General features: G+C 51.4%; 69 protein-coding genes, 1 tRNA gene and 1 pseudogene (2 of these 71 only partly in view). 28 read left to right on the top strand and 43 right to left on the bottom strand.

The features are described from left to right. Positions 1-2,233, top strand: partial view of a phage tail tape measure protein gene (locus tag IBT47_RS10325; RefSeq protein ID WP_200560372.1) — the 3' portion only. The gene continues 512 nt to the left of window position 1, outside the view; 2,233 of the gene's 2,745 nt are visible here — the last part of the coding sequence; its start codon lies off the left edge, out of view; it ends in the stop codon at positions 2,231-2,233. A gap of 12 nt (positions 2,234-2,245) precedes the next feature. Further along, a complete protein-coding gene (locus IBT47_RS10330; RefSeq protein WP_200560373.1) occupies positions 2,246-2,731 on the top strand; it encodes a phage tail protein in 486 nt (161 codons plus the stop codon). Between the two features lie 349 nt (positions 2,732-3,080). On the opposite strand, the gene IBT47_RS10335 is transcribed toward IBT47_RS10330, so the two are convergent. The 19 genes from IBT47_RS10335 to IBT47_RS10425 all read right to left on the bottom strand — a co-directional run bounded on the left by IBT47_RS10335 (position 3,081) and on the right by IBT47_RS10425 (position 17,176). After that, positions 3,081-3,944, bottom strand: a complete 864-nt coding sequence (locus IBT47_RS10335; RefSeq protein ID WP_200560374.1) for a hypothetical protein — start codon at positions 3,942-3,944, stop codon at positions 3,081-3,083. 250 nt (positions 3,945-4,194) lie between these two features. After that, on the bottom strand, positions 4,195-5,259 hold the full coding sequence (locus tag IBT47_RS10340; protein WP_200560375.1) for a phage tail protein: 1,065 nt from the start codon (positions 5,257-5,259) through the stop codon (positions 4,195-4,197). A 104-nt stretch (positions 5,260-5,363) separates the two neighbouring features. Beyond that, a complete protein-coding gene (locus IBT47_RS10345; RefSeq protein WP_200560376.1) occupies positions 5,364-6,365 on the bottom strand; it encodes a hypothetical protein in 1,002 nt (333 codons plus the stop codon). A gap of 139 nt (positions 6,366-6,504) precedes the next feature. Then, positions 6,505-8,322, bottom strand: coding sequence for a CotH kinase family protein (locus IBT47_RS27355; RefSeq protein WP_200560377.1), 1,818 nt, complete (start codon positions 8,320-8,322; stop codon positions 6,505-6,507). A 321-nt stretch (positions 8,323-8,643) separates the two neighbouring features. Next, positions 8,644-9,315, bottom strand: coding sequence for a phage tail protein I (locus IBT47_RS10355; protein ID WP_200560378.1), 672 nt, complete (start codon positions 9,313-9,315; stop codon positions 8,644-8,646). Beyond that, complete coding sequence (locus tag IBT47_RS10360) at positions 9,308-10,207, bottom strand: baseplate J/gp47 family protein (RefSeq protein ID WP_200560379.1); 900 nt, start codon at positions 10,205-10,207, stop codon at positions 9,308-9,310. Before IBT47_RS10360 ends, IBT47_RS10355 begins: the two co-directional genes overlap by 8 nt. Next, positions 10,194-10,562 carry a GPW/gp25 family protein gene (locus IBT47_RS10365; protein ID WP_200560380.1) on the bottom strand — a complete coding sequence of 123 codons (369 nt, stop codon included), beginning with the start codon at positions 10,560-10,562 and terminating at the stop codon, positions 10,194-10,196. Before IBT47_RS10365 ends, IBT47_RS10360 begins: the two co-directional genes overlap by 14 nt. Then, positions 10,559-11,143 (bottom strand): phage baseplate assembly protein V, encoded by a 585-nt coding sequence (locus IBT47_RS10370; RefSeq protein ID WP_200560381.1) that lies wholly within the window; start codon positions 11,141-11,143, stop codon positions 10,559-10,561. Before IBT47_RS10370 ends, IBT47_RS10365 begins: the two co-directional genes overlap by 4 nt. After that, a complete protein-coding gene (locus IBT47_RS10375) occupies positions 11,143-11,781 on the bottom strand; it encodes a phage virion morphogenesis protein (protein ID WP_200560382.1) in 639 nt (212 codons plus the stop codon). Before IBT47_RS10375 ends, IBT47_RS10370 begins: the two co-directional genes overlap by 1 nt. Next, positions 11,778-12,236, bottom strand: coding sequence for a phage tail protein (locus IBT47_RS10380; protein ID WP_200560383.1), 459 nt, complete (start codon positions 12,234-12,236; stop codon positions 11,778-11,780). The genes IBT47_RS10375 and IBT47_RS10380 overlap by 4 nt, the downstream gene beginning before the upstream one ends. Further along, complete coding sequence (locus tag IBT47_RS27235; RefSeq protein ID WP_255569896.1) at positions 12,233-12,355, bottom strand: hypothetical protein; 123 nt, start codon at positions 12,353-12,355, stop codon at positions 12,233-12,235. The genes IBT47_RS10380 and IBT47_RS27235 overlap by 4 nt, the downstream gene beginning before the upstream one ends. Before the next feature lie 25 nt (positions 12,356-12,380). Continuing rightward, positions 12,381-12,776, bottom strand: coding sequence for a DUF2570 domain-containing protein (locus IBT47_RS10390; protein WP_200560385.1), 396 nt, complete (start codon positions 12,774-12,776; stop codon positions 12,381-12,383). After that, a complete protein-coding gene (locus tag IBT47_RS10395; protein ID WP_200560386.1) occupies positions 12,773-13,324 on the bottom strand; it encodes a lysozyme in 552 nt (183 codons plus the stop codon). Before IBT47_RS10395 ends, IBT47_RS10390 begins: the two co-directional genes overlap by 4 nt. Next, positions 13,321-13,602 carry a hypothetical protein gene (locus tag IBT47_RS10400; protein ID WP_200560387.1) on the bottom strand — a complete coding sequence of 94 codons (282 nt, stop codon included), beginning with the start codon at positions 13,600-13,602 and terminating at the stop codon, positions 13,321-13,323. Before IBT47_RS10400 ends, IBT47_RS10395 begins: the two co-directional genes overlap by 4 nt. After that, the gene (locus tag IBT47_RS10405) at positions 13,593-13,793 is read right to left on the bottom strand and encodes a tail protein X (protein ID WP_200560388.1); all 201 of its coding nucleotides are present in this window, start codon (positions 13,791-13,793) and stop codon (positions 13,593-13,595) included. Before IBT47_RS10405 ends, IBT47_RS10400 begins: the two co-directional genes overlap by 10 nt. Continuing rightward, on the bottom strand, positions 13,793-14,290 hold the full coding sequence (locus tag IBT47_RS10410) for a head completion/stabilization protein (protein ID WP_200560389.1): 498 nt from the start codon (positions 14,288-14,290) through the stop codon (positions 13,793-13,795). Before IBT47_RS10410 ends, IBT47_RS10405 begins: the two co-directional genes overlap by 1 nt. A 101-nt stretch (positions 14,291-14,391) precedes the next feature. Beyond that, positions 14,392-15,216, bottom strand: coding sequence for a phage terminase small subunit (gpM, locus tag IBT47_RS10415; protein ID WP_200560390.1), 825 nt, complete (start codon positions 15,214-15,216; stop codon positions 14,392-14,394). Between the two features lie 46 nt (positions 15,217-15,262). Next, positions 15,263-16,306 (bottom strand): phage major capsid protein, P2 family, encoded by a 1,044-nt coding sequence (locus IBT47_RS10420; protein WP_200560391.1) that lies wholly within the window; start codon positions 16,304-16,306, stop codon positions 15,263-15,265. Positions 16,307-16,348: 42 nt separating this feature from the next. Beyond that, complete coding sequence (locus IBT47_RS10425) at positions 16,349-17,176, bottom strand: GPO family capsid scaffolding protein (protein WP_200560392.1); 828 nt, start codon at positions 17,174-17,176, stop codon at positions 16,349-16,351. A gap of 157 nt (positions 17,177-17,333) precedes the next feature. Here IBT47_RS10425 and IBT47_RS10430 point away from each other — a divergent pair, with 157 nt between their 5' ends. Both IBT47_RS10430 and IBT47_RS10435 read left to right on the top strand, forming a co-directional pair. After that, positions 17,334-19,058 (top strand): terminase large subunit domain-containing protein, encoded by a 1,725-nt coding sequence (locus IBT47_RS10430; RefSeq protein WP_200560393.1) that lies wholly within the window; start codon positions 17,334-17,336, stop codon positions 19,056-19,058. Continuing rightward, complete coding sequence (locus tag IBT47_RS10435) at positions 19,058-20,110, top strand: phage portal protein (RefSeq protein WP_200560394.1); 1,053 nt, start codon at positions 19,058-19,060, stop codon at positions 20,108-20,110. The genes IBT47_RS10430 and IBT47_RS10435 overlap by 1 nt, the downstream gene beginning before the upstream one ends. A 34-nt stretch (positions 20,111-20,144) precedes the next feature. On the opposite strand, the gene IBT47_RS10440 is transcribed toward IBT47_RS10435, so the two are convergent. The 11 genes and pseudogenes from IBT47_RS10440 to IBT47_RS10485 all read right to left on the bottom strand — a co-directional run bounded on the left by IBT47_RS10440 (position 20,145) and on the right by IBT47_RS10485 (position 27,945). Next, positions 20,145-20,645, bottom strand: coding sequence for a hypothetical protein (locus IBT47_RS10440; protein WP_234471831.1), 501 nt, complete (start codon positions 20,643-20,645; stop codon positions 20,145-20,147). A gap of 431 nt (positions 20,646-21,076) precedes the next feature. After that, positions 21,077-21,595 carry a hypothetical protein gene (locus tag IBT47_RS10445; protein ID WP_200560396.1) on the bottom strand — a complete coding sequence of 173 codons (519 nt, stop codon included), beginning with the start codon at positions 21,593-21,595 and terminating at the stop codon, positions 21,077-21,079. Then, on the bottom strand, positions 21,592-22,503 hold the full coding sequence (locus tag IBT47_RS10450) for an endonuclease/exonuclease/phosphatase family protein (RefSeq protein ID WP_200560397.1): 912 nt from the start codon (positions 22,501-22,503) through the stop codon (positions 21,592-21,594). Before IBT47_RS10450 ends, IBT47_RS10445 begins: the two co-directional genes overlap by 4 nt. 614 nt (positions 22,504-23,117) lie before the next feature. Beyond that, a pseudogene (locus IBT47_RS10455) lies at positions 23,118-25,167 on the bottom strand (replication endonuclease); the annotation flags it as partial. Continuing rightward, positions 25,164-26,024, bottom strand: a complete 861-nt coding sequence (locus IBT47_RS10460; protein ID WP_200560398.1) for a Dam family site-specific DNA-(adenine-N6)-methyltransferase — start codon at positions 26,022-26,024, stop codon at positions 25,164-25,166. The pseudogene IBT47_RS10455 and the gene IBT47_RS10460, both read right to left, overlap by 4 nt. After that, positions 26,021-26,359, bottom strand: coding sequence for a hypothetical protein (locus IBT47_RS10465; protein WP_200560399.1), 339 nt, complete (start codon positions 26,357-26,359; stop codon positions 26,021-26,023). The genes IBT47_RS10460 and IBT47_RS10465 overlap by 4 nt, the downstream gene beginning before the upstream one ends. Next, entirely contained in the window at positions 26,356-26,583 is a 228-nt protein-coding gene (locus IBT47_RS10470; protein ID WP_200560400.1) for a TraR/DksA C4-type zinc finger protein, read from the bottom strand. Before IBT47_RS10470 ends, IBT47_RS10465 begins: the two co-directional genes overlap by 4 nt. Then, positions 26,583-26,816 carry a DUF2732 family protein gene (locus IBT47_RS10475; protein ID WP_200560401.1) on the bottom strand — a complete coding sequence of 78 codons (234 nt, stop codon included), beginning with the start codon at positions 26,814-26,816 and terminating at the stop codon, positions 26,583-26,585. Before IBT47_RS10475 ends, IBT47_RS10470 begins: the two co-directional genes overlap by 1 nt. A gap of 205 nt (positions 26,817-27,021) precedes the next feature. Continuing rightward, positions 27,022-27,321, bottom strand: coding sequence for a hypothetical protein (locus tag IBT47_RS10480; protein ID WP_200560402.1), 300 nt, complete (start codon positions 27,319-27,321; stop codon positions 27,022-27,024). 219 nt (positions 27,322-27,540) lie between these two features. After that, a complete protein-coding gene (locus IBT47_RS27065; RefSeq protein WP_105595589.1) occupies positions 27,541-27,744 on the bottom strand; it encodes a DNA-binding protein in 204 nt (67 codons plus the stop codon). Positions 27,745-27,753: 9 nt separating this feature from the next. Then, positions 27,754-27,945 carry a hypothetical protein gene (locus IBT47_RS10485; RefSeq protein WP_105595588.1) on the bottom strand — a complete coding sequence of 64 codons (192 nt, stop codon included), beginning with the start codon at positions 27,943-27,945 and terminating at the stop codon, positions 27,754-27,756. Positions 27,946-28,029: 84 nt separating this feature from the next. On the opposite strand from IBT47_RS10485, the gene IBT47_RS10490 reads away from it, so the two are divergent. Genes IBT47_RS10490 through IBT47_RS10505 form a run of 4 tightly spaced genes read left to right on the top strand, consistent with a single transcriptional unit; the run spans position 28,030 to position 30,795 of the window. Continuing rightward, positions 28,030-28,368 (top strand): helix-turn-helix domain-containing protein, encoded by a 339-nt coding sequence (locus IBT47_RS10490; protein ID WP_255569897.1) that lies wholly within the window; start codon positions 28,030-28,032, stop codon positions 28,366-28,368. A 21-nt stretch (positions 28,369-28,389) separates the two neighbouring features. Further along, the gene (locus IBT47_RS10495; protein ID WP_200560404.1) at positions 28,390-29,028 is read left to right on the top strand and encodes a type VI secretion system-associated protein TagO; all 639 of its coding nucleotides are present in this window, start codon (positions 28,390-28,392) and stop codon (positions 29,026-29,028) included. Positions 29,029-29,038: 10 nt separating this feature from the next. Then, entirely contained in the window at positions 29,039-30,055 is a 1,017-nt protein-coding gene (locus IBT47_RS10500; RefSeq protein ID WP_200560405.1) for a tyrosine-type recombinase/integrase, read from the top strand. Positions 30,056-30,084: 29 nt separating this feature from the next. After that, complete coding sequence (locus IBT47_RS10505; protein WP_200560406.1) at positions 30,085-30,795, top strand: hypothetical protein; 711 nt, start codon at positions 30,085-30,087, stop codon at positions 30,793-30,795. Positions 30,796-31,077: 282 nt separating this feature from the next. Here IBT47_RS10505 and IBT47_RS10510 read toward each other — a convergent pair whose 3' ends face one another. The 9 genes from IBT47_RS10510 to IBT47_RS10550 all read right to left on the bottom strand — a co-directional run bounded on the left by IBT47_RS10510 (position 31,078) and on the right by IBT47_RS10550 (position 36,550). After that, a complete protein-coding gene (locus IBT47_RS10510; protein ID WP_200560407.1) occupies positions 31,078-32,100 on the bottom strand; it encodes a tyrosine-type recombinase/integrase in 1,023 nt (340 codons plus the stop codon). Next, positions 32,100-32,345 carry a DUF4224 domain-containing protein gene (locus IBT47_RS10515; RefSeq protein WP_105595615.1) on the bottom strand — a complete coding sequence of 82 codons (246 nt, stop codon included), beginning with the start codon at positions 32,343-32,345 and terminating at the stop codon, positions 32,100-32,102. Before IBT47_RS10515 ends, IBT47_RS10510 begins: the two co-directional genes overlap by 1 nt. Positions 32,346-32,393: 48 nt before the next feature. Beyond that, entirely contained in the window at positions 32,394-32,726 is a 333-nt protein-coding gene (locus IBT47_RS10520) for a hypothetical protein (RefSeq protein WP_200560408.1), read from the bottom strand. Continuing rightward, entirely contained in the window at positions 32,719-33,459 is a 741-nt protein-coding gene (locus tag IBT47_RS10525) for a DUF2786 domain-containing protein (RefSeq protein WP_200560409.1), read from the bottom strand. Before IBT47_RS10525 ends, IBT47_RS10520 begins: the two co-directional genes overlap by 8 nt. 2 nt (positions 33,460-33,461) lie before the next feature. Further along, a complete protein-coding gene (locus IBT47_RS10530; protein WP_200560410.1) occupies positions 33,462-33,689 on the bottom strand; it encodes a hypothetical protein in 228 nt (75 codons plus the stop codon). Then, positions 33,682-34,362 (bottom strand): hypothetical protein, encoded by a 681-nt coding sequence (locus tag IBT47_RS10535; protein WP_200560411.1) that lies wholly within the window; start codon positions 34,360-34,362, stop codon positions 33,682-33,684. The genes IBT47_RS10530 and IBT47_RS10535 overlap by 8 nt, the downstream gene beginning before the upstream one ends. Next, entirely contained in the window at positions 34,355-35,095 is a 741-nt protein-coding gene (locus IBT47_RS27070) for a hypothetical protein (protein ID WP_234471833.1), read from the bottom strand. Before IBT47_RS27070 ends, IBT47_RS10535 begins: the two co-directional genes overlap by 8 nt. 468 nt (positions 35,096-35,563) lie before the next feature. Next, a tRNA-Arg gene (locus tag IBT47_RS10545) sits at positions 35,564-35,640 on the bottom strand. A gap of 250 nt (positions 35,641-35,890) precedes the next feature. Further along, entirely contained in the window at positions 35,891-36,550 is a 660-nt protein-coding gene (locus tag IBT47_RS10550; RefSeq protein WP_200560494.1) for a LexA family transcriptional regulator, read from the bottom strand. Between the two features lie 92 nt (positions 36,551-36,642). Between IBT47_RS10550 and IBT47_RS10555 the strand changes: the two genes are divergently transcribed. The 7 genes from IBT47_RS10555 to IBT47_RS10585 all read left to right on the top strand — a co-directional run bounded on the left by IBT47_RS10555 (position 36,643) and on the right by IBT47_RS10585 (position 40,693). After that, positions 36,643-36,840, top strand: a complete 198-nt coding sequence (locus tag IBT47_RS10555; protein ID WP_200560412.1) for a Cro/CI family transcriptional regulator — start codon at positions 36,643-36,645, stop codon at positions 36,838-36,840. Positions 36,841-36,868: 28 nt separating this feature from the next. After that, on the top strand, positions 36,869-37,393 hold the full coding sequence (locus IBT47_RS10560) for a YmfL family putative regulatory protein (RefSeq protein WP_200560413.1): 525 nt from the start codon (positions 36,869-36,871) through the stop codon (positions 37,391-37,393). A gap of 17 nt (positions 37,394-37,410) precedes the next feature. Beyond that, positions 37,411-37,605, top strand: coding sequence for a hypothetical protein (locus tag IBT47_RS10565; RefSeq protein ID WP_200560414.1), 195 nt, complete (start codon positions 37,411-37,413; stop codon positions 37,603-37,605). Then, the gene (locus tag IBT47_RS10570; RefSeq protein ID WP_200560415.1) at positions 37,602-37,778 is read left to right on the top strand and encodes a DUF4222 domain-containing protein; all 177 of its coding nucleotides are present in this window, start codon (positions 37,602-37,604) and stop codon (positions 37,776-37,778) included. The genes IBT47_RS10565 and IBT47_RS10570 overlap by 4 nt, the downstream gene beginning before the upstream one ends. After that, positions 37,775-38,827 carry a helix-turn-helix domain-containing protein gene (locus IBT47_RS10575; protein WP_200560416.1) on the top strand — a complete coding sequence of 351 codons (1,053 nt, stop codon included), beginning with the start codon at positions 37,775-37,777 and terminating at the stop codon, positions 38,825-38,827. The genes IBT47_RS10570 and IBT47_RS10575 overlap by 4 nt, the downstream gene beginning before the upstream one ends. Then, on the top strand, positions 38,824-39,273 hold the full coding sequence (locus tag IBT47_RS10580; protein WP_200560417.1) for a PerC family transcriptional regulator: 450 nt from the start codon (positions 38,824-38,826) through the stop codon (positions 39,271-39,273). Before IBT47_RS10575 ends, IBT47_RS10580 begins: the two co-directional genes overlap by 4 nt. Before the next feature lie 61 nt (positions 39,274-39,334). Beyond that, positions 39,335-40,693 carry a chromosome partitioning protein ParB gene (locus IBT47_RS10585; protein ID WP_234471834.1) on the top strand — a complete coding sequence of 453 codons (1,359 nt, stop codon included), beginning with the start codon at positions 39,335-39,337 and terminating at the stop codon, positions 40,691-40,693. A gap of 1 nt (position 40,694) precedes the next feature. On the opposite strand, the gene IBT47_RS10590 is transcribed toward IBT47_RS10585, so the two are convergent. Further along, on the bottom strand, positions 40,695-41,111 hold the full coding sequence (locus tag IBT47_RS10590; protein ID WP_200560419.1) for a hypothetical protein: 417 nt from the start codon (positions 41,109-41,111) through the stop codon (positions 40,695-40,697). A 272-nt stretch (positions 41,112-41,383) separates the two neighbouring features. Here IBT47_RS10590 and IBT47_RS10595 point away from each other — a divergent pair, with 272 nt between their 5' ends. Genes IBT47_RS10595 through IBT47_RS10610 form a run of 4 tightly spaced genes read left to right on the top strand, consistent with a single transcriptional unit; the run spans position 41,384 to position 44,055 of the window. After that, positions 41,384-41,785: a hypothetical protein gene (locus tag IBT47_RS10595; protein WP_200560420.1), complete on the top strand. Its 402-nt coding sequence runs from the start codon at positions 41,384-41,386 to the stop codon at positions 41,783-41,785. Positions 41,786-41,841: 56 nt separating this feature from the next. Then, positions 41,842-42,657 carry a KilA-N domain-containing protein gene (locus IBT47_RS10600; protein WP_200560421.1) on the top strand — a complete coding sequence of 272 codons (816 nt, stop codon included), beginning with the start codon at positions 41,842-41,844 and terminating at the stop codon, positions 42,655-42,657. Continuing rightward, positions 42,657-43,700, top strand: coding sequence for a DUF968 domain-containing protein (locus tag IBT47_RS10605; protein WP_200560422.1), 1,044 nt, complete (start codon positions 42,657-42,659; stop codon positions 43,698-43,700). The genes IBT47_RS10600 and IBT47_RS10605 overlap by 1 nt, the downstream gene beginning before the upstream one ends. Next, complete coding sequence (locus IBT47_RS10610) at positions 43,693-44,055, top strand: antiterminator Q family protein (protein ID WP_200560423.1); 363 nt, start codon at positions 43,693-43,695, stop codon at positions 44,053-44,055. The genes IBT47_RS10605 and IBT47_RS10610 overlap by 8 nt, the downstream gene beginning before the upstream one ends. Before the next feature lie 26 nt (positions 44,056-44,081). Here IBT47_RS10610 and IBT47_RS10615 read toward each other — a convergent pair whose 3' ends face one another. Together IBT47_RS10615 and IBT47_RS10620 are read right to left on the bottom strand one after the other, a co-directional pair. Continuing rightward, positions 44,082-44,528: a hypothetical protein gene (locus tag IBT47_RS10615; protein WP_200560424.1), complete on the bottom strand. Its 447-nt coding sequence runs from the start codon at positions 44,526-44,528 to the stop codon at positions 44,082-44,084. Between the two features lie 19 nt (positions 44,529-44,547). After that, positions 44,548-45,495: a hypothetical protein gene (locus IBT47_RS10620; RefSeq protein WP_200560425.1), complete on the bottom strand. Its 948-nt coding sequence runs from the start codon at positions 45,493-45,495 to the stop codon at positions 44,548-44,550. Between the two features lie 330 nt (positions 45,496-45,825). Here IBT47_RS10620 and IBT47_RS10625 point away from each other — a divergent pair, with 330 nt between their 5' ends. The 3 genes from IBT47_RS10625 to IBT47_RS10635 are packed head-to-tail and all read left to right on the top strand — an operon-like array spanning position 45,826 to position 46,978. Next, positions 45,826-46,164 (top strand): phage holin, lambda family, encoded by a 339-nt coding sequence (locus tag IBT47_RS10625; protein WP_200546792.1) that lies wholly within the window; start codon positions 45,826-45,828, stop codon positions 46,162-46,164. A gap of 2 nt (positions 46,165-46,166) precedes the next feature. Continuing rightward, positions 46,167-46,793: a glycoside hydrolase family 19 protein gene (locus IBT47_RS10630; RefSeq protein WP_200560426.1), complete on the top strand. Its 627-nt coding sequence runs from the start codon at positions 46,167-46,169 to the stop codon at positions 46,791-46,793. An 8-nt stretch (positions 46,794-46,801) separates the two neighbouring features. Beyond that, on the top strand, positions 46,802-46,978 hold the full coding sequence (locus IBT47_RS10635; RefSeq protein ID WP_200546971.1) for a hypothetical protein: 177 nt from the start codon (positions 46,802-46,804) through the stop codon (positions 46,976-46,978). Positions 46,979-47,015: 37 nt separating this feature from the next. On the opposite strand, the gene IBT47_RS10640 is transcribed toward IBT47_RS10635, so the two are convergent. Further along, on the bottom strand, positions 47,016-47,147 hold the full coding sequence (locus IBT47_RS10640; protein ID WP_200546795.1) for an entericidin A/B family lipoprotein: 132 nt from the start codon (positions 47,145-47,147) through the stop codon (positions 47,016-47,018). A 293-nt stretch (positions 47,148-47,440) separates the two neighbouring features. Here IBT47_RS10640 and IBT47_RS10645 point away from each other — a divergent pair, with 293 nt between their 5' ends. The 6 genes from IBT47_RS10645 to IBT47_RS10670 form a co-directional block, all read left to right on the top strand. After that, on the top strand, positions 47,441-47,734 hold the full coding sequence (locus tag IBT47_RS10645; RefSeq protein WP_370569883.1) for a DUF2560 family protein: 294 nt from the start codon (positions 47,441-47,443) through the stop codon (positions 47,732-47,734). A 36-nt stretch (positions 47,735-47,770) separates the two neighbouring features. Then, positions 47,771-48,121, top strand: a complete 351-nt coding sequence (locus IBT47_RS10650) for an HNH endonuclease (RefSeq protein ID WP_200560427.1) — start codon at positions 47,771-47,773, stop codon at positions 48,119-48,121. Positions 48,122-48,279: 158 nt separating this feature from the next. After that, complete coding sequence (locus IBT47_RS10655; protein WP_200546798.1) at positions 48,280-48,780, top strand: phage terminase small subunit P27 family; 501 nt, start codon at positions 48,280-48,282, stop codon at positions 48,778-48,780. A gap of 3 nt (positions 48,781-48,783) precedes the next feature. Continuing rightward, a complete protein-coding gene (locus IBT47_RS10660) occupies positions 48,784-50,514 on the top strand; it encodes a terminase large subunit (RefSeq protein ID WP_200560428.1) in 1,731 nt (576 codons plus the stop codon). Beyond that, a complete protein-coding gene (locus IBT47_RS10665; protein WP_200560429.1) occupies positions 50,514-51,818 on the top strand; it encodes a phage portal protein in 1,305 nt (434 codons plus the stop codon). Before IBT47_RS10660 ends, IBT47_RS10665 begins: the two co-directional genes overlap by 1 nt. An 11-nt stretch (positions 51,819-51,829) precedes the next feature. Then, positions 51,830-52,077 carry the 5' end (the start) of a head maturation protease, ClpP-related gene (locus IBT47_RS10670; protein ID WP_105595557.1) on the top strand. It continues 601 nt past the right edge of the window, so only the first 248 of its 849 coding nucleotides appear in the window; the start codon lies at positions 51,830-51,832; its stop codon lies off the right edge, out of view.

The following is a 52,077-nucleotide window of genomic DNA, read 5'->3' on the forward strand; positions in this document are numbered from 1 at the left end:
GGCAGGGAAAATGCGTGGTGCTGGCGCGATGGCTGTGGCAGGTGCTGCGGGCGCGGGTTATGTTGGCGCACGCCTGATGGCACCGGAGGTGGAAACCCAGCAGCACGCATCCGTCATTGCGGCACAGAATGGCGAAGGTGCGGCAGGCAGTGGCCGGTACTCAAAAATCATTCAGGATCTGAACGGCTCCGGCGTCAGTAATGACCTAAACCGTATTGCGGAGTCTGTTGCAGCAGTACGCAGCACGCTGGGTGCGCTGGGCGAAGTGGGAGACGACGAGCTGACGCGCATATCCCGCAAGGCGATGGATATGCAACAGGCGTTCGGCGGGGATATGACTGAAAATATCCAGATGGCCGGGATCATGATGAAAAATGGCCTCGCGCGTAACAGCGATGAAGCCATGGACCTGATTACTGCAGGCATGCAGCGCGTTTCAACGCAGATGCGCGGCGAGCTGCCGGAAATTCTGCACGAATATTCCACGCACTTTCGCAATATGGGCTTTACCGGTGCTGAAGCGATGTCGCTGCTGGTCAATATGTCGAAGCAGGGCAAGTTTGCGCTGGATAAAACCGGGGACGCGATCAAAGAGTTTTCGATCCGTGGCTCCGATATGTCAAAGAACAGCGTGAAAGCCTATGAGGAAATCGGGCTTAACGCGGCATCCATGTCATCCTCGATCGCGAAAGGGGGTGACAGTGCGCGGGCGGCGATGCAGAAAACAGCGCAGGGGCTGCTGAAGATTCAGGATCCGGCCACGCGAGCCAATGCGGCTATCTCGCTGTTCGGCACACCGATTGAAGATCTCTCCGTAGACCAGATCCCGGCGTTCCTTTCTGCCCTGGCGAATGTGTCCGATCAGATGGGCGACACGCGCGGGAGTGCCGACAAAGTTGGCGACACGCTACGTGATAATCTGGCCGGTGATATTGGCAAGCTGGGTGGCGCTTTTAACAGCCTGCGCACCGGTGCGATGGCCAGTCTGGATGGCATGCTCAGGCAGCTTGTACAGGGCATTACATCAGCGGTTGTCAGCATGCAGGGCTGGATGAAAGAGCATCCGCAGCTGACGCAGGGGCTACTGATTGCGGCGGGCGCGCTGACGGCGCTGGTTGGCGTTATCGGCATTGCCAGCCTGGCGGCCTCTTTCATTCTCGGCCCGTTTGCAAAGCTCCGGCTTGCTATCGGCATGGTGGGGCTTTCCAGTGTGACCGCGGGCACCAACATTGCGACGCTTAACCTGACGCTCACCGGCCTGCGCACCATTCTGGCTGGTCTGATGGGTATTCCCGGGTTGATCGCTGTGGCATTCATCGCCGCCGGTCTGCTTATCTGGAAATACTGGGAGCCGATAAAGGCATTCTTTGGCGGGTTCTTTGCGGGCGTCTGGCAGGGGCTGGCTCCGCTCAGAGGCATGCTGGCGCCACTGGCACCGATCTTCTCCGCGATTGGTGATGGCATCAAAATGGCGTGGGAATGGTTCAAGAATCTGTTAACACCTGTTCAGACCAGCAAGGAAACTCTGGATAAGTGTGCTGCTGCTGGCCGGATATTTGGTGATGCGCTCGGTGGTGCTATTCAGTTTGTCACATCGCTGATTACTCCATTACTGAACGGTCTGGACTGGATTCTGGAGAAACTGGGTGTATTGCCAGACGAGGCAGAACGCGCCCGCAAGCGAATTGAAGACGCACAGGCAACGGCAATTTTGCAGGGGAAGGTCTCTCTCCTGCAGGGTGATCTGGCTGTTGTTAACCCGAAAAAAACAAACGGTGTGGGTGAATTTGTTGGCCCGCTACAGCCACGCGGCGGCATTATTACTGGCGCAAATTCTGATACAAACAAAAAACTCAGCAAGATAGCCGACAACACGAAAGCCACAGCTGATAACACGAAGAAAGTCGGCCCCGGCGATATCGTGTTTAAAAATTTGCCGCAGGCGCTGGCACTGCGCGGAGCATATCAGGAGGCGCGCGTAATACCTCAGCCGGTGCCGCGTGTTTCCGCTGCAGCTGCGGGCGGCGTTCTGTCTCTGCCGGTCGCTACACAGCGATCAGCTGCTGCGCCGGTTTCCGCTTCAGCAGGTGCCGCGCCGATCATCCAGATAATTTTTCAGGATGCCGGAAAATATTCACTGGAGCAGCTGGAAAAAATGGCGCGCAAGGCTATTCGCGAAGAGATGGCCGGCACCCGCAGATCTAATCGTGGTTCTTTCCGTGACAGGGAATAAGGGGATAATTTTATGATGATGGTTTACGGGATGTTCGTTTTTACACTGCGCACCGTTCCTTATCAGTCTTTGCAGCATTCGCAGTCGTGGCGACACGTCAAAAACGACAGGGTGAATGCGTCGGCGGGCTGGCAGTACATCGGCCCTGGCGATGATACCGTTTCCCTGGAGGGGGTGTTATATCCTGAGATCACCGGCGGCAATCTCTCGCTGGCCGCACTGAACAGCGTCGGCTTTTCCGGGCGGCCGTGGCCGCTGATTGATGGTGTTGGGCTTATTTACGGGATGTACGTCATGACTGCGCTGGAGCGGGGGAAATCGGAGTTTGATCGCTACGGGAACCCGAAGAAAATAGAGTTCACCCTGAGCCTCAGTCGTGTTGACGCGGATTTTCGCGAGAAGCTGCAATCGTCATCCGTCAGTGATGTGTTGAACGATCTGAAAACCAGCGCGATAAAAGCTGCTAGCTCAATTTCTGAGTCGGTTAACATGCTTTAGGCTTAATCCGGCACAGAGCTGAATTTAACCTGACAGGCAGCTCTGTGCCAAGAGCGGACGTCGAGGTACTAGAACAATGTTAATTAGTGGGGAACTGGAATAAATATGATGATTTGGTTCAAAGTGTTAACGCTCACGAAATGAGTTAGTGTTAGATTAGTCTATCCTCATGTTGCTGATGAAGACATAACTAATATCGGGGGAGCAAGTCAGTTTTCGGTGCCACAACATTTTCCTGATTCACATAGTTTTATTCCTGTTAATCAGGGTAGTGCTGCCGAACAAGCCTTCGAAAAAAAGACACTCGGGAACATTTGAGATACCTGCAAGTATAGATTGTTGGCGGATACTACTCAAGCGAAACCCTAATAATGTGTTTTTCCGCTAGACTGACAGAATTCGAGAACAATTTTGTTCCCTTCGGCGCGCTAACTTCCGTAATGACTTTACAAGCGCCAATTCCTTTTATTTTGTTGGATAATGCTGGGGAATCATGTGGAAAGTTGAGGCGTTCTACATTTAAGGGGTGCGGCTTAAAGTATTGAATCATAGTTGCTTCAATGGTTTCGATAATATCAGCGAAAGGCAGGATTGGCGGTTCGAGGGGGGATGGTCGATACAGAACAATAGAGGTAGTCTGCTTGCTTGGTCGTCGGTTTTGTTCCGCCAGTAACTTCTGTAGTTTCTCGTGCCCTTCACCAAGACGGTCTTGAGCTTCACGTTTCGCCGATTTGGCGATTCCAATGTATTCAATGCGCAATGGAATTGACGGACAGTTTTCCGCGTAAAGTAGAAGAAAGGACAGATTGCATGGAAAGCTCTCAGTCCCAGGACCCGCGCCTCTAAACTCAAAGCAGTCTGGAAAAATACCGTAACTTGTCGCGCGTACATCCGCAAATGGAATCGGAGACCGAAAGAAAATTTCGTGCTCCGTAACTGAACCCGGCGTGAACTCAAATTTAACGGTGGCTACGAAATGGGTTGAAGAAATTTTGCGTATAGTTCTCGGAATAACCTCAGCCCTTGAATGGGTAACTAGAGAATATATTCGGAAACCACCAAACTCACCCTGTAAAAGTAAACGATGGTCTTCGCTAATACGAATTACTTTTACACCCTCCATCATTCCTGGCGGTTGATTCATATACTCGATATAGGATGGATCGATAACTGTAGCTGGACCGGTTGTAAAATTAAGCATAGGAATATTCATTTATTTGACCTTACATGAACTAATAATAACCTATCAGTTTGTTCTATAATAGGTTTCTTTAAGCTTGATGATAACTTCAGCTCTTCGCTCAAAGCAGAGTGTCATATTTGGTCCTGCTCTTCTTGTGAAACTGTCAACTCAAGTATTAACTAATACAGTTAACAGGCTGTTCTGAGCAATACAAAGCCCCGCTTCAGGGGCTTTCTTCTACTGGCAAACACTGCCAATTCTGACCATGCTGCAGGAGTTCTTACGCGGTGCGCGCCCAGCACATCAGCAGGGTATGTGCCTCAACGACGCTTATCGTTTTACCCTGGCCGAGTGCCTCAGTCTGACCGCTGACTGAGCGTTCCGGGACGGTCAGACTGATTTTGTGTTTATGTGCTGATATTTTAACGGCGACAGGAATATCACCCATTTCCACATCATCCAGTGAAAAGCGGCCTTTGCTGTTCTCCCGCCCGTCAGCACCAAAACGATACACGTTGAACTCTGCCGCACCTGCCTCTGTGGTTTCCACGTTGTTCAGTTCAGCAGATTCCGCCTGGCCGGATACATCGATTTTTTCCGCTGGCAGGTTTTCACGCCCGATTGTTACGGTATCGCTGCCGCCGGTCTGGCCGACATTGGTGCCGTCAGCTTTACCTACGCGGATTGATTTATTCTCGCCGGTGTAAACCCACGTAGACCACGGATACAGTTCATTCGGGTCCACCTTCTGCGCGAAAAATCGCACCGTTCCCCTGGGGTTTTCTTCTTCCCAGAAGTCTCGGCGCGCCTTCTCTATTGCAGTTTCTACGGCACCCCTGATTGCCTCCCGAATCGTCGTGTTTAATTCTGTGACGGCCTCATCCGCATAATCCATTGCATCATTCTTTGCCTTTCTCACTTCCGATGCTGTGGCAAGAATAACAGAGGGATCGGTGGTTAGCTGGACGCTTGCGGTGTTGCTCACAGCGATCCAGATATTCACTGTTTGCAGACGGCCCGCACCCTCAGTGAGCAGTGGCTTGTAAGATTCCGGGGTGTTCGCCACAGCAAGGCACACTCCGGCATCATCGAACAATGCTGCCTCGCGTATCCAGAAGCCGCCCACCTGAGCGGGGATCATCATCTCTGCACGAATAACGTTTTCTGCCTGGTCGGCAATAACAAGGCGGTTGAGCTGTCCCCGGTAACGCTCACTAATCAGGCCGTAGCTGTCAGGGGTGGGTGATTCAGATACGCCGTCACCGATGGCCATTTGGGTGAATGACACGGGAATGCCCGTCACCGCAGCCGCTGCCAGCATTGCCTCACCAGCTTTTGTCAGCATGACACTAAATTTTTTTTCGGCCACAATTAACCTCTCGACGAAAAGCCTTTAAAAGATGCAGGTGCTCAGGGCGCCCTCAAGGGCACCCTGTTTTTCAGGCATCATCAGGCATCGTAATAGGCAATGCGACCGGACGCATTGTTAATCCCGGCCCGCTGATAAACGAGATGAGCAGAATAAAGCCCCTGGTTTGGCGCATCCCAGAAATAGCCGCCGCGCCACATCAGACGCTCAATACCATTGAGGTCAGGGTTGGCCGCATTACCAATCTGAATACCATCGTTTCCAGGCAGCGCATCACGCATCGGGAACAGGCCCATTTTTTTCAGCACGTTCATGGCGGCAATGGAAACCGGCGTTGTACCTTTGTTGGACATGCCACTGTACGGCCCGTAGGCTCCCCAGCCACTTGCTCCCGTTGAAATGGTGTAAGGCTCCGTCGAGTTGTATGACATGCGAACTGATTTCTGCGTGGTCGCCACGTAGTCCTTATTGGCAAATGAGCCTGTGAAGGTGGGCTTGATATACTCGCCGGTTACTGCGTCAATTGCGCGCCATGCGGCAGACGTGGCTCCCCAGTCTGCATCCATCTGCGCCACGTCATTATCGGGAATGACCTGGATTTCATTACCAGCAAGGCGCATGCCGATGACCGGTTCAAACTGGTTACCGACCAGGTCACTGATGCCGGTAAATTTACCGTCAAGGCGATACTGGATGGGGCCGGAGCCGGTAAAGATGGTGCCGGCACGGGAATCACCGGCAGGATAGCCGTTCACATTTGCGCCGTTGTAGTCAGCGGCGGCATCATTGTCTGATTTCCCGAAGCTGGTATTGCCCAGGGGAGAGTACCCGTTCTTGACGGCCAGCATCTGCAGCATCGCCCATTCTGCATTACTCATCAGATGGAACCCTTTGCCGTTCGCTCTGGCATAGGCAGCGAGGTTTAACATCGTGTCAGAGCTGGGGGCGACATACGCATTTGAAAGCAGTTCGCCATTTAACACCCGCCCTTCATAGGTGCCAATCAGAATGCGATCCAGCTCCTTACCGTTAACGATAAAGGCCGGGTGTGTGCCCGACATGCTGGCATCAACCGTGCTCATATCGAATTTCTTGATGATATTCATCACGCAGGGCTGGCCTTTGGCCGTGAAAATAACAGTCTGTTCGCCATTGGATGCGGATTCGACTGAACGTTTAATTGCTGTGCGAACATTTACTGTTGCCATAATTTATTAGTCCTCAGGCTGAATAAGAATATTTTGAGTCAAGATAGGCCAGTCTCTTCTTTGTCCAGTCGAGTAACTGGTCAACGCTTGTCACTGTCAGTGAAGGAAGTCCGGGCCATTTTGAAAACTCAGCATCGAACATGTCTTCTGTGTATTTCGAAGTGATGTTATGAATGTGCTGATAGATATTTCCGACTGAAAGCACGCCGGTCCTGCGCAGAAATGCGTAGCGGGAATTGATATCACTTTTGAAAGTCGAATAAATCTTCGACCAGAAACTCCCGGTCATGTATTTATATTCAGTTCCCCACGCGATGGATTTACCATTCCATTCCAGCCCGAATACGGTATCCAGATCGTAAGGCATCAGAAACCATTTCACTCCATCGCGCGTTATCATGATGAAGTTCTTTGCGTTATCGCCGCCAATCAAATCCTGCACGATAAGAAAGTCGGAAAGGATATAAAAATCCATCGCATTGTTTTTATCCAGATGCGTTTCTGCAGCGGCAGAAAACTCCGCGAGTGGCGAGCGCGCAAAAGCCCCGAACGCATCAATAGCGGCATAGGTTTCCTCTGTCGGCGCGGAAGGGGCTTTCAGGGAAACATTGTTCAGGTCAATATTGGTAATGGGCGTCCAGTTATCAAACCCCATCCAGATTTCCAGCGGCTTGTTTTTGGCGATGTTATAGTTCGGGCGTTTCTTTCCGGTCATCAGCGAACCGACGCCATAGAAATCACCGTTCACGTACATGATGCAGGGATAGCCAAGCGGAACGCCTGTCGCGCCGTTCGGTATCGCACCGGCACCGGTTTTTCCGGCGTACGCATGCTCAACATCACGCATCGGCCAGGTTCCACGTGAATCCATCATTTCCACCCAAAGGCGGTATGACATCAGGTTGCGGCAGTGAGTGTGGTCAATCCAGTTGGCCTTGAACGTCCATTCATCGTGAGGCATGACCTCCCCGATTTTCAGCTCCAGTGATTCTTTTCTGGCCTCGTCGGCATAAAACGCGATGTTCAGATTTTTCTTGGCATATCCGGCAGAGGATGCGCCCTGAACCTCGATCGTGGAGTAGCAAGCAAATACTGAGCCATCAATATCCATCGTCACCGACGAATTAATCAGACCGGCCTCTTTGTTAGGCGGCACCGACGGTGTGGTCAGGTTAATGCGGATAATTCGCCCCGGCTCACCGAAAGCGTACTGCTCCTTCATCATTTCCTGGCTGACCGTGGACGCGTCTTTTGTTGCCACGTTTGCCGGATCAAACCCTTCAAACGGCGCCATCGCCATAGAAAGCTGATGCAACGACATCAACGTTTTCATCTTGAAGTCCTGGTAATCGCTTTCCCCGACCACATCATTCATGGTCTGCGCCAGCACGGTTACGGCAACTTCTAAGCGCTGCAACTGGCTTCCCAGCGTGACGTTAACAGCATTAACGCGCGCGTCAGCCTCATCAGAGAGTGCGCACATCGCTTCAGCCAGCGTGGTATTCGCCAGCTGCAGCATCTGGATTTGCCCCGAAAGCAACGGCCCCATCCATGCCAGCTGTTGAGTGATACCGGTGACCATGTCAGACAGCGGGGCAAGTTCCGCGACACTGACTGAGAGGGCATGCAGCCCGACCAGATTTTTGAGGATTTGCTCCCGCAGCACTTTTACATCAGACGGCGCTTTACCCCAGGCGTTATCGCGCCAGAAATAGAACTCACCATTGCTGATATCCATTGCCAGCGCGCTGGATGTCGTAGGAACAAAAGCCAGCAGCTCTTTTGCACTTGAAAATGCCACAGCAGAACCGGCTGCATTGCTTTTCGCCACCGCAACGGCTTTACCTGCATCATTCAGGTAATAGATAAAGCTGATAAAACTGTCCGTTCCCTGTGCGACACGGAATAACTTTCCTGCCGCCGTTGCGGCCAGTCCGGCCTTAGTACCATCCGGATCGGACTGGGTTTTATAGAACGTAAATTCTTTTGCATCCTGAAAAGAATCAATCTGCGCTTTTAAATACCGGGTGCGGTTAGCCAGTTCTTTAGCCTGTCGGTTTGAAATACCATTTGCGCCGCCCTCAACCGGATCTTTACGTTCGAGAAGATAAATATCCTCTTCCCATTTAGTCTGTTCGATAACTTTTCCCATCTATCCCCCAGTGTGATTCGCTTTTCCGTCGTGGAATATTTTCCCGTCATAATGCGGATTTCTGATGCTGCTGTTTTCAGCGTGGGTTGTATTACCGAAATAAAAACAGCTGGCGTCATAAAAGATGCTTTCGTCCGGTTCATATCCCGGCGGGTAAATATTTATTTCATCACCATCAAACAGCGCAGCACCTGTCCAGGCGTTTCCACGCGAACTTGTTGCAATCGTTAATTGTGAAAGGTGTCGGCTTACAGGTTTTGCATCGGCAATCATGCGATTCAGTTCAGTCAGCGTTCTGGGTGTAATTCCCGTTTCATTGACATCCACTTCAATTCTGAATGTTCCTGGCGCATCTCCGACGTTGAACCACTCCTCAAAGGATGCAGAAAAACCCATATCCTCGATAACACGGCGCACCGCTGCGCGCGTACCCTTGCGCCGGTGAAGCCAGTAGGACTGCCGGATAGCGCCAATTTTTTTATCGGCCGGCCAGTCCTTGTCCCAGCGGTCAACCGACAGCGCCCAGGCCAGATAAGGCAGCAGCTCCACCGGGCAGGCCGTCGGCGTCCAGATTGTGCGCAGGGCAACGGTAATCGCTGACAGCCTGGCCGTGGCGGCTTCGGTGTAACGCATCCAGTCACCGGCAGAGGGCGGCAGCAGGGAGTTATTCATCTGTGCCACCGTTGTCCACCGTATAGCCGGTGTTGCGTGCCGCCTCGGTATTGCTGATCTGCAGGTCAGCTGCAGGGGAGTTAATCACCACGCGCTGAACACCCTGCACATGCAGCGCGGCGGAAAGGGCGGAGCGGACGATATCGCGGCCAATTTTTTTATCGTTGGCGGTGAGAAATGCCCGAAGCGAGGCCATTGCCGCATTGATAATCGGTTCAGACTCCGGTCCCGGATACAGGTACAGGGTTGCGTCGATCCCGTATTCAATAATATCCGCACTGCGCACCGTCACCCGATCCCCCAGGGGGCGCACCTCTTCATCGTTCACCGCAGCAGAGACAGCGGCCAGCAGTTCCTGTGATGCTGTACCGTCGCCATCGGTGGACAGCACGGCGATCACCACTTCAGCCGGTGACGGGCTGGTTGCTCGCGCATCGGCTACCTTGCCACTGGCACTGCGGGCAAAAAATTCATAAGCCGCAGACGGCCCGGCAACGCTCATACCTTCAAAAGCCGACTGCGCACGCAGGCGCAGTGCCTCGTCGCTCTCCATGACTGCATCAGCGGTATCGGTGGCCGCAGTGATAACCAGCCGCTGCGTGTCGAGGTTCGCGGCGATGTTGTCCAGATCGTCGCCGGTCGCATGACTCAGCATGGTTGCCGCTGCACCCTCGTTAATGCGCTGGCGCAGCAGCATCTCGCGATACGCTATCGTCTGGGCCAGTACGTTAAGCGGCTCAGATTCCAGTGCCAGCGCTGCCGCAACGGCGCTTTGCTGGTCCGTCGGAAACGCCGCGATAATCACCGCTTTGACTTCGGTCAGGATGACTTCAAAATCCAGCGTTTCGATAATGGCCGGTGAGGGCAGCTGCGAAAGGTCAATTGTCGGCATTGCCGGTACTCCTTAACGTCACCGTGCCGGTGCTCTTTTCCAGCGTTTCAGTCAGCATGCCGGACAGTGCAGCGGTTACCGCGCCGCTGGCGGAATAAGTCACATCGACCGCGTCCAGTACGATCCGCGGCTCCCATGCCGCCAGCGCGATGACTGCTGCGCTCATCAGCTGCATACGGGTAACATCGTTCATCGGGCTGTCCATCAGGTCAGGGCACAGCGAACCATAATTGCGTCGCATCAGGCGACTGCCGACCGGCGTCAGCAGAATGTCGTTAACCGACTGCCAGACGTGATCTTCATCGGTCAGTGTGCCTGTGCCGCTGGCGTTCATACCGCGATAGCGCTCGGTCATTTTGTCCCCTTAGTCCAGTCATTTCCGACCTGTACTCCGCCATGGCCATGGTCATCCACCTGCACACCGTTGGAGATGAACGCGCCGCCGCTGTGAGTAAAGTTCCCGCGCAGAACACCACCTTCAGTGATATCCAGTTTTTTTGCCCGCAGCAGTTCTGTGCAGTCAACCAGCGGCGTATCCAGCGTCACTTTTACCGATGCGGTGATGGTGGCGGACTTAATGCCGGTCACCTGCAGATCGCTGGTTTCGGCGTCATAGCGGAATTTCGCGCCGTCCGGTGCAGTAATGGCGATCTCTTTACGTGATGCGCCCGGGGCCGGGGTGTCTTCGCTGTACAGGCTCCCGCCGATAATGGCGTTACTGGTATTGCCACCCATGCAGAACATCCACACCTGTTCACCCACTGACGGCGGTATCCAGATACTGAAATCACCGGCGCGCTGGGCGTTCCAGCGCAGCCAGGTCATTTCCAGCGCACCGGATTGCACCCGTACCCGCCAGTTTTCCTCGTCAATCTCCGTCACCGTGCCGGTGCGGACGATGTTCTCCAGCAGGCGGATCAGCTCAGGCAACTCCATCAGCGGATCTCCATCGTGTCGATCACCTGACGGGCGATGGCCATCCGGTCGGCTTTGCTCAGGCCCAGCAGTTCACGGCGCGGATAACTCGCCATCGCGCCGCCGTCATTGATGCGGTCACGCAGCCCAAACTGATGCGCACGCGCAATGCGGGCCACCACCCCGGAAAATCCGATCTCGGCCCCGTCAGCTGTCGCGCGCGATTTCAGGAACGTGGCAGAGCGCAGGCGGCGGAACATCGGATCGGTTTTGGTGGTGTCCCGGCGGGTTTCGTTCAGGCGGATATCGAGATAGCGCTCAATGTCTTCACGGTAAAACGAGCGCAGGCCGCCGCGATCGGTATCAAAACCGGTCAGCATGCGCCCGCGACGGCCACGGCTGGCACGCCACGTGCGCAGGTTGCGGGTTTCGCCCTGCCAGATAAAGCTGATACCGGCCTGAGATCGCAGTACGCGGCGGCGGCGCTTCGCGTATTTCGTGCCGTCCGGGTTTTCCTGCCTGCCGATACGCTGCGACTGGCTGCGGCGCAGCGTCGTGCCGATGCTTCGCGCCATGCGCAGGCGGCCTGCCGGTGCGATGCCCTGAATAATCGCCGCAAAGACATTGTCGAGCTGGTCAAAACGCGCATCGTCATTCATACCAGCGATCCCCCGTTATCGGGTTCAAAAACGGTTTCCCATTCGCCGCCGCTGAAGCGCGGGCGGGACTCGGCCAGATGCTCGGCGGTGGTGGTGCCGCCCTCTGTTTTGACCATCACGCGTTCCCAGACCGGCACACGGAACAGAATATCGGCAGCCTCATCGCTGATGATGTCGGCATCAAATTCGATCTTGCTGTTGCTCTCCGGGTTAAGCAGCAGGTCAGGCTGCTGCTCCCACACCCACGCCAGCAGCGGTAACATCAGGTCATCGATCGCACCGGGGAAGTCCATCGCAAACGCCTGAATGGTGTAGCGGTACATAAACGACGGTTCGCCCGTTGCCTGGATCTCAATGCCGCCTTTTTCCACCCACACGGTGATGGCGTCAGGGTTAGCTTTGCACCAGGTATTCCCGGCAATCAGCGCCTCGCGCAGCAGTTCAGCTTTTTTCACTGTATCCCCCGGGCGATGCGCCTCAGTTCAAGTTCACGAATGCCAGCCTTATCGGCGTTGCACGTATCCAGCGCATCCAGCAGCGCGTCGGACCACGGTGCCAGTTTCCCGTATGTCATCGGCCTGGCCGGTGCCGGTGGTACTTCAGTTTTTGCCGTCAGGCTTTCGGGCAAAGGCTCCTGAATAATCACCGGCGCTGACTTCTGCGGCGCGCTGGTACAGGCTGTCAGCCACGGCATCAGGCACAGCAACAGCAGCGCACTGCTCACCGTCCAGTGCAGCGTTAATTTTTTCACGGCGTGATTCCCCTGTTGAATTGCGGTTTTGTCCCAGCGTTTTCAGCCGGGCTTCCACGTCGCTGATGTCTTTGCGCAGTGCCCGGACTTCTTTCAGCACATCGCCCGTCTGTTTCAGTTCGCCCTGTGCGGTCAGCAGTGATTTCTCTGCCAGGCTGCGCTGATGGCGCTCCCATGCGATACCGCCCACGGCAGCAGCCAGCAGGGTCAGCAGCACCCCAGCCAGTACCGGCAGCGCTTTCATCTGGCCACCTTCAGCGCAGGATCAGACAGGCACCACTCGCTGAACTCGGCGCGGCGTTTCACCAGCCCCGGCAGTTTCTTTCCGGCGGCGTTAACAAAGTCCGGCAGGCGTTCGCAGACGCCACGCCAGTCACCGGCCTGCGCGTTACGCCACAGCGTGGTGCGGACTTTCTTCAGCTGCTTATTCGTGTACCAGGCCAGCCCGGTACAGCCGAGGTTAAACGCGCCGTCAGTCATGCTGTCAAAGACGCGCGGTGGTGCAGCTGCGCCGTTAAACTCGCGGGTAACACATTTCTCGGCGCGCATCACATCGTTAACCCAGCGTTCGGCAATCTCCGCCTCGCTGTGCAGCCGGTCCTGCACTTTGCCGGTCGAACCGATCCCCACGGTCAGCACGCCCGCCGGGCAGTAATACGGGGTTTTGCGGCAGTCTTCATACTTCGCCATCATCTGCTGCGCTTCCGGGCTGGTGCGCAGCGTCTGCGGCCACAGTGTGGCGGCCAGCGAAATGATCACGGCGGTGGAGCAGGCGATAATGCGTTTTTTCATCGTGGCGTTTTCCTGATATCGGCTATCAAGTCTTTAACGTCTCTGCGGTGTTCGTTGTCGTCACGGATGGCAACGATCAGCTGGCCCAGCAGCGCATTATTCGTTTCCTGACTGCGCGCCATCCGTCGGCGGTGCAGTTCGCCCATCACAGCAGCGGCCACACCGATCACTACCCCGATTGCCGCCAGCCAGTCACGCTGCGTCATCATGCCGATGCTCGTAAGCAGGGTCAGCCAGGAGTAAGTCAGCCAGTTCCAGACACGGTTAATCAGTTCCATAGCTGCACCGTTTCCTTAACCGCCTGGGTCGTGATTTCCGGCATCTCAACCAGCTGTCCTGCGGTCAGGAAAAGCTGACCGGACAGCGCCTTGTTGGCCGCCAGCACAATTTCGGTTACGCCCTGCGTGGTGCCGTAATGCCGCTGACACAGCAGGTCCACCGTGTCGCCCTGTAGCGCCTGCACTTTCATCAGAACGCCTCCGCAGAGTTACGCACGGTGCCGATAATGTCGGTAATCGCCCAGCGTGCATCGCGCCACATATCATCAGCCTGCGAGGACAGAGAGGCCGCGCGCTTTTCCCCGGCGCTGCCGGTGGTGTCCACATCACGGAACGTGCCCAGGATGTGAGCGCGAGCGATGCTGGATACCGCACGGCGGAAGCGGTGAACCTTCACGCTCTCGCCATCAATCTCTGTGGCCGGAACATCCGCAAGTTTTGCGTAGCCTGCTGCCACCTGTACTTTCTGCCAGGCGGCCAGCTGGTCTAGGGTGTGGGCCATTCCCTCGATCACCGCTTCTTTCAGGCGTGTGGTAGTGACCGCGCCGTTGATACGCATTTTTTTACGCACATCACTCAAAATGATTTCCGGCCAGAACGCACCGGCGGTGACTTTTTCCCCGCCGTCATCCGTGTCCGGCACATCCTCAGAAGAGGGGGTTACTGTGCGACCGGCAACAAGGCTCATAACATCTCCTGAAAAGGTTGGCGGTGAGCGAACGGAGAAAAGCACACGCAGTGCGTTGCAGATCTCCGCCCGCGCCGCCAGCGCACGGGGCGCAATTCGGTTTACTGTTCTTTGGTGACGGATACCGCTTTTTTGGCGGCGGGCTTACGTGCGGTGGCCTTGCGTGTCGCAGGCTTGCGCACCGTTTTTGCCGCCGGTTTCGTGGCCACCACTGCCGGATCTGACGATGCTGCAGGGTTACTTTCTGTCGCACCTTCTGCGGCCTTCTTCACAATGCGGGCCAGCCGGTCAATCTCTTTCTTCACCCCGGCCCCGGCATCAAGCGTCATCGCCAGTCGCAGCAGTTCCAGCGCGGTAGCCTGCTCTTCGGCAGTGCCGTTACGCAGTGCGAAAGCGCGCAGCTTATGCAGCTTTGCCCGCACCATGTCAGGCATGTCCTGACTGGCTGTTATTTCCATCACTTCATCGAGCAACGTCAGATATGACGTAACATCGGTGCTCTCATTGGCCTTGACCTGCACCAGAATCGGATCGCAGATTTCATCAACCAGCACCGTCGCTGCTGTACGGTTAAAGCGGTCAGGCATCGACAGACCGTGAGTGACGACATAGCGCCCGATGCGTACTGCCAGCGCTAAATCACCGGCATCAATCGCCCACACCATCAGGGTGACGATCACTTCATCCTGGCGGCCGCTGTTACCTTCCAGCGTTCCCTCGATCCAGCCCTCGTAATGGGGCAGCAGGGTGCGTTTCAGTTCGGCTTTCGCCTGGTCAGACTGCACTCGCTTTAATGCACTCTGATCCATACGCAGCCGGTGCATGATTTGCTCGTGCGCGGTACGCACGGTTTCTGACTGCGCATCCGTTCTGCCATGGCGTTCAGCCATGACCTTTTGAAAATGTTTCTGTGCCGGTGTCAGCATTGTCCTGTCCCCGAATAACGGCGGGCCGCAGCCCGCCTGATGCGTATCAGCCGCCCGCAGCTTCGGCAAAAGTGATGCCGTCAATAAACGCCACGTTGCCGTAATCTTCGATCACGAAGTCATCGTTAGATGACTGATAGGTTGCGATACGGTTGTACTCCGGCTCTTCTTTAATCGTCCGGCGCAGGCCGCCGCGCTGGTAGTACAGCGACAGGTTTTTAAAGGAGGTGATCAGCACGCCATTTAGCGGGAAATACGGCGCGATAAACGTCGGCATATTGGCAACGCGTTCCTGCGCGACAATCAGCTGACCGGCCAGCATTTCGGAGTTCGGGTTGGTCTGGCTCATGGCGTTGATGGCCGGGAAACTGGTGGTGGTCAGAAGGTCACCTGCCAGGATCACCACGTTATCCGGGTTACGCTTGTGCCATTCATCCATCAGGCTGTTTTTGGCGTCATACACTGCCGCGCCCAGGTTCCCGTAGGTGCCTTTCGCCGTGACCTTGTTTTCGTCATCACGTGCGGTGACGGTGACACCTGAAATAACGCGGTGCGGCGCTTCGGTACGGATTTTTTGCAGCCAGCCGATGCCGCAGTCCTGCAGCAATGGATTGGCTGCGCGGTCTGACGGGTCTGCATATTTCACGCCGTTAAAGCCGATCATGATGCGGTCAAGTGACATCTGACGGGCCATTGCGGTGCTGATCAACTGCTGGAAGTTGGGCTGATGTGCCCAGGCATCCATCTGCTGATAGCTGATGCCGTAGTCATAATTGACCTTACGACACAGGTAGTCATATGGCTCAAGAATGCTGTTATCACCGGGATTACGGCGGGTAGTGGTGCTGTTGTTCACGCCAGCCATCGGGCCTTTGCTGCCGATCAGCACCTTCTGGCCGATCTGCTGGGTGACGCCGAAGACGTTAATCTTACTCAGCAGGCTGTCGCTTTCCTGCGCGGCCGCTTCCAGGCGCTGCTGTACCGTCGGGTCAACAGCAAACTTTGCCGCGATTGCCGCAGGTGAAACACCGTTGAGCTGCGCCTGTCGCGCAATGTACTGGTCAAACAAGGGGCGGGTAGTATTTTCCATTCGGGTTACTCTCGTTGTGAATATCAGTAGGCGGCTGAAAAATCAGTAATCAGCCAGCTGCACGTTACCGCCACCGCTTGCCGGAGGACGCTGGCTGAAGCTGCCCGGCGCGCTCTCCAGCTGCTGACGCAGTGAGGTCAGTTCGCTGGTCAGTTTCTGGATTTCGGCTTTATCCGCCGCGCGTTCCTGCTCAGCGGCGCTGAACTGGTCGCTGATATCCGCCTGGGCCTGCGCAATCACTTCAATGGTCTGATGCACCTGGCTGAAACGCTGGTCATCCGTTTTTTGCGCCTTACCGAGGATGCCCATCACGCGGTTGTACCAGTTGCGCCCGGAATCAGTCCGGTCCTGATTTCCCTGCACGATTTCTGCATCGAAAGCCGGTGTGAACAGGGTTGGCTCTGCCGTGGCTGACGAGAAGCGCAGGACTTCAGTGCGTTTTTCAGAGGTGAATTTCAGCCGGTCGGTGCCCAGACTTGCCGGGGTATCGGTCATCGCCAGACCGACCAGATACGGGCCGTTGGTCAGGGCAAAGTTCGGATGGATCTCGACGCTGGAATAAATCTTTTTCCCTTCATCGGTCATCGTCTTCATGCGTGCGGTCGGCTCGATTTCCGCGAACAGCGCCACTTCACCGGCCAGTGCGCCCTCGGAGATATCTTCAACGGACAGCGCCACCACATCCCCCATCGCGCAGAACGTGCTGTCAGGGATCGGTGAGAGGTAGTGCTCAATATTGACGCGCGCACCGTAGACCGTCGGGTTATACGCTGCGGCCATCTGGCGCAGCTGATCGGGCGTTGTTTTGCGTCCGTCAATCGTTGCGCCGCTGGTCATCACCTTAAATTTCTTACGGGTGTTCTGGGCCATGTTCATTTGCTCGCTTTGTTGAGTTCGCAGTGATGATGGCAGGGGCCAGCCCGCCCGCGCTATGCGTTGTTGTTGTCGGCGAACGGCGAGAACAGGCAGGGCGCGAAAGCATTCGCGCGCGCGGGTTAATCTCCCCGGCAGGAAGCGAGGAGGTTAAATGGCGGTTGAAGAAGCATTCATCATGCAGCGTGCACGGCAGCTGTACTGGCAGGGTTATCCCCCTGCGGAAATCTCGCGCCTGATGGGTATCAATGCGAACACGATCTACTCATGGAAGAAGCGTGATGAATGGGACACCACACCCCCGATCCAGCGGGTCACGACGTCCATTGATGCCCGGCTCATTCAGCTGACCGGTAAGGACAAAAAGAGCGGAGGGGATTTCAAGGAAATTGACCTGCTGACGCGTCAGCTGAAGAAGCTGGATAACGGCACGGCGGTCACTCAGCCGAAAAAGAAGGTGCGTAAAAAGCAGAACTTTTTCTCTGAAAGCCAGATCGCGGCACTTCGCGCAAACATCCTGGATTCGCTGCACTGGCATCAGAAAGGCTGGTATGAAAACCATCATCACCGCAACCGGGCGATCCTGAAAAGCCGTCAGGTCGGTGCAACCTGGTATTTCGCCCGCGAGGCACTGCTGCGGGCGCTGACCGGTGATGTGAAGTACAAGCACCAGCTGAATCAGATTTTCCTGTCTGCCAGCCGTCGCCAGGCCTACCAGTTCCGCAGCTTTATCCGCTCAGCGGCTGAAGAGGTGGACGTCGAACTGAAGGGCGGTGACATGATCCAACTGGCGAACGGGGCGGAGCTGCATTTCCTCGGCACGTCAGCCGCAACGGCGCAGTCATACACCGGCAACCTGTATTTTGATGAGTTTTTCTGGGTCGGGCAGTTTGCCAACCTGAAGAAAGTGGCCGGTGCAATGGCAACTCTGAAGGGACTGACACGCACCTATTTCTCCACGCCATCGGCGGAAAGTCATGAGGCTTACCCGTTCTGGTCTGGTGAGGCGTTTAACAAAGGGCGCAGCAGCAAAGGCCGTATTGAGTTCGACACGACCTGGAAGACGCTTAACAGTGGACTGATGTGCCCGGACAAAATCTGGCGGCAGATTGTCACCCTGCAGGATGCTATCGATCACGGTTGGGATCTGACTGACCTGGAAGAAATCCAGCAGGAGAACAGCCCGGAAGAGTATGAAAATCTCTATAACTGCGTCTTCATCAAGAACGGTGAAACGGCATTTGATTACAACCAGCTGCTGACCTGCGGTGCGGACGGTTTCGACGAATGGCAGGACTGGAAACCGTATGCCGTGCGCCCGATGGCAGACCGCCCGGTGTGGATTGGCTATGACCCCAACGGGGCAAGCGGCAAGGGTGACAGCGGGGCAATATCGATCAATGCCGTACCACTGGTGCCCGGCGGTAAGTTCCGCACGATTGAGACGCACAAAATACGCGGCATGGAGTTTGAAGCACAGGCCGCTCTGATTATCAGCATGTTGTCACGCTACAACGTTCACCACATCGGCATTGACGGTACCGGAATCGGTGAGGCGGTTTATCAGCTGGTTAAGAAGAAGTTTCCTGCGGCAGTTTGCTACCAGTTTTCACCGGCAAGCAAGCGGATGCTGGTACTGAAGATGCTGCAGCTTATCCGTGCCGGTCGCTGGGAGTATGACCGCGGGGAGTATGACCTGATCACCGCATTCAGTGCCGTGCGTAAGGTTGTTACGCCTGGCGGGATCATTACCTATGACACTGACCGTGCGCGCGGCGTCAGTCACGGCGATCTGGCCTGGGCAACCATGCTGGCAACCATCAACGAACCGCTGGGCCAAGACGCCAGCGGTGGCGGCATGACAGTAATGGAGTATTAATGAGCAAACGAACCCCAGCGCGCACCCGCGCCCGGACCTCTGAACGTGAAGACCTGGCGGCAGCGTTGAAGTCTGCACCAGGCCTCAGCATGTTTACCTTTGACGGTCCCTGGCCGGTAGCCAGCGCACATGACCTGCTGGATAATATGTACTGCGCCAACAATGGCCGGTATTACGAAACGCCGGTGAGCTGGTACGGTCTGGCCCGTCAGTTCGGCCATGCCAGCTGGCACCAGTCGGCGATTATCTTTAAACGCAACGTACTGGCAGGCTGCTTTATCCCGCACAAGCTCTTATCCCGTCAGGCGTTCTCTGCGTTTGCTATGGACTGGTTTGTATTCGGTAACGCCTATCTGGAGATGCAAAAGAACCGGCTCGGCGGTTCCTTTGGTTTTAAGAACTCGCTGGCTAAATACACCAGGCGAGGATCTGATCTGGAAACGTACTGGTTTACGCAGGCGGGTATTGACGATCACCAGTTCGAAACCGGTTCGGTTTGCCACGTCATCAATCCCGATATCCATCAGGAAATATACGGCATGCCGGAGTATTTTGCCGGTCTGCTGTCGGCCAGCCTGGCACATTCAGCGGATAAGTTCCGCAAGCTGTATTACGACAACGGCTCTCATGCGGGCTGCATCGTTTATGTAAACAGCGCGATGGCTGACAAAGAAAGTATCGACCAGCTCAAACAGACGCTGACCGATACACGGCGGGGCGGGGCATTCAAAAACATCCTGCTGCATGCACCCGAGGGCGGGAAGGACTCGGTGCAGATCCTGCCGTTCAGCCAGATATCCGCGAAGGATGAATTTGCTAACGTGAAATCATCAACCCGCGATGACATTCTGGCGGCGCATCGCGTTCCGCCGCAGCTGATGGGCGCAATCCCGGAAGGTAACGGTTCGTTCGGGGATGTGGAGAAAGCGGCCCGTGTATTTGCCATCAATGAACTAACGCCGGTGATGGAAACCATGAAGCACGTCAACGACTGGCTCGGTGAAGAAGTGATCCGCTTCAACCCTTACGCACTGCTGACCCCGCAAGAGTGACAACCCCGCCAGTGGCGGGGCTGTTGGTTTTTGCTTACTTAAGTGACGCCGGATATTGCTTTTGAATGGCTTTTTGGATGTGGCTTTTTATCTTAAGAGCCACTTCTGAATAAGAGTACTCATCGGTGCCGGTAACAAAAACCGGGATAGGTTTATCGTTATTCACACTGATCGCAACATCAATCCCGCCATCTCCCGCAGACATCAACTGCAGGCTGACAGGAACAGTAACGGCTGGAAAATCAATGTTGCTACCTGTCGCGGTACGCAGAACCATTTGCAAAGTACCATCGGTCTGCATTGGCATCTCACTAATGTGAGCAGCCTGGAAGGTGCCATCATTACCGATGAAGCCGACATCAACATACGGACGACATTCGCCGCGTTCATCGACCCAGTGCTCGGATGGCAGACCCAGCCAGTCCTTATAAAATGATACCAGCCGCACCGCTTCGCGTCTGATAAGGCGTTCAACATCTTTCTTCTTTTCTTCAACTGCAGAACTTAACTGACACAGATCGTCAAAGTGGCTCATTGCGCACCCCGTAGACGTATTTAACTCACGCTCATTTTGCCCGTCGCGGCCACGGCTGGCAAGACGAACCATGTTTAAAGGTCCATAAACCATCGCTGGTCTCACAGGCACCACTCAGGTTCGTTTTATCGACTTCAACACCTCAAATGCGTATTTCCTGTATGCGTCCAGCACGTTTCTGCTGGCCAAGCTTGACCCCCTGTGCACCCCAAAGCGCGGGATTGCTCCCCCGCCTCGCCCGCACATGAAACCTGCCTCTTTTTGTGCAGGTTTCAAAACCGGGCCGAGCGCCGCCAGTACTGGTGCGGGCGGCTATTCAAGGCAGGTAAAAAATTGTGCAAAATTGTGCATCTTTTTGCTTTACATCGGCGAAAAAATAATTAACCACTCATTAATCATTTACTTAAATATTCCAAGCTGACTATAAGTAACTAATCATCTTTTACCGGAGGTGAATTGTCAGTTTGAGCTTTGGCAATTTTTGATTCTGCAATTTTGTCGAATCTATTAATTTGACTAAGAATTGCTTTCCCTGTCTTTACCTCCAAAAGTAAACCTTCAAGTGTGTTTTCAAGCTCTTCCTTAGTCGAGCAAAAAAGTTTTTGTCCATTATATGAAATTGTACAGGGGTATCCGTTATCGCTCTGGGACCACTCAGCAACTTCAATGGGGTTTTTGTCTTCAGAATCAAGAATTGCAAGAGCTTGATATTTTTCTCTAATGTCTTTTTTTCCGAGAATTTCATTGAATTTTATTAATGACGCCCCGTAAATATCACCACTCATGCCATCCTTGTAAAAGTTCCTTATTCCAAGCTTGGCTTTTTTTTCGGTTATTTCTGATATTTGATCGCTAGCTGCACTAATGGTGCAGCTAATCTCAAGTTTGTTTTTTTCTGCTTGCTTCGCTAATTGTAATCCCGCAAGCAAGGACTCTTTGTAATCTTTCATAAGGTTCTCTCTATAGAAGAAATTACTGGCAGATGGTCAAACTTTGATTTTGAACTCATCACTAGCTTCATCAATTCTTCGTCATAATATATTTCGGTTTTTGATTCATTTAAAAACCAATTTCCGCCATGAACAAATTTTGAGGAGAAAATTATTTGGTCAAAAGTTCTCCAGTAACATGACTCATTATTTTTATAATAATATGTACCACACCCTCTAAGTTCTTGGTTATATGGATGGGGGTTACTATAAACCATATGCCTCCAAAATGGATTGTATAAAAGGTTTGGTTTTTTTCTAACCATGAAAATATCTCTTGAGGCGAATAGTCCATCAGTCAAACTATGATTAAAAGGCTCTTCATTAAAATCCCCGAGAATTATGATGTTTTTTATGTTTCTTGTTTCCATGCTGGCTATTACAGCATCTCTAAGTAGTGATCCTAGCAGAATTTTTTTCGGTGATCCTTCGTAATCATATAATCGACTAGACCAATGTACGAGGTATAAAGTTAGATTTTCTTTGGTACTTTTTATAGAAAAGTCGATCTCTTGTCCTGCATGAATTTTACGGCTTACCTGATTTTTACTTATAATTTCAGAATTGATAAGCTCTAAAACACTACTTCTATAAATTATGCATAAATCAAACCTTTTCCTTCCATCTCGTAACGTTCCATCGTAAATAGAAAAATCACTACCTATAAACATAACTCTTAAAAGTTCAATATCTGGATTTGCAACCTCGCATAAACAAAGAACGTCAACATTCTTTTCTAAAATGAGATTGGCGACTATATGAATAGCAAAGCTCTTATGTTCATTACTTGAGCTGTTCTCTTGAGAATGAGGAGATAAACTTGTGTTCCACCATGCAAAAGTCAATGTGTCTGTGTTTTTTTCAGTCATTTAGGCTGATTTCCTAATCCACAAGCGTTCCGAAAAATTTGGTTGGAAATTTTCAATAAAGATTATGAATCCTACAGGTTTTGTAGTCAACGAACTCAACAATACTAGTGCGTAGATACGTGAAACTGTTGATGTTTTTTAGTTAATTGTTAAGTGTAATTATTTTAAATTTTTCACCTTAAGCCTGATTTCATCAAATCTTTCGACTAACGACTTCGACCTCAAGGCGCTCATTCTGTTCTCTTGAGTCCTGTCAGTGACCTCTTTTTTGCTATAAATTTTCCCATCTCCTCTGGAGAAGTATCTATTGCCCCTGAGTGAAAGCTCATTCCCTGCGGCCAGATGTCTGGCCCAAAGTCTAAGGTTTGTATCGTTCCAACCAATAGACTGCGCGAAATCATAAATTTCAGCCACTTTCGGGCTGTCCTCTGGTGCATAGGCTGCTTTTCTCGCTGATTTTGGCGGTGCGTTTTCACTGCGGATGCGCCGGAGGATCTCCCGGCGTTCCTGTCTGGTCGCCTTATTCAGATCAGGCGGCCATATTTCAGCTGCCGGCACCGTCATTTCTGACGGAATGCTGTGGATAACTGTCCCGCTTTTGCTGGTTTTTTGTTCAGGGGGACAGTTATTGCCACGAGTCCAAGGGGCGCTAGCGCCCTGATCGGCTGAAGCCTCCTGAACGTCAACGGTCTTACGAACCTTTTTCCACTTCGTCGCATGCGTGCATATCCGGCCAGCCGCAAGGCGTGACCACACGCCGTAAATACGGATGCCGTGATCGCCGTAGGCGTTTGCCTCTTCGTTGATCTCGTATGCGGTGCGTATGAGGTGGAGATCGCGCGGTACCAGGACGCCGCCCTGTTTCATGATGTATGTGGCGAAGCAACCCACATCAGCAGCGGCCAGGACGGCATCAAGGCGCGGGTTTTCCAGTACAGGAGCGCCCGGTTTTTTGTCTTTCTGCTGCCTGCCAGCCTGACCGGCCAGCAAACGCAGTTCGCGGTAAGCCTGGCGACTCGGTATGCCAAAGAAACGGAATTGCTGGACGCGGTGCAGTGATGCCCAGGCAGTAACATGCTCGGCGTTATCACGCAGTGACTTGCCGGTTTCTTTGCTGACCTCGTTAGCCAGCCCGCGTCCGTCGATGTTCTTACTGATGTATTTCGATATGTAGCTGGTCGGCGTCCCTTTTCGGCGGTCAATCAGCTTTGATTTGAAACGAGGGCCGGTATTGTTCCCCAGCTCTGCGCGATCTTCACGAATAGAGAATTTCCGCAACATTGCGGTGACTGCCCGGCGGTCTTTTTTGCGCATGAAGCACAGCAGGTGCCAGTGTACTGTACCGTCATGGTGAGGTTCAGCCACACGCACGCCATACCAGCGTAGACCAGCCTTGTGCATTGCCTTACGGTAGGCTGCGAACATTTTTACCAGGTAATCGCTGCTTTCCCTTACGGTGGCATTTTTCCATGTTGGGTTAGGGCGGCCATTGCTAAGCGTTGCATGGAAGCGGGAAGGGCAGGTGATGGTATAGAAAACCGCACAGTCGCCGCGCATCTCGGCGATCAGCTCCAGGCCTTTCACGCAGGCCATCATTTCATTGCGCCGGTGCGCCGGGTTGCTGCTGCTGGCGTTCACAACGTCTTCCATATCCAGCGTGTCACCGTCTTCATTCACCAGCTCATGCGCGCGGAAAAACTCCAGCGCTTTGCGACGCTGTTCGCGCTTATGGATCACCGCCTCATAGCTGACATACGGAGATGCTTTTTTGTTGACCAGGCATACCGCGCGAAGCTGTTCTTCGCGCCATTCGCAGCGCATCTGCCATAACTTGCCATACCACCAGTCGGCACAGCGCATACGCCCTATTGATCCAGGGATTAGGTCGTAAGGCACAGGTTTACGGCGACGCTTTTTGCGACGCAGCCTGTCAAAGGCGGGCGGGATAACATCAAGGCGCATTGCCTCATCAGCAACGCGTTCCCACACACGCCTGATTTGTTCAGGCAGCGAATCACCGCCGGTCAGAAACTCGCTGCATGCGGCCTCCAGACACATATCCATGTGCGCAGCAACCAGGGTGGAAAGCCTTTTCACCTGGTTCTGATTCATTTCGGGCATCACCAGCAGACCGTCCAGTCCCTGATAGCTCGCCATAAAACGGAAAGAGATGGAGAGCTGCGAGTCACGCACGCGATCGAGGCGTTCAAGGCATGGTCTGACAGTCTCACGCAGATAGCGTGAATAGGCTTTCGGCCTGTCCAGGCTGTACAGGTAATCAATACGTTGCAGCATCGGTTTGCTGATGAATGATGGTTGGGCGTGGACGTCCGCACGTATTATCAGGTCCGGGCTGAACTGCTGGCGCTCATGCGCCATTTTCGACCGGCTCAGTAAGTCGGTCTGATCATTCTCGCGCTGAACGGGATCGCGCGACTCGTTATAGAAATAGCGATTCCAGACCTCATTACTCAACGCCTCGCGGCGCAGCTGTTCACGCTCGTTGTCTTTTGCGTACAGAGTGATCAGGTTTGAAAGTGCGGATTCAGGCGCTGCCTGTGCGGAGTCCAGGTAAGGATTAACGGCCTTTTTTGGGGCATTCCATGAAAAAGCACCGGCGGCCTCATTTGGGCCGCCGTTTGTAATGGCTTTGGCGTTGCTCAAGACAGAACCTCTTGAACAACAGTGCTGTCATCTCCGGCTGCTGGATCAAAACCTATCCAATGCTCCGGGTATAAGGTTGCGATTATTTCAGATGCTTTTTTACCTTCACCAGCGGCAAATCCCAGGCTGCGTGGGGCGTTAATTGTGGTGGTATCAAAGAGGGCATACAGGCACCGGGTTCGCGCTGTGTTGCTGTTTGAGGCAATGACAGGGGATGTTTTAGCCGCTCTTTCCAGTAGCGATGCCAGCTGTGACTGCATACTTAAATCGAAACCCTCGGTGTGATAGTCACTGAAAGTGCCCTCATACGGGGGATCTGAATAAACCACATCACCGGGTTTAACCATTTGCAGGGTTTTGGGAAATTCGGCGCAAATGAACGTTGCGCGCTTTGCCTTCTCAGCAAACGCCCTGATTTCTTCAAGCGGGAAATACGGTTTTTTGTAGTGGCCGAACGGGATATTAAAATGCCCGTTGCGGTTGTACCGGCACATGCCGCGATGGCCGTGGCGATTCATGTAAAGAAAAACAGCGGCGCGATACAGCAGCGTCATGCCCGGTTCATTGTTGAACTCGTTACGCAATGCGTAATAGTCAGTTTCAGTGGTGAATTGGGCGAAGAGCTTCGCAGCCAGCGCAATGAATGCGTTTTCGTGCAGCTGTATTTGCTGGTACATGTTGATAAGGTCACTGTTGATATCAGCGACGAGATAGGCAGGATAGTCGGTGGCCATCATGACGGCGCATGATCCGCCGAACGGTTCAACCAGGCGCTGACCGGCTGGCAGAAACTTTTTCAGCTCGGTCATCACTTTTGACTTACTGCCGACCCACTTCAAAGGGGTTTTGACGGTCATAAGGCACCGCCTTTGCTGTCTTGCGGCATGGCAACTGTGGCACAGTCAAACCCATTACTGGTCTGGACAAAGCACTCCTGCTCCACATAGCGCTTTAAGATATCTCTTTCAGTAAATGCCTGTTTTGCACGTTCAGCCGATCCCTTATCTGTGAAATCACAGACAGCATGGCTTAAACCATCCGTGTCCCGCTCATACAAAGTCCAGAACTCAGCAGCATCATCATCGACACGGCTAACGGATGCGCTTGAGTCAACAATGCAGCCAGAAATGAAATACTTAACAAAGATATCTCTGTAATCCCTCTGCACTTTTATCGCGATTTTTTTGCTCATTTTGCACCGCCTTTGATGTGCTTTGCGCGACACTCGATCAGTGACTGGCAGTGGTGGCACGTTGAAACGCCCGGCACGGCGATTCGCCGCAGCTGATCAATCTCTATGCCGCAGGACTCACAGAAAAATGCACTTTCTGCCGTTGCATGCGATCTGGCCGCGATGATTTGACGCTCAAGCGTGGCGGCGGCATGTTCTTGCGCAATGTCGATTACGTCAGCCATCAGCAGATCTCCCGCGCTTCATTGCGAATTTTTTCAGCCTCTGCGCACAGCAATTCCGCTGCGGCTGTGGCATTCATCTGACTACGCACAATATGGATTGCGATTCTTTCAAGGCGGGCCGCCATAACTTCAGCGCGATTTCTGCGCTCGTCTTTGCGGGCTTCGGTAAGCAGGAAATTTATTCCTGCATCATCAACGCCAGGTTGAATAGGCCGACGCTCTACATTACGCATTTTCTGAACTCCTGAATTTTGGCAATAAAAATCCCGGCGAACAGATTCGCCTTTTTATTGACCATTAAGGATTAACGGAAAAGTATTTCGGGATTATCAAGAATTCCCGGTTTTGGTATAGGAGATAATCCGCTCTATTGCAGCCCATTCTTGTCAGGGCGCGACCAGATATCTCCTATTTAATGAGGCACTAATTAATGCGTCATTAAATAGGGCCGGTTTTACCCGGCTGTGCGGAAAAGTGTTCCAGGCTGACAGGTGAGGGTATCTCACCGCAATTGCACATGCTGACCAGGGATTCCAGTGCATCAGCGCTGACATCATCACCAGCGGCACGGGCCACGCTGGCTAACCCTTCCATGCCTACGCTAAGGCGAAAGGCATAATCATTCAGCGACAGCTGGCGAACTGCCTCGGCGGTGGCGACGGCACAATTCAGGTTTTCTTTTTTAAAGTGATACTGCTGAAGCAATTCGTTAATCAGGACTGCGTATGCTTTTTTCATTTCCTCGCCCTTTTAATAATTTCATCTATGGTTTTTTCCGCCTCGGCTGAGGAGAAATCACGACCCAGATAAATTCCATTGTTAGTTATTTGATATGTCCGGCGTTTAGTTTTGCTGTGCTGCGGGCATATCTGAATAGTGAAACCACAATAAAGGCGCGTGTGTTTGGATATTTGGATCGTCGCGCCAGCGCTATTAACCATCGACGTTTTCCCTTTTCTAGCTATTCGCGATAGCGTCTTTGAGCATTGCCACCAAATTCACTTCTGTCCTTTCATTAGCCCTTTTCTTTGGGCGAATGATGATCCGACCTTCTGAAACCATTCGCTGACAGGTTCGGAGCGGAATCTGCACCATTTCTGCATAACGATTGAGTGATACGTATGGGGTAGGCACGCTGATGTTTATGGTTACGTTTCCCATAATACGCCCTTACTTGTCGGTGAAGGTTTCAAGACCGCGGAGATAGATCAGGCGGGCCATGCTGGAACTGGAACGGCTTTCGCGATTGGCGATAGCCTCAAGTTCTGCACGCTCATCTTCCGACAAGCGCATTGGAACGGGGTTTTTAGCCGCAATTCCTCGCGGCAGGCGCGAGCGAGCCTCATGTAGTTCTTGTTTCATAGTGGTATATTGTGATCTGCTAGTTATTCGTAGAGAACATTATTTGCAGAAATCTGCGAATAGTCAATGGGGGTTTGCAGAAAAATGCAGCTTGGGGACCGTTTACGCCAAGAGCGGGAGCGACTTGGCTTTACACAAACAGAGATGGCTAAGATTGGCGGGGTGGCTTTTAGAACCTATTGTGATTATGAGGCTGGAAAGACAGAGCCAAAGTCGTCACTTCTGGAAGCACTGCACGTGGCCGGTGCTGATGTTTTATTCATAATTACGGGACTAAAAAGCCCCACGCAAAATATTTCAACCGAAGAGCAAATACTCGTAGAGAATTACCGCTCAATGGATGATGCGGCACGCTTAAATATGCAGGCGGTTGGCAATGCGTTCGCGTCAGCCAAAGTAACTAAAAAGATAGACAGAAAATAATAATAAACCCTGGTGATTATTATGAAAAAAACAATGATTGTGGTTTTATCTTTTTTTGTTATCTCTCCAATTAAACTGGCGATTGCTGAAGGTCACTCTGCGTCTTCGCTCAATGAATGCCAGTCCCTCAAGGATGATTCAAAGCGATTGCAGTGCTTTGACTCCTTACCAAAAAGTACAGGCAACCAAGAGCCTGATGGCTTACAGGAAGGGTTGCCAGAGGGGGATGTTGGAGAGTGGAGCATCAACAAAGTGCAGTCGAAGATTGACGACTCATGGAATGTTTTTGTTAGTTTAAATTCCACAGGCACTATAAGAACTCGTTTCGGCGAGCAGATTTATCCGTCACTAAATGCTATGTGTCGCGAAGGTAAAACATATATTTATGTAGATTGGGGGCAATTCTTAGGCACCAATGAAATTCCCATGATACAGAGAATTGATTCCGAAAAAGTAATGCAAAAAACAATGCTTTTATCGACAGATAGTAAATCCGTTTTTTATCCGGGGAATGCAATCACATTTGCCAAAAAATTAATAGATAGCAAAAAAGTTTTTCTTAGAGTTACGCCTTATGGAGAGAACTCTGTAGATGCGACTTTCAATCTGGCTGGCTTATCGGAGGCCATTAAACCTCTTAGGCATGAGTGTAAATGGTGAGCAATAGCATATGACAGTTCGTAAACTCCCATCCGGCAAGTGGCTCTGCGAATGTTATCCATACGGTGCGTCAGGCAGGCGTGAGCGAAAGCAATTCGCGACGAAAGGTGAGGCGCTTTCATATGAGCGCCGTCTTGTGGGGCGGGCTAACGATACCGGGCTGACCGCCAGTACGCAGACTCTTTCTGAGCTGGTTTCACGTTGGTATGAAATGCACGGCAAGTCATTGGCATCAGGTGCAGAAAGAAAAGCCAAATTGGATGCAATCTGTGCCCGGCTTAATGACCCTTTGGTTGATACCTTCGATAAAAATATGTTTGCCGTGTATCGCGAGCGTAGGTTGCGTGGCGAATGGAATCCTAAAGGCAAAAAGCAACTCAAGGAAGCGACTGTAAACCGTGAATACTCATATCTTCATGCTGTCTTTTCTGAGCTCAAAAGGATGGGGGAATGGGTTAGGGAAAACCCACTTGATGGCATTCGCCAGTTCCGTGAAGGTGATCAGGAACTGGCGTTCCTGTATGAAGATGAGATCAAGCGACTGCTGGCATCATGTGACGAGTCTGCAAACCCCGACCTTGGCAAAGTCGTCCGCATCTGCCTTGCTACCGGTGCGCGATGGAGTGAAGCGCAGGACTTACGTCAATCACAGGTTATGCCAGGGCGAGTCACTTTCACTCAGACTAAGAGCAAAAAAAACCGCACGATACCTATCTCAAAAAAACTTCAGGAGTTGCTGCCACAGAAGAGAGGAAGTTTATTTTCACCCTGCTATGAAGCTTTTGCCTCTGCTCTAAAGAGAGCCGGGATTGAATTACCTTCCGGTCAGAGAACACACGTTTTAAGACATACCTTTGCCAGCCATTTTATGATGCGTGGCGGAAACATTCTGGTGCTTCAGCAGATCCTAGGTCACAGCTCGATCACGATGACAATGAGGTATGCGCATTTCGCTCCTGAGCATCTTGAAGCAGCAGTTAACCTGAACCCATTTGATAATATGAATGCCAAAGCTGAGGTGATATGAAAGTTTTAGTTACTTGTATGGAATGTTCTATGCTTGATTCTAAGAGAGAAATTATTATTTCAAGTGATTTGCTGAATGATGAGGGGTATTATTTTCATGTTTGTAAAAATGGACATAAGTCAGTTATAATTTCACAGACAATGAAATTTGAGGATCTTTTCGATAATGGTGCCAATGCAATAATAGATGGATATTATCGTGAGGGAGTTCTTTCTTTCGCTGCAAGTTTAGAAAGATTTTATGAATATTTTATTAAGGTTGTTATGGCTTCAAAGGTTAGTGATTTAAAAATAATCGAATTATCATGGGGCTGCGTGAAAAAACAATCTGAGAGGCAATTAGGTGCCTTCATTTTTACTTATGCTGCATTCTTTAATAGTAAGCCAGAAATTATAAGTGAAAAACTATTTAACTTAAGGAATAAGGTTGCGCATAATGGATATATCCCCAAAAGGAATGAAGCGATCAATTATGGTCAGTGTGTCATTGATCTCATAGTGCCAATTATCTTAAGGTTGAATGATGAATATAAAAAACAAGTTCTTGAAATGATTGATTTCAAGTTAATTTCTGGCAATGAGTATTTTATGGAGCAAAAAAAAATTCACGGGGATGATGTTCGGCGATCTATATCGCGGAGTACAACTATATTATCTCTCGCTAATGATGATTTAAAGACGTTAAATTTAAATGATGAATTAGATAAAATATTAAAGCGAAGGGAAAAGTTTGGTTTTTGAGGTGATTTGAAATGGCGATGAACTTACCCTAAGAGTAACATTTAGCAACTATGGCTTATTAATCTTCTCTTTAATATCATAAGGTTATGATTTATAAGATGCCTGCATATTTTTTAAAATCCCTCGGCTTATGGCTGTGTGGGTTCAAGTCCCACTCCGGGCACCATATTCGAAGTGCCGATTAAAACGAATAAAATCAAAGCAATATGTAGTAATGTCGTGAACCGCCCTTGGGCGGTTTTTTTGTTTCCGTCCTCAGTTTCCTAATACCCCTTCCTAATATTATTCTGCTTTCTTCTGCCCACCGACTACCGGAACCACCACAATCTTCCTGTCATATCGTGCCGTTTGTTCAACATTTTTATGGCCAGAAATAGCCTGCTTTTCATAGAGACTACCGGACAGATCAGAAATGCCTTTTGCTTTCAGATCGTGAAAAGTGAAGTTAAAGTCAATTTCAGGGAATGCGGCTTTCGCATCCTGTTTGGCTTTCAACCAACGGCTATTGAAACCATCCCGCGTATATTTGCTACCCGACGGCTGGTGGATGACATAGATAGTGCTCATGCCTGATTTTAGTGGAAGGGCGCTGCACGCTTTTATTACACTCTCAAGCCTTGGACTCCAGGCTTTTATCTGTGCAACACTCGTTTTGCTCTGCTTGATCAAGATACCTTCCTCGATCAGTTGGCCCTTCTTCATTTCAAGAACGTCAGCCTGACGTGCGCAGCAAAGGTAAGCCAGTTCCATAGCAACCTGGACTACGGGTGGTGAAACGCTGTAGAGGGCAGAGTATTCAGCGTTAGTAATATAACGGTCACGAGCCACCTCTTTAAACTGTTTAACGCCTTTGGTGGGGTTACCCTTTACCATTCCCCGCTCATAACCCCACCGGAACACGCGGGAGATAAAAGCTTTTTCGCGGTTAGCCTGCGTCCTACTTTTAAGTCCTCTTTTATCCATGTACTTGCGTATGTGTTCTGGCTTGATTGCATCTGGTGGCATTTTCCCGAAAACAGAAAGCACTTTAACTGAGTATTTTCTGTAGTCTTTCTGGGTTTCGAAGGACAGTTCAAAGAAATCAGCGGAAGTGAAAAAGCTCTCTGTAAGCCCTTCAAAAAAATCTTCATTCTTGCGATCGTTAATGAGCGCCTCGTACGCGCTCCACACTTCAGCCTGGGTAGAATCAAAGCCGCATAATCGTATAGCACCACCATTTTTTGGGTGGAACTCATATGCTGATCTGCCCCGGTATGTCCGGGGCGGCATCCATAAATCTGCTTTATTTGCCCGTGGTCGTGCCATTAATCCAATGCTCCAAAGTTTGGCTCGCAACCGTCATCAGTTTTAACTTTCCTCTGCGAAAGGGGATCGTTAAAGTGCCGCCATGTTGTGCGCGGTCGGCCGTCTCGCCGGATAATGAAAAATATCCCAGCTTCACGGAGGCTTTCGCATTGCTTTGAAGGAATTTTGTAGCCGGTCAAAGCAAAAATATCGGCATCAGAAATGATGTCGTTTTCTCCGTGTACTGCTGAAACGCTTTGGCTCATGGTTATCTCCCAATCCTGCTGCAACAGGTTAAAAAGCATCGTGACATGTCACACTGTTAATTTGAGTTCTTGCCATCCATTCGTTACCCAGCACGCCGCTTCACCGACACACGGGCAGCTGGTAACCGGTGCTTTGTCACCACACTTGCCGCAATGACCTACTATTTTTAGTAGGTGCTGTAGCTCGGCATTATCTCTACGGATGAGCATGGTCACGTACTCGTTAAGATCATACCGTTCCCGGCCGGGGCGACGGGCGGCGCAGTTCTGCTCCAGCATGGACAGTTCCTGCTGGTCGAGCTGCAGTTCCAGCTTGCGGGTGCCGGTGGCAGACTGCCTCGTCCGTTGCGCGGCTTTACGTTCTGCTGCGGACTTACCCATGATTGTCACCAGGGCTAAAGCAGATAGCTTCCGGGTCTTTATGAGTTGTGCTCACGCCGTGATGAATCCTGGCATTCATCCCTTCGCTGTAACCCAGCCATGCGGCCTGCTGGTGGCCATTACATTTTTTAGCCTCGCGTGTTTTAGCTTCCGCCACACCATCAGACTTCATCTTCTCTGAGTAAGCCTGCATATGCTGGCTCTGCTCCTCTGAAATAACCAATGCGCTAACGGCGTGATATGCACCGCCAGCCCATCCTTCACAAAATTTATCGGCCAGGGCAGTGACATTCTTCCGCGCATAACGCCTGAGGTGCGTGGCTTGATAATTTTTACGAGCGGCACGCAGCTGGCGGCTCAGCACGTCAAATGCGTACGCTGCAACAACGTCGCGGCCATCCTGCCCGAAGAAACTGACGACTCTTTTAGGTGTCCAGTTTGATGTCCTGCGCCATGAGAAGACACATTTCACAGCAAAGGCTTTCTCGATCGTTGCGGCCAGATGCGACATATAGAGAGGCATTTTCTGTGCATCGCTTGGCGCACCTTTGCTTGAGCTGGAACTGATCTCCGAGAAAGTCACTTCCGTGTCGCTGATACCGTGCTCACGCATGAAAGCCTGAGCCTTTGCAATCGCACTTGCTGCTTCTTCCGGGCTGCTGGTGTTATTGGCGAGGCGCATCAGCTTCTGGATTTTCGCCATGTACTTTTTACGAGCGTTATCATCACGCATGGCTATTCTCCCCAGTAGGTGAGTTCTTCGGCCACATGCCAGCAGGCATCGCCGATATCTTCAAAATCAGGCTCACCGCTGCGCTGGCGCTCTTCAACGGTGACTGCGGCGTTTGCCCGGCAGAACTCCTTCCACTGTTTGCGGCCACGTTTCCAACCGCGATGCCATCCCAGCGACTTTGTTTCAATCCGCCAGGCGCGGTTGGCTAGCTGCATTTGAGTTTTAGCCATGATGAACCTCACGAATAGCAGCGTGTACCGGCAGGAAGTTCAGGAAGGTATCCATAGCCTTACTGACCAGCTTTATATTGTTGTAGCGTTCGATGCCCCACACGATGGCGTAGCAGATCCACAGGTAGTGGTGGCTGTATTTCATGTTTGACCCCATGCCCTCAGAAATGTCGTACGAGCTTACGTTGTGAGGTAAGAAGGCATCGTTGAGCGCGTAATATGCATCCTTTTCATCACGGAAGCCGTTGCCGGTCAGTTCGCGAACAGCCTCTTTTGCGGTATCTGCGTCGTCCTCGTCTTCGCAATCAGCAAGGTAGCTTTCCAGCCACTCACGTATCCCTTTGTCGAACGCATCCCCGTCGAACTCGTAGCAAGGAGTGTCATGCCGACTGCGCCCAGTGCCAGATTCGAATTTTTCAGACCAGTAGCCGGGGTTAACTTCGAAGCTCTGGCGCTCCGCTGCGAAAAACTGGAACATGTCGGCAATGCGGCTGAACGTCCACGTACCCATATCGCCGGTGACGGTCAGATATCCCGGCCAGGTGACGATATCGAAGTAATAAGCGTTGGTGTTTGGGCGTGAGAAGCGCAGGTGACGATACAGGCCATCATCACGGATGACTTCCAACTGGTGGCTGCTTACATCACGGATAAAGCGGATCAAGTTAGACATTTGTCACCTCCCCGGCGCGGATGCGGGCGGCTACATCTGCGCAGATATTCGGCGCATCTAAAAAATAATCGTCATCTGATATCATCAGTTGCCGCACGCACTCGTCAGCACCCATCGCCCGCACTTCGCGCAGGATGGCGTCGGTGGCTGGCATATTTCCGGTAGCACTCATGGCAGCCAAGATGACCCGAACGCCATCCGCACCAACTTCTTCACTTATGGCGTCAGTGTTTGACTGGACGACATCGCAGAATGCTTGAACGGCATTTCTGGACGTTAAATTCTCAGCGGCCAGAGCCTGCAGTTGGTAGTTAAGATCATTACGCTCTTTCAACAGGGCAACATAATCAGCCAGGCTGACGAACGTCCCCTTATCATTGGGACGCATGATGGCCATCTCGTGATTCATGTGCATCTGGTAATCAGGCGAATAACGCTGAACGTTCACAGAAGAGGAAAGGACGAGCAGGGCATTAAACACGTCGATACGTCCGGCAGCTGCACGGAGCAGGGCGCTGATTTCAGGGAAAGAGAGTTTCAGCTCTTCTGCTTTGCCATACGCTTCTTTAACGAGTTCAGCGCTTGGCATATCGAGTAATGCTGTGTTTTTGCTGGTCATGTAATTAGCCTCCCGGCCATATTCAGGCTGCACGAATCCCTTGCCGAGATGGCAATAATTCAGCAAACCGAATTTATTAATAAGTGGGCTGGTGGGCGCTGCAACGCACCACATCAGCCTGTGATTCTCCCGAAGATTGTGCTGACAGGAGTTGAACCTGCATCAGGGGGATTAGACCTGACCATCACCGGATGCAACACAACGGAGAGAGCACTGCCATCTTTGCTAGTGAATATGCAGAGCGGCTGGCCAACCTCTTGCAATGCTCTCACCTGTTGTGTGCTGGGCTTGAACCAGCTCCCCTGTGTTTTTTGAGCCGCTCACAGGTACTCTGGGCTTTTAGCGGCAGTGTGATAAATCACTAATGCCCACTGAGGTTGTGGTGGCCGGTGCTGCTATCTTTCCGGCTTGTGCTGGTCAGGTTTTGCTTTCGCGTGTTTCACTCACTCATGACAACCATTGCACTGGCTATCGACCACTTAGCGCATCAGCCTGCGCATTCACCACAATGAAAAAGGCGCTTACTCCACGTCTCTAAAGCGTTCGAAAACACCCGCTTTGCAAACGCCCTTATCGTTGTGTTGGCGCGTCATACTGGATTCGAACCAGTGACCTACGGCTTAGAAGGCCGGTGCTCTATCCAGCTGAGCTAATGACGCTTAAAAAGGGCGGTTAACAGGGCTGAAAACTATCTACCCTGGGTGGCAATACCCTGCCAACCGCCAAGACTACACACAGCATTCGTACTACGGTGCATTACTAAGCCATCTCATTGCCGTCAGTATTCCAAGTAAAACTCATTTACCTTGCTGTGCGTTAAAGGTAATTAATGTTACATTCATCGTCAAGAGAAAAAGTAACAAAAGTTACCCTTTGAGGTAAAAAAATACCCGCACTAGCGGGCGTGGATTAAACTTCTTGCAGCACTTGTACGACTTTACCCAAAATCCTGCAGGTATCATCGCACTGGATGGGCTTGAACAGGGGATTGAGAGGCATCAAATATTTGTAAGGGCCATCCATCACCAATTTCTTCACTGTTGCCTCAGAGCTACCATCAGTGATTGCCACTACGATCTTACCATTCAAATCATCGAACGAACCATAATGAGGTTCGACAATCACGGTTGAACCTTCAGGAATACTGGGGTAACCATTGGGGTTTGTCATAGATTCACCTCGAACATCCAAGGCAAAAGAGTCATCTGAAACCTTCACGGTAGTAGAGCACCATCTAATTACATCACTCAATCGCGCTGCAGCGTATGAATCAGTCCATGCACCCGCCTGAACTGAAGATATCACTGGTACCGAAGTCAGCGGTGGAGAGACTGGTTTGAGCCTTGTGTCGTCCTTAACCTGATCCCCTGTTCCGTAGAGTATCCATTCTGGGCTGCATGAAAGGGCGAGTGCCAATTGATGGAGATTCTCGCCTGCAGGTTTAACGCTTCCATTCTCCCATTTAGTTACAGATACACGGCTAACGCCCAGCTGTTTAGCCAGCTGTAGCTGCGTGAGCTCCAACTGTGTGCGCCTCTGTCTGATTCGATCATTCATTTCGGTTTTCATGTAACCAATGTTACCCGAAACGACCGTAAAAGATGTTTGCTTCATTAGGTAACTTTTGTTACCTTCATCAAAATCAAAAAGAGGAGCCATAAATGTTTAAAAGCCTTGTCATCCAGCATTTCGGTGGCGTCGTAAAAACCGCTGATGCCTTAGGTATCAGACACCCAGCTATATCTCGCTGGGGTGACGTTATTCCCGAAAAACAGGCCATGCGTCTTGAGCGCATAACGAAGGGTGTTCTGCGGTATGACCCGTCACTTTATCAAAACAACCATAGCCAAAAGTCTTAACTCACATAACTACCAAAAGGGGAGTGAGATGGTGGATATCAAAGAGACAGTAAAAGCGATGTGCAAGGAATTTGCTGGTGGACGTTCTGCAATGGCGACTGCTCTTGGCATGAACATCGATCAGTTCAATAACAGCCTGTACGAAAAAAACAAATGCCGGTTCTTTTCCCATTCCGATCTGGAGTTGATGGAGGACTTGTCAGGCACTTGCCTGTTGGCCGAATACCAGGCCGCACGAAAAGGCTTGCTGACTATCAGCATTCCCGTACCTGAGCAGATGGACAACGTTGAGCTGTTCAGTCTTCAGATGCGTGCTGATGCTGCTCGCGGACTGGTTGCGCAGGCAAAGCTAGATGCTGAAGAAGATGGAATTGTTGATCGCAAGGAGATGAAACACGTCGGTACTCAGGTTCTTAATTACATGAAATATACGGCTAAAGGGCTTTTGGCGTGGGCGGCACTGCATGGCGCTCAGGCTGATGCGATTGAGTTACTGACAGCCAGAAAAGTTGAGGGCTACCAGTTTGCAGCTAGTAGCCCTCGGTGCGAATGATCTTGGGAGAACATCACATGAACAGTTTACTCATAAACGCTGGCATTCCGCAATTACGTTGTGTTTTCGCTGGTGGCCGTTTCGTCTATGTCGAAAAGGTATCTGTATCAACGCCAGCTGGCAACTACCAGCAGCCTGGCGCAGTGGTAGATGAATTGAAGGTTGCGGAGATTTTCCGGCAGGTAAACGCGCTGGCTGAGGTGAGGGTATGACCGAAGACAGTCAGAACCTCAAACGTACTTATCGCGACCATCGTGGCGTTCTTGTCCGCGTTGTGCGCTGGGATGCAGAAAAACAGCAGGTTATTTATCTGCGGGATGGCTACGAGCATGAGTGCATGCAGCCGCTGGAATTGCTCCGCAAGAAATTCACGAGGGTTTTATGAGCGTTAAATTATCTGCATTCGTCTGGGATGGTTGCGCTGCGGCCGGAATGAAGATCACCAGCGTGGCAATCATGGCTCGACTGGCTGACTTTTCCAATGATGAAGGCGTTTGCTGGCCGTCTGTAGCAACGATCGCCCGTCAGATTGGCGCGGGTCCGAGCACCGTACGCACCGCACTTGGAAAGCTTGAGCAGGATGGCTGGATAAGCAGAACAGCCCGCCGCAAGGGTAATCGCAACGGGTCGAACCTGTATCAGATAAACGTTAAGAAGCTGCGCGATGTTGCAATGTTTCACCTGTCAGAATCTGACACGTCAAATCCTGACACATCAAAATCTGACGCATCAGAATCTGACCGTTCAAAATCCGACGCATCAAATTTTGACCCGTCAGAAAACCCGTCCGCAGCAGGTTTTCACCCTCCAGAATCTGGGGGCGATCCGTCAGTAACTTCAAAACATGATCCATCAGATAAAAAGACTGTTGGTCGACCGGCTGCGCCAGCCGACAAGCAGCAGGCAGATTCTCTGAAAATTGATTATCAGGCTGTACTGGCTGGCTATCACGAAACCCTGCCAGAAATGCCAAAGGTAATCGGCCTCACTGACAAGCGACGCACTAGGCTCAATGGCCTCTGGAAGAAATTTGATTTCACCCAAGAGCGCTGGATGTCCTACCTACGTTTCATCGCCAAGAACTGCCGCTGGATGCTGGAAGACCGCCCCGATTCCAACACCGGCAAGACCTGGCGCAAAAAGAATTTCGATTACCTGATCACCGAAGACTGCTACATCGCCGTGAAAGAGGAACGCGCCAACGATCTGCCGAAGGTGGCGCAGGTAAACCACGCTGAGCGCGATGAAGCATTCAGCAGACTGGTTTCACAGGCCCGTAAGCCACAAAACGCGGTTGAAGAGTTTGCGAAAGCTGCAGCGAGTAAAGCGGGGCTGGGCCGGATGAATGAAGTTATGGCTCGTTCGGCGTGGAAGAGCATCTGGTCTGAATCGGTGCAGAAGGCGTCAGCCAAAGAAATGCAGAGGTCAGCATGAATATTCGTGAAAAAGCCGTTGAGTTCGTACGCAGTCACCCTGACAGCTCCGCAAAACAGATCGCCGATGGTGCCGGGATACCTCGCCGGGTGATTCAGACGTTGCTGGCCGAACTGTTGGTGTGTGAAGTGCTACAGCGCCACACGGTGAACAACAACCCGTATTCATACCGTCTGGTTCAAGAAGACGAATTTACTGAATCAAACCAGAAGTACCGCGCGCTGCGGGAAAAGGCGCTGTTTCGCGAGAAAGCAGGTTTGTGGCGTCGTGCTGCTCACTTTTGGTTGCTGGCGATGGACGCAGCGAAAGACGAGGAAACGAGAGGCCGTGCAGCTGCCCGCCGTGAGCATTGCATCAGCTGCGGCGGCGCACTTCGGACGCATCCTGAGGGCAGCAGCGTCAGCTCGGTATCAGTACCACATCTGGACCTCTGGAGAGACTTTTGAAAAGCAAAATTAAGGCTCACTTCAGCCGCAACGAGATTTTTTATCACAGCATCCAGACGGCATGCGTTCTGATTCTCACCCTGATTTTGGCACTGGTAATGGAGATGGTAAGCAAATGACAACTCTTTCGCAGATGTATAAACAAAAGGCCAAAAGTGGCAGCGAAATCACAACTAAGAAAACCTACATGGTTCCTTACAGCGAGTTGTATCTGGAGCCAGGCGACAACATCCGTCCACTGAATCAGGAGTGGGCCGAGCACATGCGTGATCTGTGGATTGCGGGTGCTGATCTTCCACCGCTGTCTGTAACCGTCACGGAGAAAGGCGTCAGGGTTGATGATGGTCAGCATCGCTATGTTGGTGCTGGTATGGCTATCGAGGCCGGAACCAATATCATCCGCATCGAGTGCCGGGATTTTATCGGTACTGAGCTGGAGCGTCTCGCACATCAGGCCGGTAGTAATGACAGCCTGCCAATCACGCCCATTCAGCGTGCGCAGCAATATAACCGGGCCAGAAAGCAGGGTTATGAAATTGCGGAAATATCAAAAGCCTTTCACCGGTCTGTATCTGACATTGAGAGTCACCTGCAGCTGCTGTCATCCGGCGAAGTGCTAATCGGCATGGTTGAGGCTGGAGAGGTTGCACCGACAACTGCAGTGGCGCTGTCACGCGAGCATGGCCCTAAAGCTGGCGCAGTAGCAGAACAGAAACTGGCTGAGGCTAAGGCGTCCGGCAAAAATAGACTGACCAAATCAGCGGCAATGCCTCAGTTCTCTGCAGCCAAGGCGCGTCGGCTAGTGGAGCTGATGGCCGCGTTTGAGTTCACTGATGATGGCTACACCGCACCGGATGAAGTTTATCTCGAAGCGATGGGAATCCTGGCTGAGTACCGTGAAAAGCATGGACAGCCACAGCCAGAAGTTAAACCGTCAACACCTGAAGCTGACGATGAATACCTGCCATTAACCAAACAGGACATTATCGATCACAGCGGTGTGGCAGTGTGGGCCTGCGCAGCAGCTGCGTTCGGTGAGAAGGATGAATACACCTTCAACGAATCAAAATACGCGCATACATGGGCAGCAGACTCAGTAGAAAACCCGCAGGTTGTGACTATTCCCGCTGATGCCATTCAGAGAGCGTTAGACCTGATTGAACAGCACGACAGCTCCAGCGCTCTGCGTGAGTGGGTCGATAAGACATACACCGACGAAGGCCAGCGCGAAGACATGTTTGATCGGTTCCTGACGGTGTACCGGGAGAACCGCACAGCCATTAAATCTGTACCGGCGTACCTGAACCTGCTGCAATGCACTCTCAGTTCAAGCTGGTCAAACATTCGCACGCTACGCTTAGCGATACGGCAAGCAATCTATGAACTAACTGATAAATCCGCTATCGCTAAAGCGAATTGATTTAGCGCCGAATAATTAAGTTGCAGCGCCTGGCGTCCCAAAGATGCCGGGCTTCACGGATATGGTTTTCCCCATTGTCAGTGATTCCTTTTTTACTAAGCGATTCAGAGATTAAAGCATTCGCATTTGCGACGCCAATCTGCTGATAAGTGAGTGCAAAATCGGTAGTTAATGTATCAGGAGATAATTTATAGGAGTACAGCACTTCTTCAGGCATTGTTTTTTTATAGATGTTCAGTGCTGATGATAATGACTCCCTAACATCTTCTCCATTTTTATCAAAATCGAACCCTTCCCCGGCAAGACCTGCACATTCGAAGACTGCCTGCATCTTTTCCAAAATCCCGAGTTTGACTGATGCAGTGGAAGTGCAAATGTTGAGTAGTATTAACGTAGCAATAAATAATTTTTTTCTCATTGAAATCTCACGTTTTGAGCATCTGTTCCATATGTGAATTTCACTATTCTTAAAGTGGGTTGTGCCAACTGTACCATGGCTAAAGATTCAGCCTGCGTTTATTTATTATTGCTCACGATTTTATAGGGGTATAGCAGTGTGACATGTCACGAAAAACAGTATTAACTAGCAATAAATTTCTAAGATGAATCGCTGTTTTGTGGTTGTGATGCCAGACTAGAACATGTAAATTTATACAGGCTGAAAATAGATAATAATTTCACGGATAGATTATGAATATTAAACACAGTGTTTTGTTAAGTGCAGTTTTATCCTTGTCAAGTTTCAGTGCCCTGGCCGCTGATTTTTCTGAGGCAGAAGTTTGTAAAGCTACAATCGCGTTCGAGTTCGGAAAGAACCCTGGCATTATCGATGCTGCCAGTGGAGACGGATATATTTCTCTTCAATATATCCGTCCGGACGACGAGACACTTTGGAAATACCACTGCAGAGTTCAGAGCGGCAACAAAATCTTGTGGCGTACAGCAGGTAGTGCTTCGGAGCCAAATTACATCGGGCGCTGGAGAAACGATCCTATGGACCCAACGATCACATATTCAGTTAGCGGTGATGGACTTACTATCACAGACAGCGAGATGGGTGATAAGAGCTTTAAGCGCTCTGAACTAAAGTAATACCAACCTGTGCCGTGCAGTTGCAGCTGTGCGGCATGAAAAAATTGGGAGAGCACATGAATCAGTTGTTAGTAATTGATGGCGTATCTGTACGTCAGGATAAAGACGGGCGTTACTGCCTGAATGATTTACACAATGCCGCTGGTGGGGTAGAGCGCCATAAGCCGAAGTTCTGGTTGAGCAATAATCAAACCCAGGAGCTTGTTCAAGAATTAATCGAGGGTGGAAATCCTCCCTCGGTCGAAATACAACCAGTCATTACCATTCGGGGTGGTCTTCAGCAGGGAACCTACGTTTGCAAGGAGCTGGTTTATTCCTATGCCATGTGGATCAGTGCTGCATTCCATCTGAAAGTTATTCGCACCTTTGACACCGTTGTGACCGGTCACGCTAATCATTCAGCGCACGACATGACACAGGCAGGCATCACGCTTATCGGGTTCATGCGGAAAGAGCTGAATCTCTCTAATTCCTCGGTGCTAGGCGCATGTCAGAAATTACAGAGTGCAGTCGGACTGCCAAATCTGGCACCGCAATACGCGATAGACGCACCCTCCGACGCCGTTGATGGCTCCAGTCGCCCTACAACATCCCTGACAACACTCCTTCGCGATAACCAACTGTCCGTTACCACAGCAGAGGCATACAAGCGCCTGCAGCACCTGGGCATCGTTGAGCGCCTGTCACGCCCCAGCAATTCCGCAACTGCCAGAAATGGCCGCAAAGAGTTCTGGTCGGTGACGGCTAAGGGCATGCGGTTCGGTAAGAACATGACCAGCCCCGGAAACCCAAGAGAGACGCAGCCGCATTTCTACACGTCAACTAAGGCAGAGCTTATCCGGTTGATGCTCACTTCTACAAAGGGGGAGTAATGCGAGCGATCCTTATGCCTTTCCGTGTTGAACAGCTTGGGACCGTGCTGTTAAAGCCGGGCAGCGAGGCTATGCCTTTGTTTCAGTCTGGCCGCGTCCTGATTAGCTCGCTGCCGGAGTTCATGCAGAGCCTGCCCTCAGGTCGTCTCGTGGACGTTGCTCAGCCGCTGCTGGATGATCCTGATGTTGTGATGTTCCTGTCTTCTGATGCGGTAATCAGTGCTGCTGGTGGCCGTGACGCGCTGGCAAGCTGGTTAACCTCACCACATCAACGCCACATCGGCACCGGATGCCAGAATAACGGGCTGGACCACAGCCACGGTCAAACCATTCTTAACATCGGTAAATCAGCAGTGAGGCTCTGCTATCAGTGCGACAACCGGCTGAGAGAGCAGGAGTCATCTCCGGCACTGGAAGCAACGGCACGCAGAAATGCCGCTGAATGGTTGCTGTATCGCGTGCAAACAGGTTTCCAGATGCCTGAGGGGCATCACGTCACACTGCCCGAAGTAACGCTGTGGGCTTCAATGAAAAACGTCGCAGACAAGATGCCTGACTCTCTGGCGCGGCGCGTTCTGAAGTTACCTGCACTACCAGCTCCACGCGGAACGCTGAAAGAGACAGATATCAGGCACGAGCCAGCTGCCGCTGCTGAACTGGCAGAGAAGGCTGCTCAGGTAGTTGCGCTGGCCATCGACCCGGAGACGCCAAAATCGTATTTGAAGAATCCAAAGCGCGAACGATGCGTTGACCCCAAATATACCCGTTGGGTTAAACGGCAGATGTGTTTGTGCTGCGGTAAGCAGGCTGATGATCCTCACCACATAATCGGATACGGATTGAGTGGTATGGGGACTAAAGCGCATGACTATTTCACGATGCCGCTTTGCAGGGCGCATCACGATGAACTTCATGCGGATGTAAAGGCGTTTGAAGAGAAGTACGGCTCCCAGACTGAGCTGGTTCTTCGCGTATTGGACAGAGCCCTGGCGATCGGTGTGATTGCCACGGGTAAAAAAATCTTGGGAGATAATAATGCGTGATATTCAGTATATTTTGGAATGCTGGGGCGGTTGGGCTGCCTCAGAAGGAGCAGGTGTAGACTATTCCCCTATAGCGGCTGGTTTCAAAGGACTCTTACCTTCGGAATCGAGTCGGCGGCTATCTTGTTCGGATAATGATGGGATCATCATCGACAGTTGCATTGCGAGGCTCAAAAAACTCAAACCTTCAGAATATGAACTTGTTGTAGCGCATTATCGCTACAACGTATCTTTGCGAGCTATTGCCCGTCGAAGAGCATGTTCAGATGGCACTGTCAGGAAAGAGATGCAGAGGGCGGAGGGGTTTGTTGATGGTGTACTCTGCGTTCTAAATGTAAAATTAGAGTTGGCTTGAAAAGAGCCCGGGGTTCCGGGCTCAAATCATAAGCTTGGGAAGATATTCCTCAAGAGATACCAACATCTCGAAAAGGTTACAAGAGACAACATGAATGCAGAAAAACCTAAAAGGATTAAAATAGAATCAGTCGGCTTTCCGAAAAAGGTATGCTCTGGAGCTATAAACATAGCTAACATTGGAAGCAAGCACGCTATTAAAAGTGTGTATCCTGTTGAGATCAAACGTCTAATGATCGGCGGCAAAACATTATTTTTCTTTAACGCATGAATTGCACCATCTTTACTTTGGCTGGAGCTAAAAATAGAGATAGCTGCCAAGATGAAGCCGAACAAAACGCCTGACACAGTAGAAAGCACGCCAGCAACACCCACAATTTCCGTGTGGTTTATCGTGCGAAAAAGTTTGCTACTGGCATACGCGATAGCCAATAGTAGCAACAGCTTGCATGACATCTGCCATAGTCCCTTCATTCGCTAGCCTCCCGGAACGCTACTCTGAATCAGGTAGTTCGTATTGAGCGAGATATTTACCATTGTCTATCTTAGCAGCTACCATGGCTATCCGGATATCAGACTCTGTTGGATATCCGCCGATGACATTGATAGTTTTTTTACCGATAAGAACCTGACCTAACAGGCTCTTTGGCTTGCTATCGCTGGGTTCGGTGACATCAGCCTTTTTGATGTTAAGACCACCGTTTCCGAATGGAAATAGCTCAATAAGTTCTTTAACTGCATCACCTACTTTGCCAGATAGATAGCTAAAACCGTCTTTTTTGGCTCTCGCTCTGCCACGCAAATTCAGTTTGAGGTATGTTCCACCCATCCCAACAACCATGTTGACAATGTCCTTGGTTAGGTTGTTCTCGAAATTATAGTTGGCTTGATTAAAATTTCGCGGTGCTGCGATGGTGAGATCAACACTTCTCAAAACGTTCCCTGTTTCAAGCAAGTCCTTAACATCTTCTTCTTTCCAGATAGCTTCGAATCGTATGTTTTCGAGTCCGCCTTGTTGGTATAAGGCAAAAGCAAAGTCATTAACCTTCGGCCCAAGGTGGTTAAGCGTTAATGCTAAAAGATCAGTCTTGTAGTAGTAAATAAAGTAGGTCCTTTCCACCACAGAATCAGTATCACCAAGAGTGATTGTCCTTTCCAATCCCGACTCATCTTCAATGAAGGGAAGAAGGGAGTGCCTCCTCCATGAGACATATCCGAAGAAAGTGTTAGATAATTCATCCTTCTCCAACAAGACAACTTTTAACCCTTTACCTTGCTTATCAACTGTGTAAGTTAATGGTAAGACGTCTTTATTAGCTGAGTGTAACTTTTCAAAAGCAGCTCTTGCTGCAAAAATGTGCTCTTTAGGTGCTTTGGGGCGTTCGGTACCCGTAAAGAAGCCAACCCTGATCTTGCGGGTTTTATTTTTATCATCCGTCATACCATGTTCCTATGTAACAAACGCGCTGTGAAGTCCGCACAAGTGGAATACTAAAATTTAGTTAATGATAAATGATTTATGCGTACGCAAAAAGACAATTATCATGATAAGAGTGGTTACTTCGACACACAGCTTAACCATCCAAACCTCGCCACTTGGCGGGGTTTTTCGTTTTCTTTGCCAGTGCTCTGCTGGTCGCATATCAACAAAATTATTTGAATCAGTTAGTGAGGCGAATAGCTCTGGCAATCGCCTCGCCTTGCATCTGATTTTCGTATTCCCTTTCATCCAACACACAGCGCCCAACCGGTAATCCCGGAGGTGAGAGAAATGCGTATGCCTAACAACCCCCATAATTGGGCTGAGTTCAGTGAAATTATTGCCGCGTGGTGGCGCGGAGATACGCCGGTTGGCTCAGTTCTACTGGCGTTTGTAATGGCCGTCTTGCGTATTGCCTACACTGGCGGCGGCTGGAAAAAAATGGTGTTAGAGGGATTGCTTTGCGGTGCTCTGACTCTGAGCGTTGCCTCTGGCCTTGAATATCTAGAGCTTTCTCGCTCCCTGTCGATCGCCATTGGCGGTGGTATCGGCTTTATCGGGGTGGAGCAGTTCCGAAAAGTTCTTCTCGCCATTCTGAATACCCGCTTCGGAAATTCTCCAAGGGCTTAACCATGAACCAATCACAATTTCAACGGGCGGCTGGCATCAGTGCCGGGATAGCTGCGCGCTGGTTTACGCACATTGATGCAGCAATGACCGAGTTTGGCATCAACAGTCCAATAGCTAAGGCGATGTTTATTGCTCAGGTTGGCCATGAGTCCAACGGCTTCAGTGCCACGCGTGAGAGCTTCAATTACAGCGTACAGGCTCTGATTGTCACGTTCGTACCAAAGCGCCTTACAAAAGACCAGGCGCTGACGCTGGGCAGAAAGCCGGGTGAAAGCGCTTTACCAGTCGAACGACAGAAAGCCATTGCAAATCTGGTGTACCAGAAGCGATTCGGCAACAACCTGCCGGGTGATGGCTGGAAATATCGCGGCGGTGGACTGATTCAGACCACGTTCCTGGATAATTACCGTACAACCGGCAACGCCATAAAAGTTGACCTCGTCAGCCAGCCGGAACTGCTTGAACTGGAGCAGAACGCAGCCCGCAGTGCTGCATGGTTCTTTGTTTCGAAAGGCTGCATGAACTGGTTGCACAGTATCGAAAACGTAACCCGGATAATTAACGGTGGGACTAACGGTCTTGATGACCGCAAAGCCCGCTTCAAACTGGCAAAAAGCATTCTCGTATAAGGAGTCTTATGAACTACCTGATCAATCGCCTGAAAGAGGCATCAACCTGGCGTGGCATCATTCTCGTTGTCGCAGGTGTATTTGGCTGGCAGATGCCGCCTGGCATTCAGGAAACGGTCATTGCCGGTGGTGTGGCGCTGGCTGGTGTGGTCGGTGCTGTGGTGCCAGATAGCGTGAAAAAGTGAGCTCAGGCCAATAATTAAAATTGGCCTGATGAAATAATTACTGAGTGCTTTTCTGAATCGCTTTACCGCCTGCTGAGATATCTTCTCCGACTCCGCGAGTAGTGTTGCAGGCAGTTAATACAGAAGAAAGAACAACGACAGAGAGGATGGATAAGACGAATTTTTTCATCTGAACTTCCTTTTAACGATTGTTGAATAACCGAAATTTGGTCCTGGTTTCCAAGGGGTGTCAGACCTCATTAATCAATCATGAAAGGCTGATATATGGGGGACGCCTTATGGATTTACCGGAAGATGAGCTATCGGAATAAATTAAGTGCTGCGCTGTTTTGTATCTGAAAAAAAACCGCGTCAGGTAAGGGGTGAAAACTCTGACGCGGTACTTTCAAAGAAAACAACAATAACGAATTCCAGATAGACAAGATAAGTAATAGCGGATAATTCTTACATTTCCAGCTACGTATGAAATATTTTGAAAAATATTTCCAAGTCCTGCCTGCCGAGGTATCTATGACTGAAATTACAACTGAACAGACCAACCAGCTGGAACTGCTTGCCACGCTGGGCTATGACACTGCAGCAACAAAGGTGGCTGTAGCATTCATTCAGAACGACCCGTTTAAACATCGCCTGTTCATCCAGCAGTTCAACCGCGTATTTGGAGAGGCCGAGCTGGTAGCCCGTGCCACGAAAGCAGTGCAGGAATCAGTCGAAGCACTGGCCGTAATCAACGACACCACACCTGCGGCAGAATAATTAGCCCTCACCGGGTCAGTCAGCTTTGAGAGTTCTATGCCTAAGTCCATACCCCGCGCATGCCGTAAACATGGCTGCGCAGCCACTACGACCGATCGTTCAGGATATTGCGTAACACATCGTAATACTGGATGGGAACAACATCAGCAGGGCAAGAGCAGGCATGAACGCGGGTATGGAAGCAAGTGGGATATTATCCGCGCCCGCGTTCTCAGTCGTGATAAACATCTTTGTCAGTCATGCACGAAGCTGGGACGTGCAAAAGCGGCATCAACCGTTGACCACATTATTCCCAAGGCACACGGCGGAACGGATGACGATCGTAATCTGCAATCACTTTGCTGGGCATGCCACAGGAGCAAAACGGCCACTGAAAGAGCCAAATGAGAATTGTTATCGTCTAATTCTTTTTTGGGGGAGGGGCGGGGAAAATCTCTGGAGCCTTTCGCCTAAAGGACCGCCGCCTAACCTTTTTTTACACCGCCGCAGGTTAGAAAACCTTTTTTTAGGTTCTGACCCGGCTTCATTAATAGGAGTTTTCGATTATGCCAGGACCGCCGAAAACCCCGACACACCTTGCTTTGGTGAAGGGGAATCCGTCAAAACGCCCGATCAATAAAGACGAACCAAAACCCCCTTCAGGGGTACCCCCAATTCCGAAGCATTTTGACCGACAGGGTAAGTACTGGTTTAAGCGGATCGGAGAAGAGCTGGACGCGATCGGCGTCATTACCCAGTTGGATGCGCGGGCTCTTGAATTACTGGTCGAGGCTTATACCGAGTACCGCCATCACTGCGACACCCTGGACCGTGAAGGTTACACCTATGCCGTTTACAGCGAGGATGAACCTGATGAGGGGAAGGAGCGTGAGGTCAGAATGATAAAGCCTCATCCGGCTTCTTTCATGAAGTCCGATGCCTGGAAGCGTGTCAGGGCAATGCTTGGTGAGTTCGGCATGACGCCAGCGACTCGTTCTAAAGTTGCGGGCAAAGGGGCTTCTGAAGTTGACCCTCTGGATGCATTTCTTAATAAAAAGCGCAAATGATGAATGGCAACCGTTCAGGCTGGTATTCAGTACGCAGAAAGCGTGCTGGCTGGCGAGATCGTTGCTGGCGAACTGGTGCGCCTAGCGTGCCAGCGTTTCCTCAATGATTTAGAGCAGGGGCCGGAGCGCGGCATCTACTTCAGTGAGGACCGCGCCCAGCATATTCTCGACTTTTATAATTTCGTTCCGCATGTAAAAGGTGCTCTGGCGGGTAAGCCGATTGAGCTGATGCCGTGGCATATTTTTATTCTGATAAATCTTTTTGGTTTCGTTATTCCGCTGATTGATGAAATGAGCGGCGAAGAGGTGCTGGACGAAGACGGCGAAACGGTCATGGTTCGCCGGTTCCGCACCGCCTATAACGAGGTCGCACGTAAAAACGCCAAGTCAACGGCATCATCGGGTATCGGTTTGTATATGACCGGCGCTGATGGAGAGGGTGGTGCAGAGGTTTATTCCGCTGCTACTACACGCGATCAGGCTCGCATCGTATTCGACGATGCCAAAAACATGATCAAGAAAGCTCCCCGCACCCTTGGGCGACTGTTTGGTCACGTTAAGCTGAACATTCATCAAGAGCGAACAGCGTCAAAATTCGAGCCGCTTTCCAGTGATGCGAACAACCTGGACGGGCTGAACATTCACTGCGGGATCGTTGATGAACTTCACGCACACCGCACCCGCGATGTGTGGGATGTTCTGGAAACGGCAACCGGCGCACGTCTTCAGTCTTTACTGTTCGCGATAACTACTGCGGGAACGAATAAAGAAGGTATCTGCTACGAACAGCGCGATTATGCCATCAAGATATTGCGCGGCGTGGTGGAGGATGACACCTATTTTGCTGTCATTTACACCCTGGATGAAGGCGATGACCCGTTTGATGAGGCGAACTGGCCTAAGGCTAACCCCGGTCTGGGCGTTTGTAAGCGATGGGATGACATGCGGCGTCTGGCCAAAAAGGCGAAAGAGCAGATAGCCGCCCGTCCGAACTTCTTCACCAAGCACCTGAACATCTGGGTAACTGCCGAAAGCGCCTGGATGGACATGGATCGCTGGGGGAAAATGCGGGGCATTGCACCGGCAGAACAGCGAAAACACTGGCCAATGTGGGTGGGGGTGGACCTTGCCAACAAAATCGACATTTGTGCAGCCGTTAAGGCATGGCGGGACCCGGAGGGAAAAACTCATATCCAGCCGCGATTCTGGATACCTGAGGGGAGGCTTGAGACTGCGCCGAATCACATCGCCGAACTGTATCGCAAGTGGTCGGATGCAGGGCACCTTCAGCTGACCGATGGTGATGTTATCGATCACGGCCTGATTAAGGCTGAAATCGTTGAATGGGTAGCCGGTGACAGCCTGAATGAAATCGCTTTTGACCCGTGGAGCGCCACGCAATTCAGTCTTGCACTGGCAGATGAAGGATTGCCGCTGGTCGAGGTGGCTCAGACAGTGAAGAACCTGTCTGAGGCGATGAAGTCAGTACAGGCCGAGGTTTACGGCAACAAAATTCACCACGACGGCAATCCTGTCATGACCTGGATGATGTCGAACGTCACGGTAAAACCGGACAAGAATGACAACATCTTCCCGAACAAATCCACACCTGAAAACAAAATCGATGGCCCTGTCGCGTTGTTCACCGCCAAAAGCCGGTTACTGGTAAACGGTGGTAATGACTCGCAGGACCTGAGCGGCTTCTTTGATAATCCGATAATGGTAGGAGTCTGATGAAAGCGAACAAACAGCCCGGCAGGGTGAAAAGTGCGCTGCTGAACTGGCTGGGCGTCCCCATTGGACTGACGACGGGGACCTTCTGGCAGGAATGGATGGGTATGAGCACCAGCGGGAAGGTGGTATCGGCTGAGAAAGCGATCCGCCTTTCTGCTGTCTGGGCTTGTGTCAGGTTGCTGAGCGAGTCTGTTTCAACCCTGCCTCTGAAAATTTACGAACGACAGGCGGATGGCTCCCGCAAGCCAGCAATAGAGCATCCTGCTTACCGGGTGTTGTGTCGCCGTCCGAATATGGAAATGACCCCATCGCGCTTCATGCTGATGCTGGTGGCCAGTATCTGTCTGCGCGGGAATGCCTTTGTTGAGAAGAAGATGATCGGTAATAAGCTGGTTTCGCTGATACCTCTGCTTCCTCAGAACATGGTGGTCAAGAGGCTGGATAACGGTCAGCTGGAATACACCTATACCGAGGTTAAAACTCAGCGAGTCATACCCGTTAAAAACATCATGCACATTCGCGGATTTGGTCTGGATGGCGTATGCGGAATGATGCCTATGATGACAGGGCGCGATGTTATCGGTGCCGCAATGGCGGTTGAAGAGTCAGCCGCAAAGATTTTTGAAAACGGGCTTCAGAGCTCTGGTTTTCTTTCTGCGGATAATGCGCTTGATAAAGATCAGCGAGAGCGGCTGCGTGGATACATGCAGGCTTTCACCGGCTCACGAAATGCCGGGAAAATTATGGTTCTTGAGGGTGGTCTGAAATATCAGAACGTCACCATGAACCCTGAAGCCGCGCAGATGCTTGAGTCTCGCGCTTTCAGCATTGAAGAGATATGCCGCTGGTTCCGGGTCCCGCCTTTCATGGTTGGCCATGCGGATAAGCAGAGCAGCTGGGCATCCAGTGTGGAAGGTATGAACCTGCAGTTTCTGACCAACACATTGCGCCCGCTGCTGGTCAATATTGAGCAGGAGATTTCCCGTTGCCTGCTGGATGGTGACGACGACCTGTTTGCAGAGTTTTCAGTTGAGGGGCTGTTGCGTGCCGACAGTGCCGGGCGCTCAGCTTATTACACGACCGCCCTTCAAAATGGCTGGATGTCGCGTAATGACGTTCGCCGGCTTGAGAATATGCCGCCGATTGAAGGTGGAGACCTTTACACGGTACAGCTGAATCTTACGCCACTTGAAGACCTCAAGCAGAACACCCAGGCCGCTCAGGCAGCGAATCTTCTCAAAATTCATAACTACGTCTTCCCGGACATTCCGTTTGAACAATCTCCGCTGAAAAAAGCGGCTTAGGAGCTACCCCCATGACACACAAAAGCCTTCCGGCTGCACCGGCGGGGCGACCTTCTGCGCTCTCAAAACGGGACCTTCCGGCCGCCGCAATGGACCGCTGGAATGGCGGCATCAAAGCCGCAAAACCCGATGAAAACAGCATCTCCATTTTTGACGTGATAGGCGCTGATTACTGGGGGGACGGTGTGACTGCCAGCCGTATCGCCGGTGCGCTGCGCTCGCTTGATGGCGCTGACGTAACGGTCAACGTGAACTCACC

The sequence above is a fragment of the Erwinia sp. S43 genome (genome assembly GCF_016624745.1).
GTDB lineage: Bacteria > Pseudomonadota > Gammaproteobacteria > Enterobacterales > Enterobacteriaceae > Erwinia > Erwinia coffeiphila.

Excerpts from the sequence above, each read along its gene's own strand:
- IBT47_RS10550 (WP_200560494.1), bottom strand. The coding sequence starts at position 36,550 with ATGAAAACCGAAATGAATGATCGAATCAGACAGAGGCGCACACAGTTG.
- IBT47_RS10505 (WP_200560406.1), top strand. The coding sequence starts at position 30,085 with ATGCTTGATTCTAAGAGAGAAATTATTATTTCAAGTGATTTGCTGAAT.
- IBT47_RS10360 (WP_200560379.1), bottom strand. The coding sequence starts at position 10,207 with ATGCCGACAATTGACCTTTCGCAGCTGCCCTCACCGGCCATTATCGAA.
- IBT47_RS10375 (WP_200560382.1), bottom strand. The coding sequence starts at position 11,781 with ATGAATGACGATGCGCGTTTTGACCAGCTCGACAATGTCTTTGCGGCG.
- IBT47_RS10485 (WP_105595588.1), bottom strand. The coding sequence starts at position 27,945 with ATGAAACAAGAACTACATGAGGCTCGCTCGCGCCTGCCGCGAGGAATT.
- IBT47_RS27065 (WP_105595589.1), bottom strand. The coding sequence starts at position 27,744 with ATGGGAAACGTAACCATAAACATCAGCGTGCCTACCCCATACGTATCA.
- IBT47_RS10395 (WP_200560386.1), bottom strand. The coding sequence starts at position 13,324 with ATGAAAAAACGCATTATCGCCTGCTCCACCGCCGTGATCATTTCGCTG.
- IBT47_RS10445 (WP_200560396.1), bottom strand. The coding sequence starts at position 21,595 with ATGAAAGATTACAAAGAGTCCTTGCTTGCGGGATTACAATTAGCGAAG.
- IBT47_RS10440 (WP_234471831.1), bottom strand. The coding sequence starts at position 20,645 with ATGAGCCACTTTGACGATCTGTGTCAGTTAAGTTCTGCAGTTGAAGAA.
- IBT47_RS10390 (WP_200560385.1), bottom strand. The coding sequence starts at position 12,776 with ATGAAAGCGCTGCCGGTACTGGCTGGGGTGCTGCTGACCCTGCTGGCT.
- IBT47_RS10525 (WP_200560409.1), bottom strand. The coding sequence starts at position 33,459 with ATGCGTGATGATAACGCTCGTAAAAAGTACATGGCGAAAATCCAGAAG.
- IBT47_RS10370 (WP_200560381.1), bottom strand. The coding sequence starts at position 11,143 with ATGGAGTTGCCTGAGCTGATCCGCCTGCTGGAGAACATCGTCCGCACC.
- IBT47_RS10480 (WP_200560402.1), bottom strand. The coding sequence starts at position 27,321 with ATGAAAAAAGCATACGCAGTCCTGATTAACGAATTGCTTCAGCAGTAT.
- IBT47_RS10500 (WP_200560405.1), top strand. The coding sequence starts at position 29,039 with ATGACAGTTCGTAAACTCCCATCCGGCAAGTGGCTCTGCGAATGTTAT.
- IBT47_RS10620 (WP_200560425.1), bottom strand. The coding sequence starts at position 45,495 with ATGACGGATGATAAAAATAAAACCCGCAAGATCAGGGTTGGCTTCTTT.
- IBT47_RS10490 (WP_255569897.1), top strand. The coding sequence starts at position 28,030 with ATGCAGCTTGGGGACCGTTTACGCCAAGAGCGGGAGCGACTTGGCTTT.
- IBT47_RS10580 (WP_200560417.1), top strand. The coding sequence starts at position 38,824 with ATGAATATTCGTGAAAAAGCCGTTGAGTTCGTACGCAGTCACCCTGAC.
- IBT47_RS10565 (WP_200560414.1), top strand. The coding sequence starts at position 37,411 with ATGAACAGTTTACTCATAAACGCTGGCATTCCGCAATTACGTTGTGTT.
- IBT47_RS10510 (WP_200560407.1), bottom strand. The coding sequence starts at position 32,100 with ATGGCACGACCACGGGCAAATAAAGCAGATTTATGGATGCCGCCCCGG.
- IBT47_RS10355 (WP_200560378.1), bottom strand. The coding sequence starts at position 9,315 with ATGAATAACTCCCTGCTGCCGCCCTCTGCCGGTGACTGGATGCGTTAC.
- IBT47_RS10660 (WP_200560428.1), top strand. The coding sequence starts at position 48,784 with ATGGCAACCGTTCAGGCTGGTATTCAGTACGCAGAAAGCGTGCTGGCT.
- IBT47_RS10615 (WP_200560424.1), bottom strand. The coding sequence starts at position 44,528 with ATGAAGGGACTATGGCAGATGTCATGCAAGCTGTTGCTACTATTGGCT.
- IBT47_RS27070 (WP_234471833.1), bottom strand. The coding sequence starts at position 35,095 with ATGTGGTGCGTTGCAGCGCCCACCAGCCCACTTATTAATAAATTCGGT.
- IBT47_RS10635 (WP_200546971.1), top strand. The coding sequence starts at position 46,802 with ATGAACTACCTGATCAATCGCCTGAAAGAGGCATCAACCTGGCGTGGC.
- IBT47_RS10570 (WP_200560415.1), top strand. The coding sequence starts at position 37,602 with ATGACCGAAGACAGTCAGAACCTCAAACGTACTTATCGCGACCATCGT.
- IBT47_RS10345 (WP_200560376.1), bottom strand. The coding sequence starts at position 6,365 with ATGAGCACGGTTGATGCCAGCATGTCGGGCACACACCCGGCCTTTATC.
- IBT47_RS10335 (WP_200560374.1), bottom strand. The coding sequence starts at position 3,944 with ATGAATATTCCTATGCTTAATTTTACAACCGGTCCAGCTACAGTTATC.
- IBT47_RS10410 (WP_200560389.1), bottom strand. The coding sequence starts at position 14,290 with ATGAGCCTTGTTGCCGGTCGCACAGTAACCCCCTCTTCTGAGGATGTG.
- IBT47_RS10460 (WP_200560398.1), bottom strand. The coding sequence starts at position 26,024 with ATGACCGTCAAAACCCCTTTGAAGTGGGTCGGCAGTAAGTCAAAAGTG.
- IBT47_RS10640 (WP_200546795.1), bottom strand. The coding sequence starts at position 47,147 with ATGAAAAAATTCGTCTTATCCATCCTCTCTGTCGTTGTTCTTTCTTCT.
- IBT47_RS27235 (WP_255569896.1), bottom strand. The coding sequence starts at position 12,355 with ATGACATACGGGAAACTGGCACCGTGGTCCGACGCGCTGCTGGATGCG.
- IBT47_RS10450 (WP_200560397.1), bottom strand. The coding sequence starts at position 22,503 with ATGACTGAAAAAAACACAGACACATTGACTTTTGCATGGTGGAACACA.
- IBT47_RS10535 (WP_200560411.1), bottom strand. The coding sequence starts at position 34,362 with ATGTCTAACTTGATCCGCTTTATCCGTGATGTAAGCAGCCACCAGTTG.
- IBT47_RS10515 (WP_105595615.1), bottom strand. The coding sequence starts at position 32,345 with ATGAGCCAAAGCGTTTCAGCAGTACACGGAGAAAACGACATCATTTCT.
- IBT47_RS10575 (WP_200560416.1), top strand. The coding sequence starts at position 37,775 with ATGAGCGTTAAATTATCTGCATTCGTCTGGGATGGTTGCGCTGCGGCC.
- IBT47_RS10475 (WP_200560401.1), bottom strand. The coding sequence starts at position 26,816 with ATGCGTAATGTAGAGCGTCGGCCTATTCAACCTGGCGTTGATGATGCA.
- IBT47_RS10625 (WP_200546792.1), top strand. The coding sequence starts at position 45,826 with ATGCGTATGCCTAACAACCCCCATAATTGGGCTGAGTTCAGTGAAATT.
- IBT47_RS10585 (WP_234471834.1), top strand. The coding sequence starts at position 39,335 with ATGCGTTCTGATTCTCACCCTGATTTTGGCACTGGTAATGGAGATGGT.
- IBT47_RS10555 (WP_200560412.1), top strand. The coding sequence starts at position 36,643 with ATGTTTAAAAGCCTTGTCATCCAGCATTTCGGTGGCGTCGTAAAAACC.
- IBT47_RS10330 (WP_200560373.1), top strand. The coding sequence starts at position 2,246 with ATGATGATGGTTTACGGGATGTTCGTTTTTACACTGCGCACCGTTCCT.
- IBT47_RS10600 (WP_200560421.1), top strand. The coding sequence starts at position 41,842 with ATGAATCAGTTGTTAGTAATTGATGGCGTATCTGTACGTCAGGATAAA.
- IBT47_RS10470 (WP_200560400.1), bottom strand. The coding sequence starts at position 26,583 with ATGGCTGACGTAATCGACATTGCGCAAGAACATGCCGCCGCCACGCTT.
- IBT47_RS10425 (WP_200560392.1), bottom strand. The coding sequence starts at position 17,176 with ATGGCCCAGAACACCCGTAAGAAATTTAAGGTGATGACCAGCGGCGCA.
- IBT47_RS10595 (WP_200560420.1), top strand. The coding sequence starts at position 41,384 with ATGAATATTAAACACAGTGTTTTGTTAAGTGCAGTTTTATCCTTGTCA.
- IBT47_RS10605 (WP_200560422.1), top strand. The coding sequence starts at position 42,657 with ATGCGAGCGATCCTTATGCCTTTCCGTGTTGAACAGCTTGGGACCGTG.
- IBT47_RS10405 (WP_200560388.1), bottom strand. The coding sequence starts at position 13,793 with ATGAAAGTGCAGGCGCTACAGGGCGACACGGTGGACCTGCTGTGTCAG.
- IBT47_RS10655 (WP_200546798.1), top strand. The coding sequence starts at position 48,280 with ATGCCAGGACCGCCGAAAACCCCGACACACCTTGCTTTGGTGAAGGGG.
- IBT47_RS10400 (WP_200560387.1), bottom strand. The coding sequence starts at position 13,602 with ATGGAACTGATTAACCGTGTCTGGAACTGGCTGACTTACTCCTGGCTG.
- IBT47_RS10465 (WP_200560399.1), bottom strand. The coding sequence starts at position 26,359 with ATGAGCAAAAAAATCGCGATAAAAGTGCAGAGGGATTACAGAGATATC.
- IBT47_RS10420 (WP_200560391.1), bottom strand. The coding sequence starts at position 16,306 with ATGGAAAATACTACCCGCCCCTTGTTTGACCAGTACATTGCGCGACAG.
- IBT47_RS10435 (WP_200560394.1), top strand. The coding sequence starts at position 19,058 with ATGAGCAAACGAACCCCAGCGCGCACCCGCGCCCGGACCTCTGAACGT.
- IBT47_RS10340 (WP_200560375.1), bottom strand. The coding sequence starts at position 5,259 with ATGCTGACAAAAGCTGGTGAGGCAATGCTGGCAGCGGCTGCGGTGACG.
- IBT47_RS10530 (WP_200560410.1), bottom strand. The coding sequence starts at position 33,689 with ATGGCTAAAACTCAAATGCAGCTAGCCAACCGCGCCTGGCGGATTGAA.
- IBT47_RS10520 (WP_200560408.1), bottom strand. The coding sequence starts at position 32,726 with ATGGGTAAGTCCGCAGCAGAACGTAAAGCCGCGCAACGGACGAGGCAG.
- IBT47_RS10610 (WP_200560423.1), top strand. The coding sequence starts at position 43,693 with ATGCGTGATATTCAGTATATTTTGGAATGCTGGGGCGGTTGGGCTGCC.
- IBT47_RS10365 (WP_200560380.1), bottom strand. The coding sequence starts at position 10,562 with ATGACCGAGCGCTATCGCGGTATGAACGCCAGCGGCACAGGCACACTG.
- IBT47_RS10430 (WP_200560393.1), top strand. The coding sequence starts at position 17,334 with ATGGCGGTTGAAGAAGCATTCATCATGCAGCGTGCACGGCAGCTGTAC.
- IBT47_RS10590 (WP_200560419.1), bottom strand. The coding sequence starts at position 41,111 with ATGAGAAAAAAATTATTTATTGCTACGTTAATACTACTCAACATTTGC.
- IBT47_RS10630 (WP_200560426.1), top strand. The coding sequence starts at position 46,167 with ATGAACCAATCACAATTTCAACGGGCGGCTGGCATCAGTGCCGGGATA.
- IBT47_RS10560 (WP_200560413.1), top strand. The coding sequence starts at position 36,869 with ATGGTGGATATCAAAGAGACAGTAAAAGCGATGTGCAAGGAATTTGCT.
- IBT47_RS10665 (WP_200560429.1), top strand. The coding sequence starts at position 50,514 with ATGAAAGCGAACAAACAGCCCGGCAGGGTGAAAAGTGCGCTGCTGAAC.
- IBT47_RS10650 (WP_200560427.1), top strand. The coding sequence starts at position 47,771 with ATGCCTAAGTCCATACCCCGCGCATGCCGTAAACATGGCTGCGCAGCC.
- gpM (WP_200560390.1), bottom strand. The coding sequence starts at position 15,216 with ATGCTGACACCGGCACAGAAACATTTTCAAAAGGTCATGGCTGAACGC.
- IBT47_RS10645 (WP_370569883.1), top strand. The coding sequence starts at position 47,441 with ATGAAATATTTTGAAAAATATTTCCAAGTCCTGCCTGCCGAGGTATCT.
- IBT47_RS10495 (WP_200560404.1), top strand. The coding sequence starts at position 28,390 with ATGAAAAAAACAATGATTGTGGTTTTATCTTTTTTTGTTATCTCTCCA.